Below are 55,121 nucleotides of genomic sequence, written 5' to 3'. Positions count from 1 at the left end.
AATTATTAAACTTACGGTGCTCTTCTTTAAGGAGTTAATATTAGCAAATATTCAAGTACTGAAAGTTGTGTTAAAGCCTAAGCTAGATATGCAACCTGCCTTCTTTGCTTACCCTACTGTCCTAAAAGAAGATTGGGAAATTACATTATTATCGAGTCTCATTACTTTAACACCAGGAACCGTTGTCGTTCATGTATCGGACGATGCAAAAACATTGTTTGTCCATGCTATTGATATTAGTGATGTAGACGATGCCATTGCATCCATTCGTGATTCTTTTGAAAAAGCCATTTTGGAGGTGAGTAAATCATGATGACGTTTATTATTGCAGCGATCGTAGTGATTTGCTTATCAATGATCGCCGTAATTTTCCGTATGGTGAAAGGGCCTTCCGCGTCCGATCGCGTCGTAGCACTAGATTCCTTAGGAGTGTCACTAATTTCATTAATCGCTTTATTTTCAATTTTAGTGGAAACGAGCTTCTTTTTAGAAATTGTATTATTGTTAGCGATTTTATCGTTCATCGGTACAGTTGCTTTCTCTAAATTCATAGAGAAAGGAGATATCATTAAACGTGACAATTCTCGCTAATACTATAGTTATTCTGTTCATTTCTATCGGGGTACTATTTATCGTCGTAACAGCTATTGGGCTAATTCGATTACCTGATTTGTATACACGGGCACATGCCGCTTCTAAAAGTGCAACACTCGGTGTTATGTGTGTATTGATTGGCGTATTCTTTCACTTTTGGCTTATCGAGGATCATTTTAACCCTCGTATTTTACTCGGTATATTGTTTCTCTTTATTACAGGCCCTGTCGGTGGACATATCATGACCCGTTCATCCTATATAGCAGGTGTTAAACCTTGGAAGGGAACAGTACGTGACGAGCTAGGTCCTGAAATTGATAAAATGAAAAAAGAACAAGGTATCAAATAAGAGGCTGAGACAAAAATAAAAAGTGTTAGATTGACTGCAATCAATCTAACACTTTTTTTGTTATGCCGTTGATGTTCGCTACAGGTTGCTTTCCGCAGGTTTACTGGCGATTCACTGGCTTTTACGGGCGATTTCTCTAGTTTTACTGGCGATTCAGAGGCCTTTTCGGGCGATTTCCCCTGTTTTACCGGCGATTCATGGACTTTTACTGGCGATTTCTCCTGTTCCTGTTTTAAATATAGCCTTTTTCCGTTAAAAACGTCGTTAACTGCTCGACACATTCCTCAATAGAGTAGCGCTCCGTATCCAAAATAAATTCTGGATGTTCAGGTTCTTCGTATGGCGCACTAATACCTGTAAAATTGGCAATTTCCGCATTGCGTGCTTTTTTATAAAGACCTTTTGGATCACGCTGTTCACATGTTTCTACGGAGCATCTCACATACACTTCTAAAAATTCTTCCTCTTCCACTAGCTTACGAACAACTTGGCGATCTTCTCTATAAGGTGAAATAAATGCCGTGAGCACAATTTGACCGCCTTCCACAAAAAGCTTGGAAACTTCCCCGATACGCCTTATATTTTCCTTACGGCTTACTTCGTCAAAGCCTAAATCATTATTTAACCCATGTCGTACATTATCGCCGTCCAGTACGAATGCCTGGTTCCCTCGTTCAAATAGGGCACGGGCAAGTGCATTTGCTACGGATGATTTCCCTGAAGCTGATAGCCCTGTAAACCATAAAATAAAGCTTTGATGTTTATTTTGAGTGCGACGTTCTTCTTTTGTAATGGATGACTCATGCCAAACGATATTGGAACTCATTTTAACACCTCCTCACGCATTCCTTTAATAAGTACATCGACAACCTCTTTACGACTAAATGTACTTGGAGGAACTTCCCCATTCCGAAGCATTTCCCGCACTTTCGTACCGGATAAAATAACATGTGATGCACTATCATGCGGGCATGTTTTTGTTGTAGCCATACCTTCACATTTAGTGCAATAGAAACTATGTTCAAACTTTAAAGGAACAATACCAAGTTCATCTTCTGTAAATTGTTCAAAGATTTTTTGAGCATCGTATGTTCCATAATAATCACCTACCCCTGCGTGATCACGTCCTACAATAAAATGGGTGCAGCCGTAATTTTTTCGCACAAGTGCATGGAAAATGGCTTCTTTTGGCCCTGCATAACGCATTGCTGCTGGAAAGACACCTAATTGCACACGATTTTGAGGATAGTAATTTTCTAAAAGAACCTTATAGCTCTCCATGCGTATACTTGCCGATACATCATCTGACTTCGTTTCGCCTACTAACGGATTTAAAAATAAGCCATCGATTGTTTCTAATGCCGCCTTTTGGATATATTCATGTGCACGATGAACAGGATTACGTGTTTGGAAGCCCACAATTGTTTGCCATCCCTTTTCCTTAAACAACTGACGTGTCTCCTTTGGATCAAATGAATAAGTAGGGAATTTTTGCTCAAGACGCTTTATTAATGTAATTTTACCTCCAACATATATCGCCTGCCGCTCATGGAGCTTTTTCACACCAGGATGTGCTAAATCCTGTGTACCGTAAACGAGTAGTGCCTCTTTTTGTTTATCTGGCTCATATATATCAGTGATATCGATGACACCATAAATTTCGTTGCCATATACTAATTTCGCTTCATCCCCTGGCTGTAATGTTGCTGCGACTTCGTTGTTAACAGGAAGTGTAATAGGAATACTCCATACAATTCCAGAGGCTAACCTTGTATGTTCAACGACAGATTCATAATCACTTTTAGTTAAAAAACCATCGATTGGGCTATATCCACCGATTGCAATTAACTCTAAATCACTTAACGCAATTGCATCCAATTCAATCTCCTTTTTAATATGTACTACCGATTTCTGTGGATTATAGGCTTGCACTAAAGCACCGCCATGTGGTTGTAGCGTCATTTATATTCCTCCTAAATTAATTCGAATAGTATGTTTTATCATTAAATGCCTTCACCAGCATCGTAAATTGATTGTTCCTCTTCACGCATTGTTCTCATTAAACTAATCGCACCAAGCGTTCCGATTATGACGCTTCCCATTATTACGATGGCATATAAATCTTTCTTCATAAATAACTGAATGAGACTATAAGAAATTGCTAATGAAAAAATAGGTGAAACAAGCCAAATACACATAATTTTTTTGACGATATGTTTATGAAAAATTTGTTTCCCGCTTTTCGCCATTCCTATACCAATAATAGAGGAGGACGTTACTTGCGTTAACGGTACGGGTAATCCAAACAGCGAACTGATTCCAACAAGCAATGCACCTGTACTTGAAATTAGAATGCCCTCAGCTTTCTCAAAACGTACAATTTTTTTCCCATTCGTTTCGAGTACGCGTTTTCCTAATAGCATCGCTCCTATCGCAACAAATGCACCCCCAAGCCAAATGCCATTTGAGACAGTTATCATCCCAGCACCAACAAGTGGGCCAACTGCATTAGCAACATTGTTCATACCTGCTGAGAAGGCTTCAAAAAATCCTGCAAGCACGAGTAGCACTGTTAACAACGGATGGTTTGCTAATAATCCCTTTCCTTGAAATTTATTTAGTACCTTACCAAATACGAGAGCAATGACAAATGCTATTAGCGGAACGATTACCCAAAAGGACATAATGACAAGCAATGATTTAACATATAGCACGCGATAGGCAATTCCTACACCGACTACTGCCCCTACGGTTACTTCACTTGTCGATAATGGAATGCCTAATAGATTGGCAAGAAACAATGAGCTTGTGGCAGAAATTAATATAATCATGACGATTTTCACCGTAATATACTCTTGTGGCATAATTCCTGAGCTTATTGTCTTTACAACTTCCCCACCACCTAGAATCGCGCCTGCAAAAACCCCTACTGCACAAATTAGTAGTGCATGCCAAGCTTTTTTAATTGCCCCCGCTCCGTAGGCTACACCCATTGAAGCGGCTGCTCCACTTGCACCAATATTCATTGCAAAAAATAAACTAATGGCTATTGCAATATATTCCAGCATAATTTAAACGCCCCTATTCATGTAGCCCACATTCAGTTTTAGCAGATCCTTGCCATCTGCCTGCGCGTAGGTCATCCATTGTAAAGGCTGGTTGTGTACAGTGTTCACAGCCAATGCTCGGATAGCCTTGATCGTGTAACGGATTGTAAGTTAAATCATGCTTTGAAACATAACGCCATACATCTTTCCACGACCAATGAATGAGCGGACAAATTTTAATCGACTTAAATTTATCATCACGATTGATAAAATTCGTCTGCTGTCGTGTCGGGGATTGTTCCCTACGCAAACCTGAAATCCAAGCTGTAGCTCCTAATAATGCCTCATGTAATGGCTTAATTTTTCGAATATCGCAGCACTTATTAGGGTTGGACTTCCATAATTCATCTCCATATTGAGCCTTTTGTTCATCAAGTGTAAGCTTAGGTTTCTGCAAGATTATATTGAGCTGTGGATATTTTTGCTTTACGCGTTCAATCGTTTCATATGTTTCTTTAAAATGGACATCTGTGTCTAAAAAAACGATAGTAGCGTTTGGCTTAACCTTTGAGATAAGATCGATTAATACAATTCCCTCTATACCAAAGCTACAGGCATAAACGATATCATCGCCATATTGTGCATAGCTCCATTGTAAAACCTCTAGTGCACCTTTAAAGGATTCATCCACTCCAAAATTAACCGTTGGCTCCTGCCAAGTTGCATACGTTAACATGTAATCCCCCTCGAAACATTTTCAGATATAGCAAAAGGCGTTTTAACAACAGACACAACAATTGCGTTGTGCCTTCGTTAAAACGCCTCTAGTTTGACTAGCCAGCTTTTATGGATGATTGTAAACTAGTAATCTTGTACCTCATTTAGCAATCATACTTCTTATTACCAAATATATACTAAATTACACCTAGTAGTCAACTAGGTTTTATAAAAAATCTAAACTTATTTCAGCAGTATCATTTTATCTCCCATTTGAATGTCACGCTCATCATTTACAAATAATTTTATTCAAATAATTTGTCTTTTGCTACTCACCGTCTGCACATCGGTTAATTGTCTGAAAAAAAAACAGAAATTTTTCATAATTCCTTGTTGACTAATAGGAAATATATGTTTAATGTGGTACTAAGCTAATTAAAAACAAAAAATGCTGATCAGAGGATCTGAAGGCCATCTACTCAAAATGTGTTTGTACACGTTTTTGAGAGATGGTCTTTTGTGTTCTTTTGAGAAAAAGGGGAGATTTTTGATGAAAAAAAGAAAGCATATTTTTCAATCATTTGTACTCTTATCTGGCTTAACTTTAATGTTAACAGGGTGTAATAGCACATCCACAGACAACGATACAAGTACGGAAGACACAAAAAAGTCAGTTGAGCTACTAAATGTTTCTTATGATCCAACGCGGGAGCTTTATGATGAATTTAATAAAGACTTTATCGCAAAATGGAAGGACGAAACAGGTCAAGATGTGAAGATTCATCAATCACATGGTGGCTCTGGTAAACAAGGGCGAGCGGTCATTGATGGTCAAGAAGCCGATGTTGTGACACTAGCACTTGCCTATGATATTGATGAAATCGCCCAAGCTCGCGATCTGCTAAACAAAGACTGGCAAACTGAATTTGAAAATAATTCTACACCCTACACTTCTACAATTGTCTTTTTAGTACGAAAAGGCAATCCAAAAGCAATACAAGATTGGAGTGATTTAACAAAAGACGATGTATCAGTCATCACACCAAACCCAAAAACTTCAGGTGGTGCACGTTGGAATTACTTAGCTGCATGGGGGTTTGCTGCAAAGTTGTATAACAATGACGAGAAGCAAATAAAGGATTTTATGAAGGCGTTGTATAGCAATGTAGAGGTACTTGATTCTGGGGCTCGCGGCGCTACGACGACGTTTGTTGAACGGAAAATAGGTGATGTGTTAATTGCTTGGGAAAATGAAGCTTATTTATCACTCAATGAATTAGGGGAAGATGAATTTGAAATCGTTACACCTTCATTGAGTATTTTAGCAGAGCCTCCTGTTGCAATTGTTGACAAAATTGTAGATAAAAAAGGGACGCGCGAAGTGGCAGAAGCATACTTACAACATTTATATAGCGATATTGGGCAAGAAATTGCTGCAAAAAACTACTATCGACCACGCAATGAAGAAATATTAGCAAAATACCAAGATCAATTTCCAAAGCTTGAGCTCATTTCAATTGATGACTTTGGCGGTTGGGCAGAAGCACAGTCCAAGCATTTTAAAGACGGTGGCACGTTCGATGAAATTTACGTTCCACAATAAGGAGGCATATGATGAGTAGCCTAACATTAAAAAAGAAGCCGGCACGAGTTATTCCCGGCTTCCATCTTTCTCTTGGTTATACAATGCTATACGTTAGTTTGCTTGTGCTCTTGCCTTTAGCAATGATTTTTATTCAGACGATGTCCTTGAGTTGGGCTGAATTCGTGACAATTATAACCGATCCACGTGCAGTTGCCTCCTATAAGCTCAGTTTCGGCACAGCACTAGCTGCTGGTTTACTTAATGTTGTCTTTGGCACCATTATCGCTTGGGTACTCGTGCGTTACCATTTTCCGTTTAAGCGCATCATTGACGGTCTTGTAGATTTACCATTTGCTTTACCTACAGCAGTAGCAGGAATTGCTCTAACATCTCTTTATGCCCCGAATGGTTGGATAGGTCAATTTTTCGATTTTAAAATCGCTTTTACACCACTTGGTATCATCATTGCACTAACCTTTATTGGACTTCCATTTGTAGTGCGCACCGTGCAACCTGTTTTACAAAACATTAGTACTGAAGTCGAAGAAGCCTCAGCAAGTCTTGGAGCATCAAGGCTCCAAACAGTCATAAAAATTATTTTCCCTGAACTAGCACCTGCCATTTTAACAGGCTTTTCGTTAGCCTTTGCACGTGCCCTAGGGGAATATGGATCAGTTGTCTTTATTGCTGGGAATATGCCGATGAAGACGGAAATTACACCGTTAATCATTATGACAAAGCTTGAACAATATGACTATGCAGGCGCTACTTCTATTGCTGCCGTCATGCTTATTACATCATTTGTCTTATTGTTCACCATTAATTTAATACAGTGGCTGGCAAATCGTCGCTTTGTACATTAGGAGGTATTTATGGATCAGTCTACGGTAATCGAACCAATTGCTCCTGAATCACACATTGCAACGGCAAAGCCCGCTGCCCTACAGGAGCCTCGTATTGTTCGTTATGTATTAACATTTATTGCGCTTGCTTTTTTAGCATGTTTTATCGTTCTTCCTCTCGTATCAATTTTTATAACAGCCTTTCAAAAAGGAGCAGACGTCTATTTTGACGCAATTACCCATCCAGATGCATTAGCTGCTATAAAATTAACCTTAACAGTAGTGGCAATCGCAGTTCCTTTAAATGCAATCTTCGGCATTATGGCAGCTTGGACACTAACGAAATTTAACTATAAAGGGAAAAATCTATTACTTACAGTGATTGACCTACCTTTTGCTGTGTCACCAGTTATCGCAGGTTTAGTGTTTATATTGCTATTCGGTGCACAAGGTCTGTTTGGGAACTGGCTATTTGCTAATGATATTAAAATTGTTTTTGCTTTGCCGGGCATTGTACTTGCTACTATTTTTGTCACATTGCCCTTTGTAGCAAGAGAGCTCGTGCCATTAATGCAGGCACAAGGGACATCGGAAGAAGAGGCCTCTATTTCTCTTGGGGCTAATGGCTTTAAAACCTTTTGGTATGTCACATTACCCAATATTAAATGGGGATTATTTTATGGTTTGATATTATGTAATGCTCGTGCAATTGGCGAATTCGGAGCAGTTTCTGTTGTATCGGGTCATATTCGTGGTATGACGAATACAATGCCGCTTCATATCGAAATTTTATACAATGAATATCAATTTTCAGCAGCCTTTGCTGTTGCGTCATTGATGAGTGTGCTAGCTATTATTACGCTTATTATAAAAGATATTGTTGCTTGGAAATCAAAATCAGTTTAAAGGGGGTATACTTGCTTGAGTATACAAATACAAAATGTATCAAAGAAATTCGGTTCCTTTCAAGCACTGCAAGATGTATCCATTGATATTCAATCTGGTGAATTGGTAGCACTGCTCGGTCCATCTGGCTCTGGCAAAACGTCTTTACTTCGTGTGATTGCAGGACTTGAAGCCTCCGATGTTGGCGAAATATTATTTGACGGTCAAACGATTACGAATCGTCATCCGAAAGAACGAAACGTAGGCTTTGTTTTCCAACATTATGCGCTTTTTCGCCATATGACTGTTTTTGATAATGTAGCTTATGGGCTGAAAGTACGGCCACGTAAAACAAGACCATCCAAAGCAGAAATAACCGATAAAGTAATGACATTACTACGACTTGTTAAACTAGAAAATTTCTCGGATCGTTATCCAACTCAGCTATCTGGTGGGCAACGTCAACGTGTCGCACTCGCTCGCGCTCTCGCTGTCGAACCTAAAGTACTTTTATTAGATGAACCATTCGGTGCACTTGATGCTAAAGTGCGTAAGGAATTACGGCGGTGGTTGCGAAAGCTACATGATGATTTTCAAATAACGAGTATTTTTGTGACGCATGACCAAGAGGAAGCGCTTGATGTGGCTGATCGAATTGTCGTGATGAACAACGGTAAAATCGAGCAAATTGGCAGTCCAGATGAAGTTTACACCCACCCTAAAAGTCCATTTGTCTATGATTTCTTAGGTAATGTTAACCTCTTTAAAGGGCGTTTACATAACGGAAAGCTGACACATGGAGAATTTGCCATTGATGTGCCAGACACGCATGCTCATACACAGGACGATGCTGTAGGCTACGTTCGCCCACATGATATACAAATTGAAAAAACAGCGGTGTCAGGCACTGTTCCTGCTCAAATAAGCCATATACATTTGCTAGGACCAATTGTACAAATTGAACTGCGCCGTCTTGATATTGATGAATTTTTAGAGGCAGAGCTGACAAAAGATCAGTTTACAAATCTTCAACTAAAAGTAGGCGACAATGTATTTGTACGACCAAAGCAATTAAAAGTATTTATTCCAGAAGATTTTTCTATTTAAAAAAAGAAGGCACGGTTAAAATTTGAGAATAAAAATATGTTCGCTAATTTTTGCTATTTCACTATGTTAAACTTAGCAATTCTTTCTTTTGCAAGATTAATAAATTAGCAGCGTGTACTAGTTGTTGGTAGCGAAGGCGGTGACTCCTGCGGGAACAGCACGCAACGTAAGACGCAACAAGCCGCGCGTTAGCGAGGGTTGCGGCTTACGTGTGTGCCCGCGGAAAGCACCGCCGGAGCAGACAACAACGGCATAGCTTAATAGTGGGTAGATTGTCTGGGGTCAACAATTCTTTCATTTGCAAAAATAATAAATTAGCAGCGTGTACTAGTTGTTGGTAGCGAAGGCGGTGACTCCTGCGGGAACAGCACGCAACGTAAGTCACAACAAGCCGCGCGTTAGCGAGGATTGTGGCTTACCTGTGTGCCCGCGGAAAGCACCGCCGGAGCGGACAACAACGGCATAGCTTAATAGTGGGTAGATTGTCTGGAATCAGCAATTCTTTCTTTTTGCCAAAATAATAAATTAGCAGCGTGTACTAGTTGTTGGTAGCGAAGGCGGTGACTCCTGCGGGAACACACGCAACGTAAGACACAACAAGCCGCGCTTTAGCGAGGGTTGCGGCTTACGTGTGTGCCCGCGGAAAGCACCACCATAGCGGACAACAACGGCATACATAAAAAGTGTTAGATTGATGGTAGTCAATCTAACACTTTTTCTACTTTGCATATATTTTAGTTATGAAATTCTCGTCCATCAAAGACTGCTGACACATAGCCCGCACGAATAACAAAGTCTCCGAAATGCTCACCATCTAAACGGTCCTTTGCAAAATGCAAAAGAATTGGCCGTAACTCCGCTAAAATTTCTTCTTCCCCTATATTTTCACGATAAATTTTATTCAAACGATTACCTGTAAAGCTAGCGCCAAGATACATATTGTACTTACCTGGACCTTTGCCGATAAAGCCTATTTCGCCCATTGCTGCACGTGAGCAGCCATTTGGACAACCAGACATACGAATAACAATTTCGGTGTCATGTAAACCAGCTTCATCAATAATTGTATCAATTTTCGTAATGAGTGAAGGTAAATAACGCTCTGCCTCTGCCATTGCTAAACCACAAGTAGGTAACGATACACAAGCAATTGAATTGCGGCGCAGTGCTGAGTAATGCGCACCATCTGTTAACTTATACTGTTCAATAAGTGCAGCTATTTGTTTCTTCTTCTGTTGCGATACATTGCTAATCATTAAGTTTTGATTTGGTGTTAAACGAAAATCTCCGCTATGCACTTTGGCAATTTCTCGTAAACCAGTTAACAGCTCGTAATCCTCAAAATCTTTAATTCGCCCATTTTGAATAAATAATGTGTAATGCCAGTTGCCATCAGCACCTTTGATCCATCCAAATTCATCACCAGTACGTTCAAATGTAAATGGACGTTCCTCTTGTAGTTCCCATCCTAAACGACGATGTAATTCTGCTTTAAACCAGTCGAGTCCTCGCGCATCAATTGTATATTTAAAACGTGCATTTTTACGAACTGAACGATTACCATAGTCACGCTGAATCGTAATAATTTTCTCCGACGTTTCAAGCAATTTGTCAGGTGTAATAAAGCCAATAATACGAGCAAGCTGTGGATATGTTTCATGGTCACCATGTGACATTCCCATGCCTCCTCCAACAACTACATTAAAGCCCACTAGCTGGTCTTCTTCAATGATTGCAATTAAACCGATATCTTGGGAATAAACATCGACATCATTGCTTGGTGGAATTGCCATACCGATTTTAAATTTACGCGGTAAATATTGTGCACCGTAAATAGGCTCAATTTCTTCCTCTTGGCTATCTACTACTTTTTCACCATCAAGCCATAGCTCGTGATAGGCACGAGTTCTTGGCAATAAATGCTCACTTAACTTTGCTGACCAATTGTAAATTTCCTCATGTAATGACGATTGGTTCGGATTGACATTACACATCACATTTCGATTCACATCCCCACATGCAGCGAGTGAATCTAACAGAACATCATTAATTTCTTGCATATATTTTTTGACATTCCATTTCAAAATGCCATGTACTTGGAATGCCTGACGTGTCGTTAATTTTAATGAGCCATTGCCATATTTTCTTGCCATCTCATCCATTACAAGCCACTGTGCAGGTGTTGCAGCCCCACCAGGTGTTCTTACTCGGACCATAAACTGATACGCTGGTTCTAGCTTTTGACGCTGCCGTTCATTTCGCAAATCTCTGTCATCCTGTAAGTAACTTCCGTGGAATTTCATTAATCTATTATCATCCTCAGGAATTCCTGAGCTTAACGGATCATTCATAGTCCGTTCAAGTGTCCCACGTAAGTAATTACTATCGCTTTTAATACGTTCTACATCACTAGGTGTCCCAGGTTGTGGAGGTAAAATAATTTTTCCAGTCATCTTTTTCGCTCCTTTACTAATAAACGTCACGTTGGTAGCGTTTTTGCTGTTTCAAATCATTGATATAAGCTTTCGCTTCCTCAGGCGTTTTGTTCCCTTGCTGCTCAATAATGTGACGGATTGTTTGATCAACATCAGCAGCCATCGATTTTTTATCGCCACATACGTAAATAACAGCCCCTTGCTCAAGCCATTCATAAAATGCTTGTGCCTTTTCCTCGATTTTATGTTGGACATATATTTTTTTATCTGTATCACGAGAAAAGGCTATATCCATTTGAACTAATGTTCCTGAGGCAAGCCAACGCTGCCAATCTGTTTGATAAAGGAAATCCGTCATAAAATGCTGATCGCCAAAAATTAACCAAGATTTGCCCTCTATACCTAATTCCTCTCGCTCCTCTAAAAATGCACGATATGGCGCAACTCCTGTACCAGCGCCAATCATAATAATTGGTGTGTCAGCTTGTTCTGGCAATCTAAAGTTCGGGTTCTTATGAACATAAATCGGCAATGTATCACCAATATTGACGCGCCCTGCAACACTACCGGAACACACCCCAAAACGCACTCGGCCATTCGTTTCATAGCTTACTTTTCCTATTGTTAAATGGACTTCATCACTATTTGCTAATTGGCTACTTGCAATGGAATAAAGTCTAACTGGTATTTTGCGAAGAAGGTCAACAAATTGTTGAGCATCCCAAGTAAATGGAGCAAAATCTTCAGCGATATCTACTAAATCCCGTCCTCTTGCATAGTCCTTCCAAGCTGTAGAACTTTCACATAGCTTTGCAAATTTTTTATGCACCGTAAATGCGCTAATTTTTTGTAAAAGAGGCTTTGATAAAACCGTAATTTCTAACTTTTTCTGAAGCGCATCTTTTAATTGCATTGCCTCATCAGATACAGTTACTTGTGCCTGTGGATTAAACTGTAATGCTGTTATTAATGCATGCACTAATGTTTCATCATTTTCTGGAAGAATACCAATGCTATCTCCAGGCTGAAATTGAAAATTCGCTCCTTCAATTGATAACTCGATATGACGCGTTTCTTTTTCAGAGCCACGACCATTTAAATTGATGTTTTCCAATACTTCAGCATAATACGGATTTTTACGGGAATATGTAGCATCTCCTTCTAAAATTTGCGTTTGCTCCGTTTTAATCGCTGTATCTGTATGCTCTAATAATGCCTGTTGAACATCCGTAAACCATTTGGCAGCAGGTTCATCGTAATCAACATCACAGTCTGTTCGTGGAACAATACGTGTTGCGCCTAACTTTTCAAATTGCGCGTCAAAATCCTGACCTGTTTTACAGAAAAATTCATATGAGCTATCGCCTAATGCCAATACGGAAAAGTGCAGATGCTCAAGTTTGGGTGCACGTTTACTGTGTAAAAATTCATAAAATTGAATTGCTTGATCGGGTGGTTCCCCTTCACCATGCGTACTTACTACGAGCAATAGATTCGTTATTTTCTTTAAATTATTCGGCTTAAACTTCGCTAAAGATGTGACTGTCACCTCAACATCATTGGCTTTTAACGCAGCTGCATATTTTTCAGCTAAGCCTTGGCTATTTCCTGTTTGTGAACCATATAGCAGTGTTACTGATTTCGTTGTTGGGACAACTGACAATTTTGCTTCTTCTACTACGTTTGTATCAATGGTTGCTAGTAACGCACTTAAGTAACCATTTAACCAAATTTTTTGTTCTCCTGTTAAATTAGGTAGAAGCTCATTTAAAAGTTTCACCTGTTCCTCATTAAAAGGACTGTTAATTACTTGCAGTTTCAAACTATGCCACCTCACGTATAATTTAAAATTATCTAAGTCGTATTTTTTCTTTCTTTTCAATTTGTACAACGTAAAAATTTTGTACAATTAATGTAATCGAACCATGGTTAACTGTATTTAAAATTTGTCGGACATTATCTAATGCTAGATTGATATTTTCTTCTCTCTTATCTACCATTACGAAAAACACCCTTCCTCCAAATAATTTAGTTGTACTAATTGCACGATACGTTCCACTAATACTTTCCTTACATTATCGTCATAGCCCAAGCTATTACATAAAATCATGTTGTTTTCCTCATACCCTTGCAATTGCTTGGCAATACTTTGACGTAAAATGCCCGTAAACAATAAATATGGCACGATAAATACACGATGATTGAATTGTTGCCTTTGCTTTATCCAACCTTCCAAGCTAGGACCCGCTCCGTATAAAAAGCATGTATCGACTGCTACATAACTATATTTTTCACGTAATCTTAACGCAATTTTAGCTAAATCCTCTTTAACTGCTGGATCACTACTGCCACGACCAATGAGTAATACGCTTGCATTGTTAGCATAAAGCTCTGTTTCTAAAATTCGCGTTTGTAGTGTGTCAATTAATAGCTCATGTACTCCGAGTGGCTCCCCGTATGTAAAGCGTACTGTTGGGTATCGCTTTTTTGCCTTTTCAATCTCCTGAGGGATATCGTGCTTCGCATGCTGGGCAGCTAACAAAAGAATCGGCATAATTGCAATGGCTGTAGCCCCTTGGCGTACGCAATTTTCTATACCTTGTGCAATCGTTGGCTGGGCTAGCTCTAAAAAACAAATTTCCTGAATCAGTAAATCAATGTCCTGTTGCACTCGCTGTAAAAATGCAACTGCTTGCTCTACACCAGCCTTTACCCGACTACCATGTGCCACATATAAAATAGCCTGCATCAAAACACTTCCCTATACTGAAATTTCTTTTAAAGGCATTTTAGGACAAGTTTCCTCAAACCATTGAATTTTTTCCCGTAATGTCACCACTTCACCAATTACAATCATGCTTGGATTTTGAATATTTTCTTGCTGTGCAACATCCACAATATTCGCTAATGTTCCAATGACAGTTTTTTGTTGCTGACATGTTCCCCAATGAATAAGTGCGACAGGCGTTTGCTCGTCACGTCCGTATTTTATTAACTGCTGTTGGATATAAGGTAAATTTCCAACCCCCATATAAATCGCAATCGTATCTATTCCTTTAGCAAGACTTTCCCATTGAATAGCATCATCTTTTCCCTCTCGCATATGACCTGTGACCATTGCGAAGCTTGAACTTAAATCCCGATGTGTAACAGGAATACCCGCATATGCTGGCGCGGCTATTCCAGAGGTGATCCCAGGTACGATTTCAAATGGAATATGATGTTTGGCAAGCACTTCTGCTTCCTCAGCACCTCTGCCAAAAACGAATGGGTCACCCCCTTTTAACCTTGTGACAATAAAGCCTTGCTGTGCATAGCTTACAAGGGAATGATTAATATGATCCTGAATCATGGCATGTCGATTTGGTAACTTTCCACAAAATATCAACTTGGCACTTTTTTTCGCATACGTTAATAAGTCCTTATTAATCAGTCTGTCGTATAAGATGACATCCGCCTGTTCAATGCAGCGTAATCCTCTTAGCGTAATCAAATCAATATCGCCCGGACCGGCTCCAACAATGTACACCTTCCCCATGTCATGGCACTCCTTTCTATCGATAAAAAAAGAGACTCATACTATCCATAGGCAAAGCAATGCCTGTGAATAATAAGAGCCTCTAGTTTGCTAGTCAGCTTCCATTTTTAATTCTTAGTAATATAATAAGAATAATAAATAATTTAGTATATTCTGTCAACAGTTGTTTTATTCCTTTTAAAAATGCTAGCCGTTTAAACAGAGCAATGAAAGGTAACAATGCAAAAAAAAATATGCAAGGAGCGTGTACTCCTTGCATACTTTTTATTTTTGGGTCAAGCCACAAGCTGAACTTTTGTTCGTTCATAGAAATCAAATTAGTATGGTCTATACCGTGGATATGGTCGTCTACGTGGTCCGAAATATGGACCTGGTGGATATGGACGATAGTTAGGATAATTCGGGTAGTATGGATATTGGTTAAATTGTGACCCAAGAAAACCTCCTAATAACCCTCCAAAAAATGGTGCACCTATTGGCCAAAAGAAGCCACCGCCACCAAAGCCTCCTGGATAACCTCCGAAATTTCGCATAGGCTCCCTCCCTTCTTCTCTATCGTATGAAGGGAGGTACATACCCCGCGAGTCCTTTGCCTACTCTATTTTTCTTCACCTAAACGTTGCACAAAGTTTGCTAATGTACGCACCATGACACCCGTACCACCTTTTGGTCCTAAATCATGTGCAGCTCCTGTATCCGAAGTACCTGCAATATCTAAATGAATCCAAGGTAAATCACCAACAAATTCGCCTACGAAGCCACCACCGAAAATCATATGACCATCGCGACCAGGAGAGTTGTTCAAATCTGCAACATCTGATTTACGAATTCGTTTCTTATCACTTTCTGTTAAAGGCATACGCCATACAAACTCATCTGTCTCTTGTGCTGCTTCCATGAAACTAGCATAGAATTCATCATCATTAGAAAGTGCACCCGTTTTATCTAGACCAAGTGCTGTAATAACACCGCCTGTTAAAGTAGCAACGTCAATAAGTGCAGTTGCTCCTTGTTGTTTAGCATATGTAGTAGCATCTGCCAATACTAAACGTCCTTCAGCATCAGTATTTAAAATCTCAACCGTTTTACCACTATACATTGTAATTACATCATCAGGTTTAAAGGCTGTATCAGAAACCATATTATCAGTAGAGCCAATAACTGCAACTACGTTTTTATTAGGGCGTAATTCACCGATAATTTTCATAGCACCGAGCACTGCTGCTGCACCGCCCATATCGCCCTTCATACCAACCATCGAATCTTTAGGTTTTAATGAATAACCACCCGTATCATACGTAACGCCTTTACCCACAAGACCAATTGGATCAGCGAAATCTTCTGTTGCTTTATATTTTAACGTGATTAAACGAGGTTCTTCATATGAACCTTGATTGACACTTAAAATACCGCCCATACCAAGTTCCTCTAGTTGTGCTTTATCTAAAATTTCTACTTCAAAATCATAGTCGATTGCAAGGGACTGTGCATAATTTGCTAAGTCTGTTGCAGTTAATAGATTTGGTGGTAGATTAATTAAGCTACGTGCCTCGTTAACTGCATCTGCATAAATGATACCGACTTCAAAGCTAGCCACAACTTCATCTAAATCCTCAGCAGTAGTCACTAAATTTACTGCTTCAATAAGTTTATCTACTTCATTTGAAGTTGTTTTATAATGAGGAATAGAATAATAACCTAGCGTTGTTCCTTCACCCGCTAAAAACGCAACATCATTTACAGTTATTGCTTCTGTTGTAAATGATTCAAGCCAAATTGAATAGTCTTTTACTTTTAAAGCTTTAAGCTCTTTACCGACTAATCCAAATGCAGCCCGTAAGTCACCTTCTGTTAAGTTTTTACGCTCATCTAAGCCTACAAATAAAATACGTTTTAAATTGTCATGTTCCTTCACGAATGGCAATTTCGTAATCGATTTTAGTTCAGTCGATACATCGCCTGCACTAAGCCAAGCATTTAGTGATTCTCCGTAAAATGCTGAAAAACTTGCCCAATCTTGCATTTGTTCACGATGTTTTGTAACCCCTACAACTAATACTTCTGTAGAAATCGATTCAAATGTTTTTGCTTCTTTAACAATATGCATAATTATTCCTCCATTCAATATTTCTATTATACCTAACTTTCAAAAAAGCGCGTAATATTTAGCTATTTCTTCTTTTAGAAAATAATGAATGTTATAATAAAAGCAATTATAAGTGAAGGTTGTGATGAATTTGGCGATACTTCAAAATACCCCTCTACTCGTCGCCCTCTTTTCTGTTCTCTTTGCACAGTTTGTAAAAATTCCTATACATTTTTTAATGACAAGACAAATAAAATGGGGCCTATTTACATCCACTGGAGGAATGCCTAGCTCTCACTCTGCTTCTGTTACGGGGTTAACAACATCAATAGCGTATGAAACAGGCTTGGATTCACCTGTTTTTGCTATAGCCGCAATGTTTTCGTTCATTGTTATGTATGATGCAAGTGGTGTTCGTTTCCAAGCAGGGCAACACGCAGTTGTATTAAATCAACTTCGCAAAGATTTTCAGACGTTGCTACGTGATATTAAAGATTGGCCACAGATGGATGGGCAGGAAAAAATGGAAGAGTTGAAAACTTTGCTTGGTCATAAGCGTAGTGAGGTGTTTTTCGGAGCATTAACAGGCATCTTTATCGCTATCATAACCTATCAATTCATTCAATAAAAAAAGAGTTGGTTCACATCCACGAACCAGCTCCTTTTATATATCCATTTTGTCTTTTTAACGTTAAAACATCCGATATCCACTTTTTCTTAAATAAATCATAACAATTCCTGCTACAATTGCCCCTGCAAAGCCACCGGATAAAATAGAAATATCTACTACTTGTAATGCTTGCAATTTATCTAACAGCGCTGGGAAGGCTGAACCAGGTTTAAAAATATAATCTAAAAAGCTTACATCATCAACAATAAAGACAACTACAATTGGATATACAACTGCCATTAACCAAGTCATCCGCAGTAACATATTCAATAGAAATCCGATACCAAAAAACATGACGAAAAATAACACAATTGAAATGATTAACTGCACGATTGAAACTGAACCACCCATGTATGTATAACCTCCGTTTTCCTCTCATTAGTTTACATGATTATGAGAGTGCTTTCAATGAACATATCCTTCATTTCGCATGTTCGTCATATTTTAGTAAAAAACCAACTTCTAGTAAAAGTAGCCTGCTATTATCATCATATTATTTTTTAAAAAATAATCGATAGGAGGAGTAACCGAACACGTCACCTGGATTGATGCCATCAATTGCATCTAATTGATGCTGTTCAAATTGATTAGACACCATTTCCTTTAACATAACAGATGTCATTTCATCCTGTGCCAGTTCACTAGGATACAGCCATTTGGCCTCTAATATTTCATTTTCTTGAATAAAGAGCTGTTGTTGTTCATCCTTCATCTTACAATAAAAAATAGCCATGTTATCACTAATTTCACCACGAATTACACCTGTACGAAAGCCGATTAAGCCCGAAACATAACAATCGATGCCAGTTTCTTCTTTCAATTCTCGAACAACTGCCTCATCAACTGTTTCTCCTGCATTAACAAAACCGGCTGGTAATGACCATCGTCCTTTTAAACCACTATAGGCCTTTTTTACAACGAGCCATTGCCCAATTTCATTGACAGTGCAACCTGCAACACCTAACCAAACTTTGCCACGATCTTTTTTCATAACCATTCACCTCTATGTCCATATTATAGCTTTTTCATTTCTATTCTTAGAAGCAATAATTTATAAAAAAAATATGCGTAGATGGGAAAAGTTGAATTCAAAAACTGTAGATGACTACTATTGTTGATTTCCGCTTCAGGCGGCGCATTCTTCGGACACATTGTAAATAGCAATCCTCGCTAACGCACGAGATGCTCGCGTCTTACATTTTGTGCTGTTCCCACAGGAGTCACCCCCCCATAGCTACAATCGAATGGATAGGTAATAAGATAAAAGGAATCAAGAATAAACTTCTTGATTCCTTTTATCGACAATTCGAAGAATTAAGAAATAGTCATTGTTAAAAACTACTCGTTGTTATGCCTCTAACTGCTCAATACTCCAATTAAGTTGTAATATATTTTTTAATTTCGTTACTGATTCTTCTCCAATTGTGCGAACCAATTGTTGTTCAATTTCCGCTTTGTTACGTTCGTTTTGTTCATAGCAAACTTCGCCGAAATTTGTCATTCGGATTACTTTGTGTTTTTTACTATGCTCAGCATTGCTCACCTCTACCAAGCCTTTTGCTTCTAAACTTTTTATAAATTTGTGAGTAGCCTGACGGGAAAAATCGACAACTTTCGTTACCTCTGAAATAGTAGGTTGGTTTTTATATATTTTACTTAAAATATGCCATTCTGAGTTAGATATATGGATTGTATTATATTTATTCCATTTCTCTTCAGCAAGTCGTCGAAGTATTTCATGACGTTCGCTCAACAAATCAATGACATCTCGATTTTGCAATTCGTCCTTCAACTCGTTCACCTTCATTCCATAATTTCGTAATTACTATACAAAAAAACGACCCAGTCGTCAACTAAGTTGACAAAAGTTCTTTTATTGTTTACAATTAATTTAGTCAACCAAGTTGACAATAATGTTTGATGGAGGGATTATACATGTACAATGTTGGCGATGTAGTCATTTATTCATCACATGGACTTTGTTCAGTTGAAGATATTTGTGAACAAACCTTTAGCGACATTACTAAAACTTACTACGTTTTACAACCACTCAACGATTCAAAATTAACAATTCGTACTCCTATCGATAATGCAAAAAAACAACTTAGAGATATTATTAAAAAAGATGATGCCATTAGAATTTTAAGTTCATTTACGTCTCCCGGTATTGAATGGATTGAACAAAACACACATCGGATGAGATTTCACGTAGAAATTATTAAAACAGGCGATCGACAAAAACAGGCGAACCTTTTAAATACATTGCTACGCAAAAAGTTTGAATATGAAGCAAACGAAAAAAAATTCCCAAATCAAGAAGAAAAATTATTGCACTCTTTACAAGAAATTATATTTTCCGAATTCTCCATTGCACTCGATAAACCTTCAGAAGAAATTTATGAAGATGTATTAGCTAAACTAAGTTAAACATTTCTTAAAGGTACATAAAGAAGCCCACAATTAAGAAGATAATCGAGGCTTCTTTTTTTTCGTACTAAATGTGCCTACCTTTTTATCTCAATTAAACTACTTTAACAAACCTTTTATTATTCAAAAACCCTAGAACTACCTCAATTTTAGTTGTAAATATAGCAATAATTCCCCTAATAATTTTCCATATATATACTGAATTATCATTTAAAGTGCTACAATTATATGTAGACAGAAAAATAAACATATTGAAATTAGAAAAAAGGCAGGAAAATTTATGGTTGAAGTAAGAAAAGCATTATCTAGTGAAGCTGAAAAAATAGTAAGTGTAATGACAAATGCCGAAGCATCTGGTTTTATGTTATTTTCCCCACTAGAAAGAGAAGTAAATCCTGAAAAGTTCGCTAAATTTATTGATGCAACTCATAGTAATGAGAAATCAGGGGTTTTTGTTGCATGTGTAAATGAAAGAATTGTCGGTTATTTAATCGTCCAAAATGAAAAGCCGCAACGTATAGCACATCGAGCAAATATTGTAATTGGCGTACATAGTGAAAGTCGTGGTCAAGGCGTCGGTAATGCCCTTTTTACGCATGTAATGGCATGGGCACAGCAAGTAGGATTGCACCGACTAGATTTAACGGTTATCGCTTCAAATGAAGTTGCCGTTCATTTATATAAAAAAATGGGCTTTGAAATTGAAGGTGTTAAAAGACACTCTTTATGTATTAATGGTCAATATGTAGATGAGTATTTTATGTCTCTATTATTATAAAAGGGAGCGACTTCCCATCCTTTAAAGACGAATCATTTACGCATACAACAAAAAAAGGCGGTTAATACATGGAGTATTTTAAATATCTTAGACATTATGTAGGTCACCAACCAATAATTTTGCCAGGTTCGGTTGTCATAATATTAAACGATAAAAATGAGTTATTACTCCAAAAAAGAAATGATGGTACTTGAGGATTACCAGGTGGCTTAATGGATTTAGGAGAGAGTTTTGAAGAAGTAGCCAAACGAGAAGTTTTCGAAGAAACCGGATTATTAGTCCACCACCTAAAATTACTGAATGTATTCTCAGGATCTGAATACTATTTAAAAGTATCAAATGGTGATGAATTATATTCTATAACAGCTGTTTATTACACAAAGGAATTTAGTGGCGAAATGAAAATCGACTACAATGAATCAGAAAATCTTCAATTTTTTGCTTATTCTAATTTACCTACAGACTTAACACAAATATATAGAAGTTTTATTAATCCATATATAGATACTATATTTACATAATTCGATAGTGCTTATCTGATACTCAAAATGACTGATTAACTTGCTTTCACTTGAAATCATCAAAAACCCCCTTCTATTTACTAAAGTACATAAATAAAAGAGAGCCATTTTATTTAATATTATTGTTGAAGAAACCGACCACTAAAACGGAATTTCACTTACGATAATATATTAATTTTGCTGTAGTATAAAGATTTTTATCATCCACTGCAATCAAAACTGCGTAACCACTCTTTTCCCAACCTGTATATAAAGCGCTATATTTTTCATAACTAAATTGATAATCATTACCAAATTCGGCTACTCCTTGTCTATGTAGTAGGTCATGTATCGTTGACATTTGATCCCATGTGTGAAAACTATTTTCTTCTGGAAAGAAGTTATAAGTAATATACTCTAATTGCCCACCTAAAAAAATGTAAGTCAACTCTGCATAATAGCCATATTTCATCGTTTCATAGATTAAAAAAGTCTCTCTACCGTCTTGAAGTTTTTGTATAAACTTTGATTTTTCATTTTTCTCTACATCTTTAATAGACAAGTTAAAGTTAATATTATTGAAAGGTACAACTGGTTTCTTAGTAGATAAATACGAATCTACTACGTACCCTTTGACATTATTAGCAGTCACATAAGACCAACCTACTAACGTAGCATGTACAGTTACTTGTGTACCATTACTTAATGAACCTACCGAAGCCCCAGATTGGCTGGCAATATTGCGAACAACAACCCCACTATTTGTATTAACATACTTTGTCGTTGTTTTAGTCTTACCCATAAAATCAGATTTAACATAGCCTACCACATTGCCATACTGCACAAATGACCATCCATCCCCTACTGAACCATAATCTTCAACAACCATATTATACTTCAATGTAGCTAATGTTGAGGCTGATAGAGATGGCATAGATTTTACAACGAGGCCACTTTTAGAATTTGCGATTTTAATAGTTGAAGGTGGAGTACTTAAAAAAGAGGAAGATACATACCCTTTTACTTCACCTGCTTGAATGTGAGACCAACCATTTGATGAAGAAAACTCTATTACGAATTGATCTTTATCTAAATTACCAATGGAATTGGCTGTATCATTCGGCGAATCTCTCACAATCAAGCTGGAGCCACTTACAATCTTCACAGTACGATAGTCAGCTGCTTCTGCTACTTGATGCTGAAAGCTAAATAGGATCAGAAGTACAAAAACTGCAACTAACCATTTCTTAATTATATTCAATCAAATTACCCCCTTTCACATTTTCACCATCATACCATTCAGCCTATATATTGTATATATTTCCATAATATTTATTACTACTGAATCACAAATGTATAAAGATTAATAAAACATAAAATGGTATAATACGGCCCGGTCTAATAGCCACTGACGCTTCGCTTTTGTGCATATAATCAATGTGTCCGGATTTCTTTGTACTTTTTAATAATCTCTTCTTACCTTCCTGGGCATCCTCGGGAAATACACTACAAGATTACTGCTCGTTCCGCCTTGTCCTTTTACCAATAGAAGTGCGTTACTTCTTTTCAAAAAAAATCCATACAAAAAAGCCTCCCCAATTTGTGATGTTGTTGCAACATACAAATTAAAAAGGCTTCGTATCTACATTCCTTAATACATCAATTTCTATTTTTTCTCAATCCTACTTCAACAATTGACAACTATTTATTAATCACAAACCTCAGGCGTACCTTCACGTTTTGCAGCTTTAAAGCTTGTGCCACAGCCACAAGATGCGATTGCATTTGGGTTATCGATGGTGAAGCCACCGCCCATAAGCGATTGTTTGTAGTCAATTTTTGTTCCCATTAAAATAGGCGCATCTTCGCGGGAAACAAGAATCGTTAAACCATGTTGTACATCTTCAAAATCGTCTTCTTTTTTCTCTTTATCAAAATGCATTCCATACGATAGACCACTACATCCGCCACCATTAACAGCTACGCGTAAAAAAGCACCTTGCTCCTCATTATGCTCCATCATTTCATTAATATGAAAAACTGCTGCCTCAGTCACTTCTATTACTTGTTTTAAACTTGTCATCCCAATCACCTTCCTTCTTACTTATCATATCAATTTTGACTATTGTATGACAAACATTCAGCTTCAAGTAGATTATTAGCAAAAATTCCCGATTTTTTCACTTAATTAGTATTTTTTATTCATGTACAAAACATATGAATTGGTATAATAGTTTTAATTACATCTATGAAAGAGGTATCAATTATGGAGATTTCACCATATTACGAAAAGAAAGTACAATGTCTTAATTGTAAAAAAGAATTTCCTACATTAAAAGTACGCTCTAAATTCATAAAAGTAGATCATACCGAAACTGATTTTCATCCGATTTATGCGGACGATGTTAATGCTCTTTACTACAACGTATTCGTTTGCGAGCATTGTGGCTTCTCCTTTACTGAAGACTTTTCAAAATATTTTGCGCCTGGCGTACAGGATATTATTCAGACACAAATTACAGAAAAATGGGTACATCATGATTTCAAAGGCGAACGTACTATATTCCAAGCGATTCAAGCTTATAAATTAGCCTTTTTATGCGGTACTATCAAAAAGGAAAAATTCGTTGCTACAGCTGGCCTTACTTTACGTCTTGCATGGCTATATCGTGCATTAAAAAATGAAGGACAAGAGCAACGATTTATGAAAATGTCACGTGATCTTTATATGGAATCTTATTCAAATGAAGATTATAGCTCAACTCAAATGTCAGATGTTCGCATAATGTATATGATTGCCGAATTATCTCGTCGTATCGGTGATATTGAAAATGCGACACGCTTCTTTTCTAAAGTTATTGAGAAACAAAGCAATGGTGGAGAAGCAAAAATTATCGATATGGCGAAGGAACAATGGACTCTTATTCGCGAAGAAAAAGAAAAAGCTCGACATGTGTAAATAAAAAAGTTCTAGCCTGAATTATTCAGCTAGAACTTTTTATACAAAATGATTAGAAAACTTGCTCTACTTCAATGATACCTGGTACTTCTTCTAATAAAGCACGTTCGATACCTGCTTTTAGTGTAATCGTAGAACTAGGGCAACTACCGCATGCACCTAATAAACGTAATTTTACAACACCATCTTCTACGTCTACTAATTCACAGTCTCCACCGTCACGTAGTAAGAATGGGCGTAATTTATCTAATACTTCTTGAACTTGGTCGTTAATCATTGCTTCTGCCATTTGTCTCGACTCCTTTCCTTATAATGATTATAATGTTAGCAACAGAAAAAATCCAATATAGAATCACGGAGGAGAATAAATACTATGGGTCAATCAAAACCAACTATTGAAATTTACGGAACAGCTGTGATTTGTGCTAGCTGTGTCAATGCACCTTCTTCAAAAGATACATATGAATGGCTACAAGCTGCCATTGATCGAAAATATCCAAACCAAGCCTATGATATTCGCTATGTCGATATTGAAGGTCCAATTGAGAATGATCGTGACCAAGATTATGCTACACGTATTCAAGAAGATGAATTTTTCTATCCACTTGTCCTAATCAATGATGAAGTAGTAGGAGAAGGTTATGTCCAATTAAAACCTGTCTTCACTGCACTTGAAAGCCTTGGCTTTACACCAGACGAAACCGTGTAAAGAAAATAGGAAAGGGATTGTTCAGAAGTTCTTTGAGCAATCCCTTTTTTATTATATATGAATGCTCAACGACAAAAGAGCAACTTATTAATCGTTTTGATATTTATACATCCACAGTAATCCAGATTTCATTAAACGTGCAATACGACCTGTAACAGTTGTATCAGCTAGGTATGCAAAGCCTTGTTTTTTGCCTAATGAACCCATGAAACCTTTTAATTTAATATCTGGCATTTTTTCTGGTAAATGCTCACCTTTCCAACGCATGCGCAATACTTTGACGATATGCTCTGCCTGTTCTTCCGCTAATTGTGCACTTGGAGAAAAGTCTGAAGATGCACAATCACCTACAACATATACATGCTCATCATCTAAAACATTAAAGTATTGTGTAACAATTGGACGACCTTGGCGATCCTTTTCAACATCCATATCGCGTACGATTTTAACAGGCTGTACCCCTGCAGTCCAAACTATTGCATCTAACGGAATTTCTTCTTCATGATTAAATATTTTACCAGGTTCTACTTTAGTAATATTAGAGTTTGCTATTACATCTACATTATGTTTCGTAAACCAAGCTTTTACATATTTACTAAGCTTCTCAGGGAAGTCTTTTAAAATACGTGAACCGCGGTCAAATAATTTTACTTTTAAATCAGCACGGCTTTCACGTAGTTCACTCGCTAACTCAATACCACTTAAACCAGCTCCCACAATGCCGACAGTTGAGCCTGCTGGTAAGCCACATAACGCTTGGAATGTTGCACGTGATTTTGCCATCGTCTGAATGCTGTAAGTGTACTCTTCTGCACCTGGTACACCATGATATTTATCTTCACAGCCTAGACCAATTACTAAATCATCATATTCAATACGTTGCCCATCTTCTAGAATGACTACTTTTTCTGCACGGTTAATGTCAACGGCCTCACCATATACAGCCGTTAAACGCTCGTGCTCTGGGAAGCTTACACGAATTTCTTTATCTGTCGATGTCCCTGCTGCTAATGCATAAAATTCTGTTTTTAAACTATGGAAAGGTGCTCTATCTACTAAAACGATTTCCGTGTCTAACGGTAAGTTGTTCGGTAAAAGTCGAAGCATGACACGCATATTGCCGTAGCCGCCACCTAAAAGTACTAATTTCCCCATAATAGTCTCCTTTAATGTATCTAATAATAATTGTTCACAAAGTATCCACAAATGAGTATAACCGATTGTGAGAAGTTTCACAATATCATAATGCATTTTTTGTGAAAGATTTCACAATATCGATTACTTCTTTGCGTTTTTTAACAACAATTCATACAAGAACGATTACAGCTCGAGCTTATTGTATCTAGTTTTTTAGGTAACATGCTCGAAAAGTACCGCTTTAAATTTGTGACATTCTCCGTAACTCTTAACATGCTTCATTCCAATAATGACGCCTACGGAATCAAGTGCATAGTTTAGCATTTCTCCCCACTTGAAAACGTGTTGGCTTTTGTTGAATTAAGTTAAAACATTGACGAACGTTTCAAAAGCTAGTAGCATAGCAATGGTGAGGTGAACATATGAATCCAATGGTTGAATTTTGTGTAAGTAATTTAGCAAATGGCTCACAGAAAACTTATGAAATACTCGAACGCGATCCAAATATCGACGTTTTGGAATATGGCTGCCTCAGCTACTGTACGAAGTGTTCTGAATCCTTTTATGCGATTGTAAATGGTGATTTAGTTGAAGCTGCTTCTCCTGATGAGCTCACAAAAGCTATATATCAATTTATCGAAGAAAATCCATTATGGTAATATAATTGTTTATATAACAATCATGTTGAGTCCTATAAAATAAAGTTACACATATGAAAAGGATGTTATACCATTAATCGGTATAACATCCTTTGTTTTTTCATAAAGTCCAGCACAGCTAGTATTTTTAAACGAGCGTTTCTACTAAATAAGTAGGTTGCAATTCTTTTTCAAGCACGGCACTTGTTGGTGTTACGCCTGTGTTGACGTGAATAGTATCACAGCCGAAACGAATACCACACATAATGTCTGTATCGTAGTTATCACCAATCATCACCATCTCATCTTTTGTAAAACGATGCTCTATTGCGATGATGTCGAGCATTGCGGGTGATGGCTTACCGATGTATATCGGCTCGACGCCTGCAACATCCCCTACTAAGCGCGCAAATGACCCATTCCCAGGTAAAAATCCATATTCTGTTGGAAACTTAATATCTTGATTTGTTGCGATAAATATAGCACCATTTTGCACTGCAATCGTTGCCTTTGCTAATGCCATATAATCCAAAGTCCGATCTATTCCCATAACAAATACATCTGGCTCGTTGTCTACAGGTTCAATTCCTTCATTTTTTAACGCCAATCTAATACCATCTGAGCCCATCATCGCTACTTTCTTGCCTGAATAATTCAGAGCTACATACTTTGCCGTAACTAAAGCACTTGAATAAATATGATGAAGTGGTGCTTCTACTCCAATAGCTTTTAAAGATTCTTGTAATTGCTCTCTCGTTTTAGAAGAGTTGTTTGTCACGTAAAAGGGTTCAACCCCTTGTTGCTGTAATCTCTGTATAAAAGCAACCGCAGAAGGAATACCTTCCTTACCGCGGTAGACAGTGCCATCTAAATCAAAGCAATAAGCCTTATAAGTTTTCATTGATGATCCTCAGGTAAAAATGCTGATACGGGACCTAACTCATTTGTTAAGTAGCTATTCACAGCTGGTGCAAACTGCTTTAAAGCAGGTAAGCTTGCCGTTAAAACGTTCACAACTTCAGTAATATCTACAGATGTAAATTCACGAACAAGCATTTTACGTAAGCCTACAACAGCCTTTAACGATGCTTCGATGTCAGTTGATACAACTTTTTCATCGATTAAAATATCAATTATATCCTCATAGCTACCTGGATCACGCATAATAAAGCCGTCAATCATCAAGTTACCTACATCCATCATTGATTCCATCACGTTATGACCGATACGCTCGATTGCTAATTTCGTAATATCACTTTGAAGCCAGTTATCCTCTGCCTCAAAAATAGCTAATAGTTTATCTAAGTACTGTAAGTTTGTTGTGATTTTATTTCGATCTACAAAATACACAAGGAAAGCCCCCATTCAAATCATTTAAAGTTGATACTCTTTTCTCTTCTATAGTACCATATCTATAGGACTGGAAGGAGATTAAAAGATGGAACGTTTTTTCTTATATGATGATGTAGAAGATACAAAAACACGCTTTGTAAGTTTCGCAGGGCAAAAACTTCGTTACGATTTAGCCATTTTACAATCTGGACGCTTCTTTGGAAAGGTGCTTGTAATGGATATCCAATTTGGCCGTTTCGCCATTATAGGACCAGACGATATAGAAGAACCTGGCTACCTTGAGCATGTGTACAACCGTTCTGAAGAGGACACAGTGGAATTGCGTGAATACTTACGTGAATTACTTAATTGACACCCGTTTAAAGATTTAAATACAAAAAAAATTCCGCTAATCTATTTCTTCGGGGCATTCCGTAAGTTGTACAATCTGACATTAACAGCCCCGCTGGAATAGAGCGAAATTTTTTTTGTCAAAATCTTATCGACTAACGGATTTTGCTAATTGAATTACCATCTGGGACAATCCATACAACCTTATTGATTTAAGGTTGATGGGTTGTCTTTATTATGTGGTTTGTCTTTATTTTCGTTATCATTTTGTTTTTTTGCTTGTTTGTTTTGCCCAATAACACCTAAATCATCAACACTAATATCAAATCCATATCCGTATTCTTCACGGTCTAATTGTTTTTTCTTTTGTTTATCGTTCGCCAAAATTTTCACCTCCAATTTATAAATTATCCTTTTTTATGTGATTTATACTTAATACATTATGAGCTAAAATTGTGCATCTTCTATTATCCAGTCTACTGCACTTATTAAATTAGGGAATATTGCATCAGCTAGTGGATCATGTTTACCTAAAAAAACGCCCTTTGTACCAGCTCGTTTCCCTGCTATTATGTCTGTATCTGTATCCCCCACCATATAGGACTTAGATAAATCAACATCGTATGTTTCAGCAAGATCAACAATTAACTTGCTATTCGGCTTACGACAGTCACAACCAGCTTTTGGTTTATGAGGACAATACACTACTTCATGAATAATAGCGCCTTGTTTCTTTAATTCACTCGCCATATGAACGTGTATTTTTTTAAGTTGACTTTCCTTCATAAAACCTAATCCCACACCCCCTTGATTCGTTACAACAAAAACATAATCAAAAAACTTATTCAAATTTTTTATCGCTTCCGGTACGCCGGGTAAGAAAAACAGTTGCTGCGGTTTATTTACAAATTTAACCCTTTTGGTCAACACTTCGTTAATAACGCCATCCCTGTCCAAAAATACTGCTCTTTTTATATAAATCACACCTTTATTAATAATCAATTACGCCTTCGTTAGAAGATATTGTTTCCCATTGTGAGTAAAGCTATGAACACAGACTTTGACTGAAGTTAATTTCTTCATTTTACAAATAATTAACGTAAGAACAAATAGAAAAAGTGCTAGACTGACTGCAATCGATCTAACACCTTCCTAGGGACATCATTACTAAATCTAATTGCAATAATACTAACAAATGCGAAAGAAAATAAAGCTTTCACCATCTTTTTCATGGAAAAAATCTCCCTTCGTATTTTTTTCGATTCTATATTATCACAAACTATTAATTCTGTAAATTCTGAATATTAATAGTTCTAAATTATTTAATTTATATAAAAATTAACAATCACATATATAACATAAAGACTAAGATAATAGCCAATATGATTCGGTAAATTGCAAATGGGGTTAATTTAATACGGGAAATAATTTTTAAAAAGAAGCGAATGGATATAAGAGAAAAAGCAAACGAGCTAATAAAACCCGCAGTGTAAAACCCTAAATAATCAAAGGATAAGTATTCCCAATTTTTAACGATTGATACACTACTTGCGCCTATCATAATTGGTACAGCCATGATAAAGGTAAAATCAGCTGCTACTTTATGATTGATTCCAAGTAAAACGCCACCTGAAATCGTCGCTCCTGAACGTGAAAATCCAGGCCAAAGTGATAAACATTGTATAATTCCAATCATAAATGCTTGTTTATAAGTAATTTGATCCAAAGAGACAACTTTCGATTTTTCAGGACCAAATTTATCAGCAAAAATCATAAGAACTGCACCAATAATTAGAGCCACTATGACCGTCTCTATTTTAAATAATTTGTCAATAAAATCCTTAAAAGTTAAACCCAATACAGTTGCAGGTAATAAAGCAATTACAACATGGAACAAGTTTAAATGAGACGTTATATTTTTATTAAACCCTAACAGACTTAAAATACGTTTCCAAAAAACAAGAAAAACAGCTAAAATTGAGCCTAATTGAATTACAATTTTAAATGTAATTGCAGCTTTATCTCCTAAAAGTATATTTGTTTGTAGCCACATGTCATCTACAATAATTAAGTGACCAGTTGATGAAACAGGTGCAAACTCTGTCATTCCTTCAATAAAACCTAAGATAATCGCTTTAATTAGATCAAAAAGTTCCATAGATGTTCCTCTCCTTCTTCAAAAATTATTACAATGGTAGTTATTTCATTATACATAATAATAATTGCACTCTAAATTAGATGAATGTCTTAAATATTTCATAACACCTATAAATAAAAAAACCTGATGCAAACTTCACATCAGGTCATTATAGCTATTCTGCTATTTGTTCATTGTCATTTGGTTTTGTCACTTCGGTTGCTTCATTTACTACAACGTCGGGCTGTAAAATAACTTTACCGCCTTTACGTAAAACAAAATATGCACAGCCAAAATTACAATACTCATATAAGTAATCTTGAAGCGTACTAATTTTCGTATCAAAGGTAGATTTTTGATTTTTATCATCAAAAAAACCTTTTAGACGTAGCTGATTATAGCCCCAGTCGCCTACAATATAATCATATTTGACTAAAATATCTGAGTACCGCTCTTTAAAGGCTTCTTCCTGAAAAGCTTCACGGTAATCTTCAACAATTTCATATTCATATCCTTCTATAATTATCAAAGTGACACCACCTTTCTCGTCAATCTTTTCACATTATACTTCAGCTTGTAGTTGTCGCTCCTTCGTTGCAGCATTCACTTGCTCATCGGCATGATAACTACTGCGTACGAGTGGTCCTGCTTCACAATGCTTGAAGCCTTTTTCCATTGCAATTTTGCGAAGTTTGCCAAATTCAATAGGTGAATAATATTTTTTTACAGATAAATGTTTTTTTGTTGGTTGCAAATATTGACCAATTGTCATAATATCCACGTTATTTGCACGTAAATCGTCCATTACTTCTAAAATTTCTTCATGCGTTTCTCCTAAGCCAATCATTAATGATGACTTTGTTGGAATGTCTGGTTGCATCTCTTTTGCTAAACGAAGAAAATCTAATGAACGTTCATATTTCGCACGTGCACGTACTCTTGGTGTCAAACGGCGTACTGTTTCAATATTATGATTTAAAATATCTGGTTTAGAGTCCATTAAAAGTTGAAGATTTTCCTTCAGACCACCAAGGTCAGAAGGTAATACTTCTACAGACGTGAAAGGACTTTTACGGCGAATAGCGCGCACTGTTTCAGCTAATACTTCTGCACCGCCATCCTTTAAATCATCACGTGCTACCATTGTTATAACAACGTGCTTTAAATTCATAATGGCTACTGAGTCTGCAACACGTTCTGGTTCTGCAAGATCTAACTCATTTGGTAAACCGGTTTTTACTGCGCAGAAACGACAAGCACGTGTACAAACTGATCCTAAAATCATCATTGTTGCAGTACGACGCTCACCCCAGCATTCATGAATATTTGGACAGCGAGCTTCTTCACATACTGTATGAAGATTTTTTTCACGCATAAGCTTTTTAAGACCTTTATATTCATCGTTCGTGTTTAGTTTAATTTTAAGCCAATCAGGTTTTCTTACATGTTCTTCTTTTTCATGGCTAGTAGGTTTACAGGATGTCATACAAATTCGCCCCTATCAAAGTTATCTTTTGTTGAATATTATCTACCATCACTGTTGTCAATGTATCATATTACACGAACGGCAACAACTAACATTTACTCTCAATTTAAACTTTTCTATTGGTACGGAACTGGGACTTCTATGGATGGTTGTACTGCATCTCCACCATTTGTATAAATGTTTGGTACTGGTCCTCTCGTTAATCCCATCGCTACCGGAATGTCCTGAGATACTGTCGTTGATTTACTAGCAAATGGAACTATTATTTGGACATTAACTTCTATATGAATACCTACTTCTACATAGGCACTATTAATGCCAAATTCCCTTATATCTGATGTAACATTACTATGCACATTACCAATTACATGAAAACGAATTGGTATTTTCGGCCCCAAATTACCGAGTAAAGGAAGATCAGCCGCCTGTGCAAGTGGGACGAAAAAGACAATTCCATCGCCTTCTTGAATTTTATTCATATCATATTCGACATTATCTAAATCAGGTAAATGGGCTAATTCTCCATGCTCTGCTTGCTCTAAATACATTTTTACAAGTTCAAGTGTTTCTGCACGTACTCTATTGATAATTTCAGTATTAAATTTTGTCGTTACAGAGGTGCCAGATGGTACATCTTCGATTATATCATTAACGTCTAATACGTTAGAAGTACGTGAGTTAATGGCTTTACTGACAACATACGACGCTATTTTATTCGTCTGCACTTCGGCATATTCCAAATATGTGGGTTTAAGACGTTCATTTAAAAAATACAGAAAAAATACTATACAAATGATACTCGCAACAATTAATAAGGTTAAACGATTGAGCTGCATTCCTCTTTTATGATTCGTTCGCAATTTCATCCTTTTTCGAGGGAAAAACAAAAAAATCTCCTCCTGTTCTACAACTTATGAACAGGAGGAGCAAATTATACGACTCTCGATGGTACTACATAATCGGTTTCAATACTATCAATTGTTACAGTTGGATAGTCCACTAAATTAATTTCGTATGTCGCTGTGAGTAATTCATTTTGTTCTTCAAAAATTCGAATCCACGGCAAGGAAGAATCCAAATTATTTTGTTTAGAAACAATTCCTCGACGACCGTCTGATAATTTTAAAATCAGTCCATTCGGATAATGTACAACTGATTTTTTCAATGCATTGACAATACGCGCATCATAAAGTGTACCTGAGCCAGCTTCTACAATGGCTAGCCCTTGTGAAGGAAGCATCTTTTCACGATATACCCGATTTGTAGTCACCGCATCGAATACATCAGCTACACCAATAATTTTAGCAAATGGATGGATTTCAAAATCAACTAAACCACGTGGATAGCCACTTCCATCAATGCGTTCATGATGTTGAAAAGCACAATGTGCAACCAGTAAGGAAATGGAATGTAAATTACGTAATAAATCAAAACCAAAACGCGTGTGCATTTTCATCATTTCAAATTCCTCATGCGTTAAGCGACCTGGTTTTTTGAGTATCTCTTTCGGCACCATAAGCTTTCCAACATCATGCAATAAGGCACCAATACCAATTAAACGAAGATCTTCGGCTGAATGTCCCAATTCTTTTGCAATAGCAATCGAATATAAGGTAACATGAAAAGAATGCTGATATAAGTATTCATCGAATAAATAAGCATCTGTTAAAACCGTTAAAATTTCATTATTACCTGTAACAGCTGAGAGTAGTTCATCGACAATCGTAACAATCGCTTTCGATTGCTGATCAAGTATATAAGAGGCATTAACCGTACTTAAACCATTTATTGATTGAAAAGAATCTTTTATGGTCGAAATGGTTTTGTTTCGGACATCAGTAGGAACCGTTTCCTTCACTTCAATGCCTTCAGAAAGTTTGTCGTCTATATATAAATAATGAGTATTCAACTGTTGAAGTCTTTCAATAATACGTTCATTAATGACAACGTCTTTCTTTAAAAGTGGATGACCTGCCTCATTCCAAATGGTTCTTCCTAATACCATACCTTCTTTTAATACATCGATTGAAATTAATCGCATGACTTCTTCCCCAATCCATTCTTAAAGCTTTGTTTATCTATCGCTTAAAGAAACTTTGCCCATAATCTAACATAATGTTTCGTAAAAAATCAGGTAAAATATATTTTTTCTTTGCATATTTAAAGCTTGGATAAAAATAACCGAACGTAAACAAATCAAGTGTCACTAATTTATAAGTACGATCATTATCTGCCATCTTACCATTTATGAGCAATTGACGATCCTCATTCATAGCAAAGCCATATGTCAGCATCTTACCAAAAATAACGCCCCTAAAACCTAACCCTTTAAGTTCCATATTGGGCCATTCTTCATTTTTCGATTGCTGAAAAATTTCTTTCATTTCCGAAACTGACAATTCAATTGTACATAAATTAATAGGATGTGGAAAAATTTTATGCAAATCAAGCGCTGTTACCGTTCCTTTTGGAAGGCCGTCTAAAAAAATCCCTGCATTAAATAACGCACAGTCCGCACCACTTTTTTCTAATATTGCTTGCGCAAATAGATGTGATAATTGTGAGTAGTGGAACCATTCTTTATTGTACGTCTTTTTGGTTGAAAATACAGGCTTGTCTAATAAGCTTTTACCTTCTTCTTCTAAAGATAGCAGAAACTCTTTTTCATTTTCAACAATTGGCAAGTCCTTATTATGAATTAAAGTATCCTTTTTTTCAACAATTTCCCTCGTTTTTTTATCGTATTCTAGTACGAGGTGTCCCGTATATTGACCAAATTTTCCTCCACCTGTGAGCAAGACACCGTTGATAAACTTACCATTTGGCAACGTATGATGGGTATGTGAACCAAAAATGACATCGATTCCTGGACATTCCTCCGCTAATAGCTCATCTTCAGTAATTCCTAAATGTGACAGACAAACAACAATATCAACTTCTTTCCGAAGTTGATGAGTTAAACGAATAAGTGAGCTTCGAGCATCATCTATTTGCCAGTTCAATTCCTTATAATAGATTTCGAACATTGCTGTCGCAGCAATAACTGCAATTTTTGTATCGTATTTCGTTGTTAATATAACGTAAGGCTTCAACCACGTTGGATTTACCCCATTAAATGCATTAACATTCCCCACTACGACTTCAAATAGCGCGTCATCGTATAAATGAAAGAGCTCTTCATGCGACAATGTAATGCCCTCATTATTGCCTATTGTGACAACATCATAACCGGCGTTGTTTAATAATTGGACATTGCCCTTGCCAATTGTGGCATCTGTATAAATATTCGACCTATCTAAATGATCCCCAACATCAACTAAAAAGCTCGTTTCACCTAAAGCCTCATACTGAGCACGTTGCGTAGTCACATAGTTTTGCATTCGTGGCCAATACTTAAAATGACTATGCAAATCATTTGTGTGAAAAATATGAATTTTTTCCAGCATTCAAGCCACCTCTTCTTTACAATAAGCCCTCTATAATGGAACGAATTCCTAATAATAATAAAATAATTCGTAGTGCTAGGACAAGTGTATCGGATTTAATTTTTTTATTAAGTGCTGCCCCTAATTTAGCCCCGATATAAGCTCCAGGAATAACAGGAATCGTATAAAGCCACGGTACATGTCCTAAATAAATATGACTCGCAGAGTTCACAATCGAAGTTAGGAATACCATATACATCGAAGTTGCCACTGCAACATGTGGTGGAAATAAAAACAAAATAATCATTGCAGGCACGATCATTGAGCCGCCACCAATTCCAAATAATCCTGAGGCAAAGCCAACTGCAAAGCAAAATAATAACGCAAACCAAATTGGATATCCGTAGACATACGTTTTTCCTGCTTCATCGATAAACTGATGTTGTGTACCATTTTTCACAAACCATTGTACAGGTTTCAATTTATCGCGTACAAGTAAAATTATCGATATAACAATTAATAATATCCCAAAATATAAGTTAAATGAGGGTAAATCCAAACCTTTATTTACCCATGCACCTAATATCGTCCCTGGAACACTACCTAAAAAGAATATAAACCCGCTTTTGTAATCCACTGTTTTGGATTTCATATAGCTTAAAGTGGACGCTAGCCCAGTGAAGATCATCATTACAACCGATAACCCTACCACTTTTTGCGGTGTAATATCTGGGAGCATCCCGAGGTTTAATCCTACAAATAAAGTTGCAGGTACTAAAATAATTCCTCCACCGAGCCCTACAAGCGAACCAATGAGCCCCGAGGCTAGTGCAATCACTACTAAAACAATAAACTCCATTATACTTCTCCTTCAAACATATTTAATTGTTTTGGTGCTAGGCCAACATCTCGAATAGCTAGCATCTCTTGAAGCTCCTTCGCATTTTTTGCAGCATGTTGACCAGAATTATTATTAAATAAAACAAATAACTCTTGCACATTAGGCTCTATGCTTTGGAGATGCTTTCCGAGTTGTTGTAGTTCTTCTTTATTGTAATCATATAAAAAACGAACTTTGCGCCAGTTTTCTGAATTGCCCGTATTACGCCAGCCATGAATATTGCGTCCATGAATACGGACGAGTGCTTTATTTGCCGTTACTTCAGGATAAAATGGGACAGAACCAATACCTGCTTGCGGTTCATCACAAATTGTATGAATAAATTGATGTTCCTTTAAAAAATCCATTGTTTGCTTAACAACCTTCTCTGCATACCATGTCTGATTCCGAAACTCGATTGCCACATCGAACTCTTTTAATTGTTGCCTAATATACAATAAGTATTGTACATTTTTTGACTGACAATCAAACCATGGCGGAAATTGTGCCAATATTATTGCTAACTTCCCGTGACGTTTAAATTCATTAGCACATTCGATAAAAGCATTGAACATATCGTTTTTGGATTCAAATGGAATTTCCCCTCGCAAATGTCCGGTCATTCCTTGGTAAGCCTTTATTACAAAACGAAATGAATCTGGTGTTAGCTCACACCATTTTCGAACATTATCCACTGACGGAATGGCATAAAAAGATGTATCTAATTCTACCGTTAAAAAATGACCTGCGTAATCGAATAATTTGTCCTTTGAGGCAGTCACTCCACTATATAACGAAGGATGATCGCCCCAACCTGTTAACCCAACTCGAATCAAGTGACTCCCTCCTTATGTACATAATGATAGCACACACTTTCTAAGTGCAAATACTTACAAAAATAAAAAGCGACTAAAGCTAAAATAGCTCTAGTCGCATGTACATCAACAAAAAATCAGCCGATAGAACCTTCCATCTCAAACTTGATTAATCACACTATAAATAGGAAGAAACACAAAGCAACCGTAAGCTATAGGATAGCTTTTCTTATACTTTACTATAAATATTTTTAAATAGCTCAAAATAGATTCGTGGGTATTTTGTGGGTAACCCACATATATATCACACCATACTGACAACCCCTACCATTATTGATATAATTTATTGGTACTAATATACAAAAAGGAGACTATACATAATGAAGAAACCCTTTTATAAAAAATGGTGGTTTATTTTAATTCTAGTAGTAATCGTAATTGGTGCTATTGGGAATGCAATTGATGGTGACGAAAAGGAATCTTCACAAAAAGAGGAAGCTCCAAAATCAGAAACTAAAAAAGAAACTTCTGCTGAAGCTGACAAAAAAGAAGAGAAAGTTACCGAGGTTACTATCGATATGGCGGCTGCAAATGATACAAACGTGCCACTTGAAGAACGTATTGCCAAAATAGCTACTGACTTATTTGGTACAAAGACGACTGATGGTAGTGATCGTAATATCACTGTTGAAAGTATGGGCGACATGTATTATTTAAAAATGATGATTGACGATGCAGTAACAAAGAAAAATACATTAGACTATGCACAACGTAATACAGTAAAATTACTTGAAGTTTTAAAAGATGTTGAAGATATGGGCAATATTAATATTAACTGGCAAGCAAACTTTAAAGATGCTTCAGGCAACAGCAGCATTGGTTCTGCTATGACTGCCTTATTTAAAAAGAGCGATATTGATAAGATTGATTTTGCTAATTTCAAGGCATCTAACTTAAAAGATGCTGCATCAAATTATGGTACACATAACGATTTCAAATAATAGAAGAAAGTCACTCATTATTTTTCAAATGAGTGACTTTTTAAATGTTCTATTAATAATTTTTCTACTTGTGTTTTTAGTGCTTGTTTAGCGTACCGCAATTCTACATTTTCTCCAGGAGTTTTCAAAACAATGTCACTAAAATATTCGTCTATATGAATCCACTTCACTACCTCGATTTTTTGTTTAGCAAGCATTCGTTTTTTATTGAAATAATCACTTCTTAAATCTTTCAATAGGTCATCAACTATTTTGATATATACCTCTGCCATTTTTAGATTTCCTAGTTTATCGTAATCATTCTGCAACGATTTTATGGCCATATCCATAATGATAAATTCATGTACATTTCTTCGCTCATCAGGCTTAATCATCAGTATCTACCAGTGACGCATTTTGTATCATATCAAAGGTAATATGCTTAATTGATAAATCGGTATCTAAAAGCAATTCCTTATTATAAATATTTGTCCCAGTAATCATTCCAATTTCATCATATAGTTTTTGGCTTTTCCAAAGTGTGAGCTTAATTAGCTTTTTCATTTTAAAAGCTCGCTGTATTGTTTGCTCTATCTCTTCTAGCTCCCATTCAGTCAACTCGCGCTTTTTTTCATAAAATTGCTCTTGTTTCCACTCCTTTAACCGAACTAAATGTTCAGGCAACATCAATGATGTCCATTTCATATTTCCACGATCATTAATCATCACAATCACTCTCCACTTTTATTCAACGTCAGATACTTTTAAAATGTCTAAAAAATGTATCTTATGGATGCCCATAAATCTGTCTTTAATGTGGATTAATTTAGTGTTTGCATCCATTTTTACGACTGTACCCTCTAACAGCTCATCATGTTTGTAAATTGTGTATGTATAAACTTTATTTCCTTGCATCGATTCTGTTAAGGTATACGCGATTTCTTCAAGATCGAATTCATCACGATCTAAATGTTTAGGTTCTTTCTTTTTTGCTGATGTTTTTGTTTTAGCAGCCATATTAACTCCCCTTACCAGAACGCTCGTTTGTTTCATTATAGAACATAAGTTCTCTTTTTGGCAATAAAAAAAATACCAGGCTCCCATAAAACTATGAGTACCTGGTATCGCTGTTTATAAAGTTCGTTTCACAACTGAAATTAACAATCCTAAAGCTTCACCATCAGTCATTGAACCCACTTTTTCGCTATGGTCTACCTTTAAGATTCCTTTTTGATAAGTCTGTTTTAACAATCCTTTTAAATCCTCTTTAGCTGTTGACGTTAGTGTGTTAGTCACTATTGGTTCCTCCTTTTGTTGGATAGTTGTTTTTGGTTTCATAGCCTCTTCGATTCGTTTTAAGAAGCTATTCCATCGGTTTTCGTTTAAAATTCGATGCGGACAATATTTTCCGTTCCAGTCTTGATGCTTTTTAACTCGTTCGATGCCCCATCCATATTGTTTTAGTAACGAGGCTATATACTGCACTGCATTTTCCTCAGCAGCAGCATAACGAGGTCCTCCACTTTTGCTGTAACAAATTTCAACACCAATGGATTTACGATTACCGTTACCTTGACCATCACCACAATGCCAGCCGTTGCGATTATATGGGATTGCTTGAATAACCTCTTTGTCATCAACTGCAATATGATAAGATACCTGGTTGTCGTTAGTTATCATGTACTTAACCTCATTGGCTGCCGAAGCGTCATTTGCCGTATTATGAACTGTAATATACTGAGGTGTCATTGTGTAAGGCGATTTTATTGAATACTTACTAGATGACAATAAGTTTTGTTTAAAAACGTAAGCCATTATTGCTCACCTTCTTTTTTAGCAGCCTTTAGTAAATCAAAAGTTCCCGAAGCTGTTAGACCAGCCACAAAGCCAGCCATCAACATGACGTATGCTGGATACTCTGATAACGGCCAACAAACTATGCCAATAAAAATACCAATCACAACGGATGTGATTGGCATGTATTGCGTATTAATTTTAAATGTCTTTTTCAGTACCTCCGAAACAGCTAATACGATAGCTACCATCACCATTGCAATCATAAAAATGTTTGTTAAATCCATTATTCATCATCCTTTTCAGTGTTTTTGTTTTTAAGTGAGTGTTTTTCAATACGGTCTACACGACCTTCTAATACGTTCAGCGATCGGTTCATACCTTCTAGTGCGATTGCTGTTCTTTCCTGGGATTCATTAGACCGTTCTAAGTGGTCCATTAATTTGTTTTCGCGTTCTTCTGCTCGGTTCATTAGATTATCATTTTTGCTAATTAAATAGCGAAATGCCCCAAACGCTATAATTAAACAAGCTATCGCCCATACCGCTTGGCTTGTAGCAATTTCATTTACTGCAGCTACATCCATTCCATCACCAATCCTTTGCCCTATTCAATTAAAATTAAAAAGCTATGAGAAGCATCGAGAACCAGTTACGTCACTGAATATCGATACCCTCATAGCTAAAAAACAATCTATATCCAAAAAAGTTTATTAACAATCTAAATTTTTTGTTATATAGTTTTCCACTTCATTTAACAATTTTTTAAACAATTTTTTATTAGATTTTGAACTTTTATCAAATATTAATCTCGCTTTTTTTAATGAAAAATCAACATGTACAACATGCGATCGTAAATTTGCTAACAATTGAGTGTTATTTTCAAATGTGAAATTCCCCTTAAGTTTTTCCTCTAAATCAAGAATCACATTTTTTTTAGAACTATTTTTATATTTATCCCCTGGTTTAACCACTTTATATATGTCTTTCAAGAGTTGTTCTACTAGAGCGTACAATTCGACAGTTAATGCGGCGTATTTTCTATCTTTGCGTTTTTCATACAGACTTTCTAATTCATAGTCTCCGATAAAACCCATTTCCTCAAGTTTTCTATTCTTTTTCTTATTGCCCTTTGATTTAATTTGCTCAAACTCTTCGTTTAATAGTTTTAAATCCTCTAAAGCATCTGTACTTAATTTTTTTATTAACTCTTTCTTTTTTTTATTCATTATTAAAACCGCCCTTTCCTCACCTTTAATTCGACAAAAGGAAAGGATTTCCTCTAAAATAAGACAAAAAAATAACGCTCAGCCTATACTTGCGTTTACTTTGTTACTGAACAATATGGGACAAATGTTTATCATTATAGTAAAAGCACCCTCAATAGAGAGTGCAATAAAACTAATTAATACTAAATTAACTCACCATTATAGGCCTGAAATAACCGTGACAATTGTATCTGGGTACCCTGTAGCTTTAATAGTTATTATCCAAGTTCCATCTTGAAGGAACCTACGATTTAGAAACTCAAGTTGTCCGTTGGTAAATTTTGCCTCATTTGTGTAATCAAAGACATTAGATCCATACATATTATGAGTAAACGTGAAGCTCGTAAATGCAGCTCTCCAAGCCAAATCATCATTAAAACTAAATACAAAAGGTGTAGACCTTACTACCTGGTGGATACTAGAACTAGAACCTATAGTTAATGGAACCGCGTTTACATTTACGTTGCTATTCTCGTCTTATACCTTCTCTATATATCGGTTTTATAACGAGCCTTCACCGGGCAGGCGGCTTTCACCGCACACGGCGATCCGTCAGCGATAGATTATTAAACTTATTTCCCCGCCGTTAATTATAAATCAATTTAAGTAAGTGCAATACTGACGAATGTTAATGGTCATGTTAATTATCTGGTTAAGACAATAAAAATAACGCTAAGCATCTGCTTGCGTTTTATGCTCATCCATTATAGTAATTAGTTCCACATACTGTTCTTGTGAAATTTTCTTCATCATCAAAAATAAACTTAAATCCGACTCTAACGATTCGTAAATATAGTTCCCTGAATTAATAACAATTTTGGCTGCTTTGTAAATCATGCTTATTCCTCCTATAATCCAATTTCTTTTTGTAGTAATAACATTTCAGTGTTTAATAACGTTTGTACCTGCATTTCTTCTAATGTTGGCTGAGGTTCGACAGGAATAGGCTCTGGAATGATAGGTGCCGTAAATTCGCCTGTTTCTCGATTGTACAAACTACCTAACGCAACCTCTTTATCTGCTATGAAAATCATATTATTGGCAGCTACTTCACCACTTAATTGACTTATACCAACTACAACATTTGTAGCATCTAATTGTGCGTATCTAAACATTTCCCCACCACCCTAATAAAATTCTATTACTTGCCAGTTTGCTATTACAGTAATAGTTGAGGTAGAACTCACGTTTTTTATAGTCAATGAGTTATTCGTTAAACCGATTTCAACGAAAATATTATCTGAGATGTTAATATCATACATACTTTTAGAGGCATTTATAGTACTTAACGCCACTGCATACACCTGTTGTTGACTAATTGGGGCACTATGGAACCTTCCGCGTTGAACTGATTTTACAACTCTACCATTTACTAAACTGCCAACGTTTGTATTGATATTATTTATATTTGTGTTCATTGTTGTAGTACGAGTATCTATTGTATCTACTTTCGTTTTAATAGCATCTACAACATTTTTAACTCCCTCAACCGCTGACTGAATTGCTAACTGTAATGTTTTTGTAGCTATTTTCAATACTTCCATCTACAAGACCTCCTCATAAATAAATTCCGGTTCTCCGCCCACTGTTCGGAATCCCCAACGGTATGTCTTTGGGCCGTCCATGTATTTGTGTGGCATAATATCTTCCGAATGTTCAGTAACTTTGTCGTCTACAGCAGTAATGGCTTGCGATAAAGTTGTTAAATCAATACCGCCTAAAGCATCAGAAAGAGCTTTTAATGCAGCATCGATTTTATCCATATTTGCATTCGGTACATCCACATTATAAAAATCATCTTCATGCGGTTTTTCTAAGTTGTATTTAGGTGTAAATGTTGGAGTCGTCATTACATCACGTCCTCTCTGATTTGTTTATGTGTAAATGCTTTTAGTTGAGCGTGCGTGTATTTTTTTAGTAAGGCATGTTGGTTGTATCGTAATTGGACGGTTAAAACCATGTTTTGAGGTGTAATACGTTCAAGCATGATTGCCACTGCATCAAACATACCTTTAACCGTCAACTCGATTTTCACGCTTAGTGTCTTTGCTGCCACATCACGTTGCAACTCATATTGCCCCTTGCCTAAAAGGCTATCAAGCAATTGTTTTAACACTCGATTAGTATAAGGTGCTTGCTCTTGGTAACGAGTTAAAATACGAAATCTACGTGTCTCAATGGAGTCAGATGCTGGAACACTCAATCTAAGCATTTTCTCGTATCTACTAGCACCTTTTCCATCGGCTGTTACGACAAATTGATTATTTAACGTGTTTTCTATTTCTTGCCACAATGCTTCTAATACTGGCTTTTCAACGTTTGCAATACCAACGATTTCTTTAATTTCATGCAGAACGGATGGTAAATAACTAATGATGTCTACTTCTCTAGCCATTTACAACACCTCGTTTTGGAATAGACTCAACATCTAATGCGATATTGGATTGACTGCCATTTAATTGCGTATTTGCTATATCAAGTACACCTGTTATACCTAGCAATCGGTACTCAATTTGTGATACACGCACAACCACTCCTGCATGATCTTCCTCATAACTATTAGCCATTGCCCATTCTTCTGCTAACTCTTTGAAATAATCATCGATTACCTTCTGTACTTGACTCTCAATGTCAGCCCATGCCCATCCTGCTTGATACGTGATATTCAATGTAATATTAATGACTGTTTCGCCTACACCAAACACAGTTACTATATGGTCAATCGGAGCTGTTCCTATGCCTTCTCCCTGATTCTCTAATGGATCAACAGCCTTTTGTACTTCTTCAATTAGTGTTGGTGTCGGTTTTTCGTATTGAGAGTTAATAATGACTAATTTAACCGTCCCTCCACCATTCCAAGCGCGATAAACGCGTACTCCACCGACACCTGGTAATTTCCCTATCTTTTCTTTGTAGTCGGCTCTATTGCCTCCAAATGCTGTTGATTCGAAGCTATTGAAGTAGCGTGTGCGGAATGTTTCGGTATCTTCTTCATCGTCACCTGGTATCAATACATCGGTTAACATCGCTGTCTCCAAATTGTTAATATAGTTAATCGGAATAAGTTGCCCCGAAAACAAATTACCGACGTTACCTGCTGTTTCACATCTCAATATGAATTGCCCCAGTGTAATACGTTCGATAACTTCATAATTCAAATCGTCCAAACTGAAACGACTGCCGATTGGTACATCAATATTAAATACGCCTTTTCGTTTTGCGTAAGTAGCTTCATACGGCTTTAACCCACGTTCTGCAGCACGTCGAATTAAGTAATCACGTGGTGCAGTATCAGCAAATACACTGTCGATAAAATTCTTCAATGTGAAAAGCATTTGAACTGTTTCAACACTATTTGCTGCAGTAGCGTTATACACTAATGAGGTTACTTCTCGCTTATCAAGAGAATCATCAATACCAGCCAGTTTACGAGCCATCAGTTCTTCAAATGTTGTGTCTAAATTGAATGATTCGGCCATTAGTATTCCACCTCTTTCTCAAGCGTTAACTCACCAAAAATAGTGTGCGCTGTGTAGGCTACATGTACTTTATTTTTCTTCGTTGTCACTACAAATGAATCCACCTCTTTAATGCGGTTATCTTGTAGCAAACACTCTCGTATACGTCGCGGTACTTCACTTGCTACATAAGAGGTAGGTTTGCCGAATAAATCTTTTGATTCAAACCCCGCATTCCATGTATAGATAATGTGATCGTAACGCTCAACAGAAAGCATTAAAAAAATCGCCTGTTTCATGGCTTCTAATTCATCAATAAAGCCAACACAGCGATTCTTGTCATGTATTAATTTATAGTTCTTAGATGGCTCAATGACTTCCTCAAAATCGAGTGTCAGACCATCGTTTTCAACCTGTGGAATCATTAAACCACCTCTTTATCGATAATTAAGTATTGTTGTCCACCATGTGCTCGTATCATGGTTACTTTGTCGCCATTAACTAAACCGTTATGAATTTTAAACTTTTTGCGTCCTTTGTATTCGTGTGTATGACTAGCAGGGCCATTGCCAACTTCTATTTCATGTTCAACTGTCATGTCTACCTCATAATCTATGACTGCACGAGTAAGCTTTAATTGCTCTTTTTTAAGGGTTATTTTTTGGTCAACATACACTTCTAATGGCTCTACACTAACAACAGTACCGTATACAATAGTACAAAGCTTTTGAGCGTTTAATACTCCTTTAATCATCTTTTGAATCTCAATTAAAATATCTTCCATACTACGCAACGAAATCACCGCCAATCAGTTTTAAGTCCATACGATGGTCCGATTCTTTGAAAGTGTGCTTGACCGTTTCAACCAACATAAAATTAGCAACCGTTAAATCCCCTAAATACATTTGAACACCTAATGTAGTGCCACCACGTACCGTTGGATCACCAAATACTTTATTAATGTGTAACTTTCTTGATTTACGATTATAAAGAGCAAGCATTCCATCAGCTTTCGCTTTACCGTTTTCTTTTTCATCGAGTTTATCTGTCATTTGCAATATGCCCCATTCGTTCATTTTGGAGCTATCTTGAGCGATGTATATTTCCCGTTTACCTGTTTCTTTGTTTTCTCGTACTAACTTGATTTTGTTGTACGTGTTTTCGTCAATCGAGGTTGTGTATTCAAACGATTCTCCCGATTCTTCGTCAATGAGTAAATCAGATTTAAGCATCTTAATATTACGAAGTTTTAACGCGCCGTAATCGTCATACAGTACATATAAATCACCAGTGTTAAGTGTCGTTTCAGATAGGGCATTATCCATAATAGTAAATAGCTCTTGGTTATCCTCCACCCTTGATGCAATAACGTGCTTCGTATTAGCAACGATGCCCGTTTTAAGCTTGAAATCTTCTGCAATCATTTGAAGCACTTGAGCAGCAGTTTTATTAGCGTATACGTATGTGTCCTTGTTTTTAAAATAACGCAATTGGTCATAGCAAGTAACGCTGATAAGACGGTTGTTATTTCGTTTTTTTGTGAAAACAAAGCCGAAAAATATCTTGTGGCCATCATAATCAAAACGAACCGCGTCACCTTCATGGAATCCTAGCACCTCATCTTTAATGATGTTAAATGTTAGCTTACCTGGTGAGCCCTTACGATGCGTTTCCCACTCAACACCTTCTTCTACAGCACATTCGAAAATGCGACCTTTACTCATGATATATAGCTGTGACTTAGCCAAGTTTTATCACCTGCCCAACTTTAATTTCATTTGGATTGCTAATGTTATTAAGTTTAGCAAGTTCAGTGAATTTAGATCCATCACCTAAATACTTCTTAGCGATTGCCCATAAAGTATCACCCTTCACGACAGTATGTGTTTTTGGTGTATCCTTGCCTGTTGTTGGACGTTTTTGTTCTACAACTGCCTTTTGTGTAGTCGGTGTACTTGAAGCGTTACTGGATGCAGTAGAAGGCTTTGTGACAAGTCTCTTATTCCCATATGCTCTGTATTGTTTCAAACGAATATTTACTATGATGTCAAAGCCATTTTCAGCGGATTCTTTAATTTCGTAATCCTCAATAGAAACGGTCATGTTCGTGTCAAAGAGTAGGTTTCCATTCGGCATCATACGGTTAACGATGAATTGAAAAGGTTTGTCAGATACCTTTAATTTTTCGAGTGTATCGAGATAAAATGTAGCTGGCTGAAAACCATTGGGATAAACAGAAAACGGATATTTGACGTTTGGGAGCAATACCTCAAACTCAATATCCGTTAAACCTGTTTTCTTTATGATATTTACTTCACCGTCATTCATCAGCACTATCGTTTCATTACGCCCATTAATTTTCGTGGTCAGTTCAGAAGGAGCGACAGGGAACTGTACGCCATCTACGAAAAAGTTATACATTATCTGTCGGACCTCCTTCTGCTAACATAGCAACTGTTTCTTCTACTTTTTCACCGAATTTATCAATAACACCATCAATGTCCATTTCACTATTGATGTGATTTTCATTTTTCATATCGACTGTGATTTCTGCCGTAGTATATCGGTTGATTGCCTCACGTTCAGCAATGTCACGAAGATACTTTAAATCCTCATTAAGCATCTTTATGCCATCAGCTGCTTTCTTTGTATTGTCGGCCGTTTTCTTTCCTGCATCATTGCCTTTATCGAGTTTGTCACCAATACCTAAGGCATCGTTAATCGACTTCATGAGTGCATCTGAATTGCCGACTTTACCATCATCAGTATTAAATAAATTGGCGCCCCAATTGTAACCCGTGTCCCAAGCATTACCTAAAGACTTCATTTCCATCTTAGGTGCTTCCCAATAATCGGCAGGTACTTCCCCGACCCAATCTTTTAATCCTGCTTTGATACCCTGTAAGTCACTTGTGAATGATTCTCTATGATTATAAGAACTCTTTTGTTCCCAACCAAGTTTTGTAGTGAGGCCATCTGGTAACATACTAATGAACCAATTCCAAGCTTCAATGGCACGGTTAACGCCATCGATAATAGCATTGGCAAAGCTCGTAGCAAATTTATCCCAACCACTGGTCATAGCAATAGCTTGATCTAAAACGTTACTAGCGAGATTGTAAAATAATTTTTTAATTGTATACGTCTTATCCTTAGAAATGTTTGCGAAAAATTCCCAAAACGAGGCAAAAATATTCCACCAGAAAGCAACGATGTTGTAAACATGTGTTCCTAGAACCGTAAATACACCCGCGATAATTCCTGTTGCGCTAATTGATGTACCTGCGAAATGATTAATTACAGCAACAGCAAGATAAAACAAACTAATTAAAACAACAATAGCACCAATTAACCATCCGATTGGATTTGCTGCTATTGCGAGACTCAAAGCAGCCATAGCAGCAGCGAAACCATATGTTACCCAAGTCGATAAAACAGTTGTTGCAACATACCACAAATTACGTATTCCGGCCGTTAGAGTCATCAATGCATTAATTGCTATTTCTCTATTAGTCCACGCCCATGCGGCTGCGTTGATAATAAGTGCAGCTGTCACTCCTCCAATCACTGGAGCAATAAATGACCAGTTATCGTAAACAAAACTACCTACAATTGACATAGCGGCTAAAGAAATATTTATTGCATCTGCAATCGTGTATATAGCTTGTGTTGCACTAGCAACAAACTCCTTAAATCGCTCACTATTTGCAACTTCATTTATTTTTTGTAACACTGGTCCGAATGCTCGTAAGGCTTCATTTTTGAAAAAAGTCCACATTTGAGACCATGTAACTGGCATACTATCAAACTTTTTATTTATTTCGTCCGTTGCCGCAAACATTGAGTTTTTTACAATACTCGCAGTAATCTTACCATCTGCTGCTAATTCACGAATCTTACCTAATGGCTCACCCATATAATCAGCAATTGTTGAGATAAGGTTTGGTGCTTGTTCAAAAATAGAATTAAGTTCGTCACCACGTAAGACACCTGATGCCAACGCTTGTGACAATTGAATGGTAGCATTACTTGCTTCTACAGCACTTGCTCCAGCGATACCGAATTGTTTTTGTACAAGCTCTGTAAATGCAACCACTTCACCTACATTTCCAAATGCATCACGAGCATTAGTACCAATCCTTGCAACCATATCAGCAGTATCTTTAAATGATGAATACGAACGTTGGGCAGCGTCATGTATAAGTTGTTGCGCAAGTTCTACGTCACTCATATCACCAAGTCCGAAATCAACTTTAGCCAGTTGATTCGGGATTACAGGCATATCTTCTACCAGTAGTTGTACACGAGCTTTAGTATTAGTTAATTCGTCCGAAATCTCAATTACTTTACCTAAACCTTGCAAAGTTAAATAGGCGCCAATTAAAGCACCTACTTTCTTGAGTAATCCATTCATTTTATCTGTACCATCACGTATTCGGTTGTTTAAACCCCTTTGTGCGTTATCGGCAGAACGAATTTCTTCTTGAATTTGATTCATAGAACTCGCTGCAGTAGCTAATTCTCTTCGCATTAACGCTATTGTAGAAGTATCGAACATAGTTCCAGAAGCAGTATGCATCGCCTCCATTTGATTGACCATCATTGATACTGCACTGTGCATGGTTCTCATCGGTTGACTCAAACGATCTTGGATTTGAATTGCAGTACGAATTGTAGCCATAATTTCACCTCTTTTAGACAAAATAAAGCACCCCTAAAGGGTGCTTTATTTCATATATTCTTTACCATCCATGATCAAAGAAACAACATTATCATTTTCAATAATAAACTGGAATTCAGAGCGAATCATAGCTCCAAACCCATTTTGAGAGTCAACATAACTTTGTACAACTGTTTGACCATTTTCCTTCCAAATTTTCCAATCTGAACCCCCTGCAAATTTGGCTGTTGAAGGTGCTTTTAAAATAGATTTCAAGGCTTTTTCACATCTAGTTTGTAATTGAGCCTTTTCCATTGATGTCACAATATACTCATTTAATTTTGAGATAACTTTATCTTTTGTATACAGATCATTATCACCATATCTAATATTATAGATAGATCCGTCTGTATTCATGTATAAAATAATATTTGATGCATCTCGATTAGATAGTCTATAGCCTTTTTCACCTTCAAAATGGGCGTTATCTAAAACCTCGTCATGTTTGATAGTAACATCCTCATTTATTCCAACTGACGCTAGTGTTTTGATAACGACCCCTCCCTGTTCAGACGTAATATTTAACTCTCTAGTAATCTTATCTTTAGGGGCGGTATTATATTTCTCTGGATTTTTCGCCATATTACTAACTAGTATTATTGTTCCTATGATAACAACAATTGCTGCCACTATGAAAATTAAACAACCTTTTCGACAGCCTTTATTGTTAGTTGGAACACTGCTGTTTATAGTACCTTGCCCTGGGGCAGAAGAAGTTGATGTTTTAAACATTGCCTGAAGTAATGCTTTATATACATTTCCATCTATTTCCACCAAACTTTTTTTACCATCTTTAAATTCAATAGAAACAACATGTGTACCTTTTTTATGATCTTCCGACTTATGTTCATAACTTTCTACTGTTGTTTGGTCTAAATTCACAATTTTCCCAAACCCTAAAAGGATACCAATTACTCCATTAGCTCCAATTACTCTTTTTTGCTGATAATCACCTGCTATTACTTGATTTTTAGCCATATTCGCCCTCCTTATGTATATAACCAATATACATGGATAATAGAGGGAATTCTAATGTTTTTTCATATTCTTACCTTTTTCGCTTACCTTTTCCTCCTCGTTTCGCCTCACGTTCTTGCTTTTTATCTTCTTCAATTTTGACTTGGACAGAAGCGATAATACACGCTTTATCAAAAAGAGGTAATGTCATATACTCTGACGGCAAACGACGCTGTTTTTGTATCCACCAGTGCATTATATTAGCGTCACCATCACCGTCCTCGATTAGTTTTTTACTTCTTCCACCAAGTCCTCAAGTTCTGCCTCATATCCATTGACTTCTTGTGCAGCTGCTGAGGCATCTGCCATTTCACCAATTGTTAGCATTTTTCCTAGTAAAGCATCGTCACCCTTTACTTTATATGAATCCTGTAACTCTTTATCCTTCAAATTTGGATAAACAATTGATTCCACCGTTAGCAAACGTTGATATTTAAAATGATCAAAATCAGTATTAAATTGTCCTTTACGCTTTCCTTGTGTAATCATAGAACGTTTTGTTGATTCAGATTTTAATTCTGTATCACGTTCTGGAGAGACAGGTGCAAATTCCCATTCAATAGGATTACCTTGCTCATCTAGGAATTTCTTTGAAATAGCGCGCTTAATATTTTCATTTTGTTTTTTGTTATGTGCGAAAAAAGCAGTTAAATTTGACATGTATAATCACCTTATCCTTTTTTGTTTTTTAAAATTACAAAGAGCCCACATTGTGAGCCCTATTCTTAAAGCATTTCTGGTAACATAGTAAACTCCTGTGGCATTTCGAATCGTTCGAAAGTGAAGTCAAATGAATCCTCTAAATATTCTGCATCAGCATCCAATGATGCAACAATACCACCATCTACATTACAATCAATCAAAATTGTTGTTTGTCGTCCAGCTTGAGAGGAACCATCTTCATTTGTCACTTGAATATCAAAATAAGTATCTTCTCCAGTATCTTGATAGTGTTTAAGCATTTTTCTAAAGATCGATGTGTTGAAATAAAATGTTGCACTCCCTGTATATTCAATACCAGTAGCCTTATTTCCCTTTGCCACTTGCCCCATAATGGGAATTTGAGTTTTCGTTTTGTCTGCTCTAGCCTCTATATTGATCAATTGAGCAAATTTATAACGATTCCCATCAATTGTCACCCATGCTACCCCTTGAGCACCATGAATAGCATCACGAGCATGCATGTTAGCATCAGCAAAATACTGCAAATCTAGTGGCACAATAATTTTTGGTTTCTTAGCAGTTTGCAAAAAATCTTGCAGTAAATCAGCAGCAATTGCCTGTCCTGAAGTTATAATTTCTTTCAATTGTATGCCCTCCCTTATGCTACTGTCGTTGTCACATAAAGCTGTGACATCGTTAATGTATTGATTACTTCTTCTTGTATAACTACAGCTCTTTTTGATTCGCCTTGACCTACAAATAGCTTATCTTTATCGTAGTTTTGGATAGCTCGAATACGCTGCATTTCACCACGATGTTTACCAATATCATTCCACAGAGAAATACGGCCATCATCATCGTTCGGAACTTTCCCTAAGTAACGCGTATTAAATAAATGCGCTGTATCGATTGCTAATTGATCAAGAACACGTATTGTCTGGTTGAATGAAAAATCTTCGTTTTTATCAACTCTGAACGATGTAAATGTATTAACATCTTCTAACACATTGAAATCATCACCTACACGATGGAACACGTATTTACCTGAGTTCAATAATATTGTTAATTGAGGTTGCGTTTTAGTTTCAGACATATCGAGTTTATGTTCACCATCGTAAGTACGGTTTGTATTGGATTGATTAACGGCTACACCAGCTTGTACGCCTGTAACCCAAAAAACAGCGCCGAAGACTTCCTCGTCATCTCCAATTGCATCATTTTGAACATCAATGATACCTTCATGATCAGCCTTCCCTAACTTATGACCAATTAGTTGAAATTTACCGCCTACCTCATCACGAATACGTTTTGTGTATTCCATATATAACGATTTAATAATGGGTTCCTCTGATAAACAGCCCAACGTATTAAATCCATATGCCTCTAATTCATCTAAAGCCAATTGATGAGGGGTACCTGCTGTTAATGCTGTTGCTCCATTATTACCGCCCGCTAATGGTGTACCTGCAGTTGCAGCTAATGTTGCATCTTTTTTGAAATCAACAAAATCATTTAGTTTTAAATCAGCAGCAGTTGAAATAGCATTCTGTTCATCAATTAATGTGCCTGCAATAAGTGTTTTTACGTCCCATTTTGATGGTTCATCTACATTAGATTGAATAACGATAGTAATATCATTACCTCGTATTCCTTTGTATTTAGCTGTAGCAAATTCATTTGTAGCCTTGGCTCCGCCTAGATTCAATTTGCTAAAGAATACTGTAAGAGCACCTTTAAATAAATCTCGAATACCTTTTAACTTTGGATGTGTGTATTCATAACCGAAAATTTTCAGTGAGTCTTTTTGCAAATCCTCTTTCGATACGGTCATTACTGCATCATCCACTCCCCAATCTAGAGCTATGGGCAATGCTGCATAACCACGATCAGATAAATTTAGAAACGCACGTGGTTTACTAATAAAATTGTGATACGTACCAGGTAAGACTTTATTTTGCGTTAACCAAAACCCCCCACCTAATGCCATTAAGCTTTCCCTCCTTCAAACTTTTTTAGAATCTCATCCACTTCTGTGAATGAGTATGTTTTGTTGTCCTCTAGCAACGCACTTAAAGCATCGCGACGATGGACATATTTTTTACTTTGAACTAGTTGGACCTTTGTGAATTTTGGAAGGCTGGACGTTACAACGTCACGTACAGCTTCACTTGTCACCGGCTCAACTTTATCTAAAATATCGTTAGTTTTCCCCACTAGGAATCACCCTTTGCTTGTTGATGTATTGTTCTAATGAGCCCATGAAAATCCTCTCTTCTACTTCTTGCAAGAAGAAATTGAAACGAATGAAATTATGTCCGATGCCATCTACTACCTCGCTGTTAGCGCCAGTACCTAGCATCAATGAGCCATTTAACAGATTTATTTCTTTTAATGCTTGTTGTACCTTCAATGTCATGTTTGAAGCCTCAGATATGCCGTTTTTAGGAAAATACTGTACGTTAAATAGTGTCGTTACCTTCCATCGCCCACCGATTTGTCTAACGTGCTCTAAGTTCAAAAATTGAATTAAAAAAGCAGGAGTCTTAAACCCCTGCGGTACTTCATCGATATATTTTTTGTAAGCTGCTCCAAACGCTTGATGAAGCTTAACGGATATAGCATTTTGAATATTATTAATCTCCATCGAAAGCCTCCTTTAGCATTTTCATGAGTTTCTTTTCAAGTATTGCTGGTGCTTGTTGTTCAAGTTCATCTGCTGATATAGTCATCATAAAACGGCCGTTTACCCAACCTTGGTGATTTCTCGTTCTATGACCGTATTCAACATATGAGGCATATTCAACTGGATTAATTACTTCAATTTCATAATTAGAACCAACTTTTTTCACAGTCATTGAATCTGTAAATTTCTTTGAACCATTACCTCCACCGAATGTTGCCGTCAGTTCAGCTTCACGATGACTTTTAGCAGTCCAGCCACGTCTCAATGTTCCTCCAGTGGTGCCATCTTCATAAACACCAACAGGGGTACGCTTAATGACTTTTGCAAGCAACCTTGCAGCTAATTCTTTCGCACAATCCTCACAGAATTTTTCGTAATCAGCAGTTGCTAACTTGGCCAGCTTTCTTTCAAAAGCCTTCAACTGTCTTAAATCAACACGTCCACCCCTACCCATTATGAATACCCCCTAAAGAGCTCTAAGACTATTTCTTGATGGTCCATATATACAGAAGGTTCACCACTTCTTGCATATTCAGTTGTTTTTCCATGCTGAGTCACTATGATTTTTGAACCTGCAGGTATATCCAACTCAGGAGCAATAAATAGCTTGATAGTCTGTGCAATTACGGCCGGACCGCCAGTAGGTGTTGCGGACGTTTGTTTTTCGTATGATAGCTTACATTTTGTATCAGTAAAGAGTGGCGCTTCATCATGTTTTGTTACATGAGTAATTGGATCTTCAACATCTTGCCATACCTTAACAGTGCATAATCCTCTGTACAACAACTCTATAGCCCTTCGACGTGTGCTCACCATGTTAGTACCCTGTACTTTATAAAGTCTGTATTGCCGTGTTGTAGATACGCAATAAAGGCATTAAACTGAGCTTCAGGAGTGCTATTAGCTTCAACTGCAAAAGAAACGTTTGTATCGCCATCCTGCACTTGTTTGGCAACAGTATCGAAGTTCAATGTTTCTAGATCCAATAAGCCCATAGCTTTTTTAGTAAGTAAGAACTCTCCTATAACCATATCAATAGCTATTTCTCTTAAACCTTTTGGAACTGCTGATAAATTTGTTTGGCTTTTAATGTGGCTAGTTACTTTATCA

General features: G+C 36.8%; 75 protein-coding genes (2 of these 75 only partly in view). 16 read left to right on the top strand and 59 right to left on the bottom strand.

What is annotated here, in order from left to right; genetic code table 11:
- The 3 genes in view from NSQ74_RS09050 to mnhG are tightly spaced (each overlapping or abutting the next) and all read left to right on the top strand, a layout consistent with a single transcriptional unit that may run on beyond the window.
- Positions 1–313: the 3' portion of a Na+/H+ antiporter subunit E gene (locus tag NSQ74_RS09050; RefSeq protein WP_340822852.1), read on the top strand. Its footprint begins 167 nt before the window's first position; 313 of the gene's 480 nt are visible here — the last part of the coding sequence; its start codon lies beyond the left edge, outside the window; its stop codon occupies positions 311–313.
- Complete coding sequence (locus NSQ74_RS09045; RefSeq protein ID WP_139860686.1) at positions 310–591, top strand: Na(+)/H(+) antiporter subunit F1; 282 nt, start codon at positions 310–312, stop codon at positions 589–591. The genes NSQ74_RS09050 and NSQ74_RS09045 overlap by 4 nt, the downstream gene beginning before the upstream one ends.
- A complete protein-coding gene (mnhG, locus tag NSQ74_RS09040; protein WP_340822851.1) occupies positions 575–943 on the top strand; it encodes a monovalent cation/H(+) antiporter subunit G in 369 nt (122 codons plus the stop codon). The genes NSQ74_RS09045 and mnhG overlap by 17 nt, the downstream gene beginning before the upstream one ends.
- Before the next feature lie 232 nt (positions 944–1,175).
- Here mnhG and cysC read toward each other — a convergent pair whose 3' ends face one another.
- From cysC to NSQ74_RS09020, 4 genes are read right to left on the bottom strand one after another with little or no spacing between them, the layout of a single operon-like run.
- On the bottom strand, positions 1,176–1,769 hold the full coding sequence (gene cysC / locus NSQ74_RS09035) for an adenylyl-sulfate kinase (protein WP_340822850.1): 594 nt from the start codon (positions 1,767–1,769) through the stop codon (positions 1,176–1,178).
- Positions 1,766–2,905, bottom strand: a complete 1,140-nt coding sequence (gene sat / locus NSQ74_RS09030; RefSeq protein ID WP_340822848.1) for a sulfate adenylyltransferase — start codon at positions 2,903–2,905, stop codon at positions 1,766–1,768. The genes cysC and sat overlap by 4 nt, the downstream gene beginning before the upstream one ends.
- A 41-nt stretch (positions 2,906–2,946) precedes the next feature.
- Complete coding sequence (locus NSQ74_RS09025) at positions 2,947–4,008, bottom strand: anion permease (RefSeq protein WP_445669075.1); 1,062 nt, start codon at positions 4,006–4,008, stop codon at positions 2,947–2,949.
- Between the two features lie 16 nt (positions 4,009–4,024).
- Complete coding sequence (locus tag NSQ74_RS09020; RefSeq protein ID WP_340822845.1) at positions 4,025–4,726, bottom strand: phosphoadenylyl-sulfate reductase; 702 nt, start codon at positions 4,724–4,726, stop codon at positions 4,025–4,027.
- A 531-nt stretch (positions 4,727–5,257) separates the two neighbouring features.
- Between NSQ74_RS09020 and NSQ74_RS09015 the strand changes: the two genes are divergently transcribed.
- From NSQ74_RS09015 to NSQ74_RS09000, 4 genes are read left to right on the top strand one after another with little or no spacing between them, the layout of a single operon-like run.
- Positions 5,258–6,310 (top strand): sulfate ABC transporter substrate-binding protein, encoded by a 1,053-nt coding sequence (locus NSQ74_RS09015; RefSeq protein ID WP_340822843.1) that lies wholly within the window; start codon positions 5,258–5,260, stop codon positions 6,308–6,310.
- Positions 6,311–6,321: 11 nt separating this feature from the next.
- Positions 6,322–7,155, top strand: a complete 834-nt coding sequence (gene cysT / locus NSQ74_RS09010; RefSeq protein ID WP_340822842.1) for a sulfate ABC transporter permease subunit CysT — start codon at positions 6,322–6,324, stop codon at positions 7,153–7,155.
- A 9-nt stretch (positions 7,156–7,164) separates the two neighbouring features.
- Positions 7,165–8,040 (top strand): sulfate ABC transporter permease subunit CysW, encoded by an 876-nt coding sequence (cysW, locus tag NSQ74_RS09005; protein WP_340822841.1) that lies wholly within the window; start codon positions 7,165–7,167, stop codon positions 8,038–8,040.
- A 15-nt stretch (positions 8,041–8,055) separates the two neighbouring features.
- Positions 8,056–9,126: a sulfate/molybdate ABC transporter ATP-binding protein gene (locus NSQ74_RS09000; RefSeq protein WP_340822840.1), complete on the top strand. Its 1,071-nt coding sequence runs from the start codon at positions 8,056–8,058 to the stop codon at positions 9,124–9,126.
- Between the two features lie 734 nt (positions 9,127–9,860).
- Here the strand turns inward: NSQ74_RS09000 and cysI are convergent.
- The 7 genes from cysI to NSQ74_RS08965 all read right to left on the bottom strand — a co-directional run bounded on the left by cysI (position 9,861) and on the right by NSQ74_RS08965 (position 17,206).
- The gene (cysI, locus tag NSQ74_RS08995) at positions 9,861–11,579 is read right to left on the bottom strand and encodes an assimilatory sulfite reductase (NADPH) hemoprotein subunit (protein WP_340822838.1); all 1,719 of its coding nucleotides are present in this window, start codon (positions 11,577–11,579) and stop codon (positions 9,861–9,863) included.
- Positions 11,580–11,595: 16 nt separating this feature from the next.
- Complete coding sequence (locus tag NSQ74_RS08990; protein WP_340822837.1) at positions 11,596–13,383, bottom strand: assimilatory sulfite reductase (NADPH) flavoprotein subunit; 1,788 nt, start codon at positions 13,381–13,383, stop codon at positions 11,596–11,598.
- A gap of 28 nt (positions 13,384–13,411) precedes the next feature.
- On the bottom strand, positions 13,412–13,561 hold the full coding sequence (locus tag NSQ74_RS08985; RefSeq protein WP_340822835.1) for a YezD family protein: 150 nt from the start codon (positions 13,559–13,561) through the stop codon (positions 13,412–13,414).
- Entirely contained in the window at positions 13,561–14,310 is a 750-nt protein-coding gene (locus NSQ74_RS08980; RefSeq protein WP_340822833.1) for a sirohydrochlorin chelatase, read from the bottom strand. Before NSQ74_RS08980 ends, NSQ74_RS08985 begins: the two co-directional genes overlap by 1 nt.
- A 12-nt stretch (positions 14,311–14,322) precedes the next feature.
- Positions 14,323–15,099 (bottom strand): uroporphyrinogen-III C-methyltransferase, encoded by a 777-nt coding sequence (gene cobA / locus NSQ74_RS08975; protein ID WP_340822832.1) that lies wholly within the window; start codon positions 15,097–15,099, stop codon positions 14,323–14,325.
- Between the two features lie 317 nt (positions 15,100–15,416).
- Entirely contained in the window at positions 15,417–15,632 is a 216-nt protein-coding gene (locus NSQ74_RS08970; RefSeq protein ID WP_340822831.1) for a uroporphyrin-III methyltransferase, read from the bottom strand.
- Positions 15,633–15,697: 65 nt separating this feature from the next.
- Positions 15,698–17,206, bottom strand: a complete 1,509-nt coding sequence (locus NSQ74_RS08965; protein ID WP_340822830.1) for a leucyl aminopeptidase — start codon at positions 17,204–17,206, stop codon at positions 15,698–15,700.
- Between the two features lie 124 nt (positions 17,207–17,330).
- On the opposite strand from NSQ74_RS08965, the gene NSQ74_RS08960 reads away from it, so the two are divergent.
- Positions 17,331–17,813 carry a divergent PAP2 family protein gene (locus NSQ74_RS08960; RefSeq protein ID WP_340822829.1) on the top strand — a complete coding sequence of 161 codons (483 nt, stop codon included), beginning with the start codon at positions 17,331–17,333 and terminating at the stop codon, positions 17,811–17,813.
- 63 nt (positions 17,814–17,876) lie between these two features.
- On the opposite strand, the gene NSQ74_RS08955 is transcribed toward NSQ74_RS08960, so the two are convergent.
- The 3 genes from NSQ74_RS08955 to NSQ74_RS08945 form a co-directional block, all read right to left on the bottom strand.
- Positions 17,877–18,206, bottom strand: coding sequence for a YuiB family protein (locus NSQ74_RS08955; protein ID WP_340822828.1), 330 nt, complete (start codon positions 18,204–18,206; stop codon positions 17,877–17,879).
- A gap of 142 nt (positions 18,207–18,348) precedes the next feature.
- On the bottom strand, positions 18,349–18,846 hold the full coding sequence (locus NSQ74_RS08950; RefSeq protein WP_340822827.1) for an NUDIX hydrolase: 498 nt from the start codon (positions 18,844–18,846) through the stop codon (positions 18,349–18,351).
- 357 nt (positions 18,847–19,203) lie between these two features.
- Complete coding sequence (locus tag NSQ74_RS08945; RefSeq protein WP_401012935.1) at positions 19,204–19,656, bottom strand: MarR family winged helix-turn-helix transcriptional regulator; 453 nt, start codon at positions 19,654–19,656, stop codon at positions 19,204–19,206.
- 134 nt (positions 19,657–19,790) lie between these two features.
- Here NSQ74_RS08945 and NSQ74_RS08940 point away from each other — a divergent pair, with 134 nt between their 5' ends.
- The 3 genes from NSQ74_RS08940 to NSQ74_RS08930 all read left to right on the top strand — a co-directional run bounded on the left by NSQ74_RS08940 (position 19,791) and on the right by NSQ74_RS08930 (position 21,581).
- Complete coding sequence (locus NSQ74_RS08940; protein ID WP_340822825.1) at positions 19,791–20,282, top strand: CarD family transcriptional regulator; 492 nt, start codon at positions 19,791–19,793, stop codon at positions 20,280–20,282.
- A 280-nt stretch (positions 20,283–20,562) separates the two neighbouring features.
- Entirely contained in the window at positions 20,563–21,060 is a 498-nt protein-coding gene (locus NSQ74_RS08935) for a GNAT family N-acetyltransferase (RefSeq protein ID WP_340822824.1), read from the top strand.
- 212 nt (positions 21,061–21,272) lie between these two features.
- Positions 21,273–21,581: an NUDIX domain-containing protein gene (locus NSQ74_RS08930; RefSeq protein WP_445669057.1), complete on the top strand. Its 309-nt coding sequence runs from the start codon at positions 21,273–21,275 to the stop codon at positions 21,579–21,581.
- A gap of 154 nt (positions 21,582–21,735) precedes the next feature.
- On the opposite strand, the gene NSQ74_RS08925 is transcribed toward NSQ74_RS08930, so the two are convergent.
- Positions 21,736–22,821 carry an SH3 domain-containing protein gene (locus NSQ74_RS08925; protein WP_340822823.1) on the bottom strand — a complete coding sequence of 362 codons (1,086 nt, stop codon included), beginning with the start codon at positions 22,819–22,821 and terminating at the stop codon, positions 21,736–21,738.
- Between the two features lie 447 nt (positions 22,822–23,268).
- Positions 23,269–23,643, bottom strand: a complete 375-nt coding sequence (locus NSQ74_RS08920; RefSeq protein WP_340822822.1) for a HesB/IscA family protein — start codon at positions 23,641–23,643, stop codon at positions 23,269–23,271.
- Between the two features lie 183 nt (positions 23,644–23,826).
- On the opposite strand from NSQ74_RS08920, the gene NSQ74_RS08915 reads away from it, so the two are divergent.
- Positions 23,827–24,519, top strand: coding sequence for a DUF2225 domain-containing protein (locus NSQ74_RS08915; protein ID WP_340822821.1), 693 nt, complete (start codon positions 23,827–23,829; stop codon positions 24,517–24,519).
- Between the two features lie 52 nt (positions 24,520–24,571).
- On the opposite strand, the gene NSQ74_RS08910 is transcribed toward NSQ74_RS08915, so the two are convergent.
- On the bottom strand, positions 24,572–24,808 hold the full coding sequence (locus NSQ74_RS08910) for a NifU family protein (RefSeq protein ID WP_340822819.1): 237 nt from the start codon (positions 24,806–24,808) through the stop codon (positions 24,572–24,574).
- 84 nt (positions 24,809–24,892) lie between these two features.
- On the opposite strand from NSQ74_RS08910, the gene NSQ74_RS08905 reads away from it, so the two are divergent.
- Positions 24,893–25,228 carry a YuzD family protein gene (locus tag NSQ74_RS08905; RefSeq protein ID WP_340822818.1) on the top strand — a complete coding sequence of 112 codons (336 nt, stop codon included), beginning with the start codon at positions 24,893–24,895 and terminating at the stop codon, positions 25,226–25,228.
- An 87-nt stretch (positions 25,229–25,315) separates the two neighbouring features.
- Here the strand turns inward: NSQ74_RS08905 and NSQ74_RS08900 are convergent, their stop codons facing one another.
- A complete protein-coding gene (locus tag NSQ74_RS08900; RefSeq protein WP_340822817.1) occupies positions 25,316–26,383 on the bottom strand; it encodes an NAD(P)/FAD-dependent oxidoreductase in 1,068 nt (355 codons plus the stop codon).
- A 404-nt stretch (positions 26,384–26,787) separates the two neighbouring features.
- Between NSQ74_RS08900 and NSQ74_RS08895 the strand changes: the two genes are divergently transcribed.
- Complete coding sequence (locus tag NSQ74_RS08895; RefSeq protein WP_337980526.1) at positions 26,788–27,024, top strand: YuzB family protein; 237 nt, start codon at positions 26,788–26,790, stop codon at positions 27,022–27,024.
- Positions 27,025–27,151: 127 nt separating this feature from the next.
- On the opposite strand, the gene NSQ74_RS08890 is transcribed toward NSQ74_RS08895, so the two are convergent.
- Both NSQ74_RS08890 and NSQ74_RS08885 read right to left on the bottom strand, forming a co-directional pair.
- Positions 27,152–27,904, bottom strand: coding sequence for a TIGR01457 family HAD-type hydrolase (locus tag NSQ74_RS08890; protein ID WP_340822815.1), 753 nt, complete (start codon positions 27,902–27,904; stop codon positions 27,152–27,154).
- Positions 27,901–28,353 carry a DUF86 domain-containing protein gene (locus NSQ74_RS08885; RefSeq protein ID WP_340822813.1) on the bottom strand — a complete coding sequence of 151 codons (453 nt, stop codon included), beginning with the start codon at positions 28,351–28,353 and terminating at the stop codon, positions 27,901–27,903. The genes NSQ74_RS08890 and NSQ74_RS08885 overlap by 4 nt, the downstream gene beginning before the upstream one ends.
- An 88-nt stretch (positions 28,354–28,441) precedes the next feature.
- On the opposite strand from NSQ74_RS08885, the gene NSQ74_RS08880 reads away from it, so the two are divergent.
- Positions 28,442–28,708, top strand: coding sequence for a DUF3055 domain-containing protein (locus NSQ74_RS08880; RefSeq protein ID WP_340822812.1), 267 nt, complete (start codon positions 28,442–28,444; stop codon positions 28,706–28,708).
- 182 nt (positions 28,709–28,890) lie between these two features.
- On the opposite strand, the gene NSQ74_RS08875 is transcribed toward NSQ74_RS08880, so the two are convergent.
- The 10 genes from NSQ74_RS08875 to NSQ74_RS08830 form a co-directional block, all read right to left on the bottom strand.
- Complete coding sequence (locus NSQ74_RS08875; protein ID WP_445669056.1) at positions 28,891–29,085, bottom strand: hypothetical protein; 195 nt, start codon at positions 29,083–29,085, stop codon at positions 28,891–28,893.
- 48 nt (positions 29,086–29,133) lie between these two features.
- Positions 29,134–29,661: a D-glycero-alpha-D-manno-heptose-1,7-bisphosphate 7-phosphatase gene (locus tag NSQ74_RS08870; RefSeq protein ID WP_340826436.1), complete on the bottom strand. Its 528-nt coding sequence runs from the start codon at positions 29,659–29,661 to the stop codon at positions 29,134–29,136.
- Between the two features lie 370 nt (positions 29,662–30,031).
- On the bottom strand, positions 30,032–30,844 hold the full coding sequence (locus NSQ74_RS08865; protein ID WP_340822809.1) for an undecaprenyl-diphosphate phosphatase: 813 nt from the start codon (positions 30,842–30,844) through the stop codon (positions 30,032–30,034).
- 154 nt (positions 30,845–30,998) lie between these two features.
- Positions 30,999–31,352: a YutD family protein gene (locus NSQ74_RS08860; RefSeq protein ID WP_340822808.1), complete on the bottom strand. Its 354-nt coding sequence runs from the start codon at positions 31,350–31,352 to the stop codon at positions 30,999–31,001.
- Positions 31,353–31,385: 33 nt separating this feature from the next.
- Positions 31,386–32,309, bottom strand: a complete 924-nt coding sequence (gene lipA, locus NSQ74_RS08855; RefSeq protein WP_340822807.1) for a lipoyl synthase — start codon at positions 32,307–32,309, stop codon at positions 31,386–31,388.
- 116 nt (positions 32,310–32,425) lie between these two features.
- A complete protein-coding gene (gene yunB / locus NSQ74_RS08850; RefSeq protein WP_340822805.1) occupies positions 32,426–33,196 on the bottom strand; it encodes a sporulation protein YunB in 771 nt (256 codons plus the stop codon).
- 44 nt (positions 33,197–33,240) lie between these two features.
- Positions 33,241–34,350 carry an HD-GYP domain-containing protein gene (locus NSQ74_RS08845; protein ID WP_340822803.1) on the bottom strand — a complete coding sequence of 370 codons (1,110 nt, stop codon included), beginning with the start codon at positions 34,348–34,350 and terminating at the stop codon, positions 33,241–33,243.
- 37 nt (positions 34,351–34,387) lie between these two features.
- Positions 34,388–35,755 carry a bifunctional metallophosphatase/5'-nucleotidase gene (locus NSQ74_RS08840; RefSeq protein ID WP_340822802.1) on the bottom strand — a complete coding sequence of 456 codons (1,368 nt, stop codon included), beginning with the start codon at positions 35,753–35,755 and terminating at the stop codon, positions 34,388–34,390.
- A gap of 16 nt (positions 35,756–35,771) precedes the next feature.
- Positions 35,772–36,593, bottom strand: a complete 822-nt coding sequence (locus tag NSQ74_RS08835; RefSeq protein WP_340822801.1) for a sulfite exporter TauE/SafE family protein — start codon at positions 36,591–36,593, stop codon at positions 35,772–35,774.
- Positions 36,593–37,450 (bottom strand): DUF72 domain-containing protein, encoded by an 858-nt coding sequence (locus tag NSQ74_RS08830; RefSeq protein ID WP_340822798.1) that lies wholly within the window; start codon positions 37,448–37,450, stop codon positions 36,593–36,595. Before NSQ74_RS08830 ends, NSQ74_RS08835 begins: the two co-directional genes overlap by 1 nt.
- 359 nt (positions 37,451–37,809) lie before the next feature.
- Between NSQ74_RS08830 and NSQ74_RS08825 the strand changes: the two genes are divergently transcribed.
- The gene (locus NSQ74_RS08825) at positions 37,810–38,430 is read left to right on the top strand and encodes a hypothetical protein (protein WP_340822797.1); all 621 of its coding nucleotides are present in this window, start codon (positions 37,810–37,812) and stop codon (positions 38,428–38,430) included.
- A gap of 17 nt (positions 38,431–38,447) precedes the next feature.
- Here the strand turns inward: NSQ74_RS08825 and NSQ74_RS08820 are convergent, their stop codons facing one another.
- From NSQ74_RS08820 to NSQ74_RS08685, 29 genes are all read right to left on the bottom strand, one after another.
- Complete coding sequence (locus tag NSQ74_RS08820) at positions 38,448–38,804, bottom strand: aconitate hydratase (RefSeq protein ID WP_340822796.1); 357 nt, start codon at positions 38,802–38,804, stop codon at positions 38,448–38,450.
- Entirely contained in the window at positions 38,797–39,135 is a 339-nt protein-coding gene (locus tag NSQ74_RS08815; protein WP_340822795.1) for a YolD-like family protein, read from the bottom strand. Before NSQ74_RS08815 ends, NSQ74_RS08820 begins: the two co-directional genes overlap by 8 nt.
- 18 nt (positions 39,136–39,153) lie before the next feature.
- Entirely contained in the window at positions 39,154–39,426 is a 273-nt protein-coding gene (locus tag NSQ74_RS08810; protein ID WP_340822793.1) for a YolD-like family protein, read from the bottom strand.
- A 114-nt stretch (positions 39,427–39,540) separates the two neighbouring features.
- Complete coding sequence (locus tag NSQ74_RS08805; RefSeq protein ID WP_340822792.1) at positions 39,541–40,224, bottom strand: peptidoglycan recognition protein family protein; 684 nt, start codon at positions 40,222–40,224, stop codon at positions 39,541–39,543.
- Positions 40,224–40,490 (bottom strand): holin, encoded by a 267-nt coding sequence (locus NSQ74_RS08800; RefSeq protein ID WP_205444757.1) that lies wholly within the window; start codon positions 40,488–40,490, stop codon positions 40,224–40,226. Before NSQ74_RS08800 ends, NSQ74_RS08805 begins: the two co-directional genes overlap by 1 nt.
- Positions 40,490–40,789 carry a hypothetical protein gene (locus NSQ74_RS08795; protein ID WP_340822789.1) on the bottom strand — a complete coding sequence of 100 codons (300 nt, stop codon included), beginning with the start codon at positions 40,787–40,789 and terminating at the stop codon, positions 40,490–40,492. Before NSQ74_RS08795 ends, NSQ74_RS08800 begins: the two co-directional genes overlap by 1 nt.
- 126 nt (positions 40,790–40,915) lie before the next feature.
- The gene (locus NSQ74_RS08790) at positions 40,916–41,431 is read right to left on the bottom strand and encodes a nucleoside-diphosphate sugar epimerase (protein ID WP_340822788.1); all 516 of its coding nucleotides are present in this window, start codon (positions 41,429–41,431) and stop codon (positions 40,916–40,918) included.
- Positions 41,432–41,629: 198 nt separating this feature from the next.
- Positions 41,630–41,887: a hemoblobin-interacting domain-containing protein gene (locus NSQ74_RS23415; RefSeq protein ID WP_445669074.1), complete on the bottom strand. Its 258-nt coding sequence runs from the start codon at positions 41,885–41,887 to the stop codon at positions 41,630–41,632.
- A gap of 255 nt (positions 41,888–42,142) precedes the next feature.
- A complete protein-coding gene (locus NSQ74_RS08785; protein ID WP_173477985.1) occupies positions 42,143–42,307 on the bottom strand; it encodes a hypothetical protein in 165 nt (54 codons plus the stop codon).
- Positions 42,308–42,318: 11 nt separating this feature from the next.
- Positions 42,319–42,585, bottom strand: coding sequence for a hypothetical protein (locus tag NSQ74_RS08780; RefSeq protein WP_340822786.1), 267 nt, complete (start codon positions 42,583–42,585; stop codon positions 42,319–42,321).
- A gap of 12 nt (positions 42,586–42,597) precedes the next feature.
- Positions 42,598–43,014, bottom strand: a complete 417-nt coding sequence (locus tag NSQ74_RS08775; protein WP_340822785.1) for a hypothetical protein — start codon at positions 43,012–43,014, stop codon at positions 42,598–42,600.
- Positions 43,015–43,320 carry a hypothetical protein gene (locus tag NSQ74_RS08770; RefSeq protein WP_340822784.1) on the bottom strand — a complete coding sequence of 102 codons (306 nt, stop codon included), beginning with the start codon at positions 43,318–43,320 and terminating at the stop codon, positions 43,015–43,017.
- A complete protein-coding gene (locus tag NSQ74_RS08765; RefSeq protein ID WP_340822782.1) occupies positions 43,320–43,865 on the bottom strand; it encodes a putative phage tail protein in 546 nt (181 codons plus the stop codon). Before NSQ74_RS08765 ends, NSQ74_RS08770 begins: the two co-directional genes overlap by 1 nt.
- Positions 43,858–44,949, bottom strand: coding sequence for a baseplate J/gp47 family protein (locus tag NSQ74_RS08760; protein ID WP_340822780.1), 1,092 nt, complete (start codon positions 44,947–44,949; stop codon positions 43,858–43,860). The genes NSQ74_RS08765 and NSQ74_RS08760 overlap by 8 nt, the downstream gene beginning before the upstream one ends.
- Positions 44,949–45,353, bottom strand: a complete 405-nt coding sequence (locus NSQ74_RS08755; protein WP_340822779.1) for a DUF2634 domain-containing protein — start codon at positions 45,351–45,353, stop codon at positions 44,949–44,951. The genes NSQ74_RS08760 and NSQ74_RS08755 overlap by 1 nt, the downstream gene beginning before the upstream one ends.
- Entirely contained in the window at positions 45,353–45,712 is a 360-nt protein-coding gene (locus NSQ74_RS08750) for a DUF2577 domain-containing protein (RefSeq protein WP_340826434.1), read from the bottom strand. Before NSQ74_RS08750 ends, NSQ74_RS08755 begins: the two co-directional genes overlap by 1 nt.
- A gap of 1 nt (position 45,713) precedes the next feature.
- Positions 45,714–46,676 (bottom strand): XkdQ/YqbQ family protein, encoded by a 963-nt coding sequence (locus tag NSQ74_RS08745; RefSeq protein ID WP_340822778.1) that lies wholly within the window; start codon positions 46,674–46,676, stop codon positions 45,714–45,716.
- Positions 46,669–47,349 (bottom strand): LysM peptidoglycan-binding domain-containing protein, encoded by a 681-nt coding sequence (locus tag NSQ74_RS08740; RefSeq protein ID WP_340822777.1) that lies wholly within the window; start codon positions 47,347–47,349, stop codon positions 46,669–46,671. The genes NSQ74_RS08745 and NSQ74_RS08740 overlap by 8 nt, the downstream gene beginning before the upstream one ends.
- Positions 47,342–49,609, bottom strand: coding sequence for a tape measure protein (locus tag NSQ74_RS08735; RefSeq protein ID WP_340822776.1), 2,268 nt, complete (start codon positions 49,607–49,609; stop codon positions 47,342–47,344). Before NSQ74_RS08735 ends, NSQ74_RS08740 begins: the two co-directional genes overlap by 8 nt.
- A 45-nt stretch (positions 49,610–49,654) precedes the next feature.
- Complete coding sequence (locus tag NSQ74_RS08730) at positions 49,655–50,626, bottom strand: hypothetical protein (RefSeq protein WP_340822775.1); 972 nt, start codon at positions 50,624–50,626, stop codon at positions 49,655–49,657.
- 70 nt (positions 50,627–50,696) lie between these two features.
- Positions 50,697–50,861 carry a hypothetical protein gene (locus tag NSQ74_RS08725; protein ID WP_340822774.1) on the bottom strand — a complete coding sequence of 55 codons (165 nt, stop codon included), beginning with the start codon at positions 50,859–50,861 and terminating at the stop codon, positions 50,697–50,699.
- 29 nt (positions 50,862–50,890) lie between these two features.
- A complete protein-coding gene (locus NSQ74_RS08720) occupies positions 50,891–51,325 on the bottom strand; it encodes a phage tail assembly chaperone (RefSeq protein WP_340822772.1) in 435 nt (144 codons plus the stop codon).
- A 65-nt stretch (positions 51,326–51,390) separates the two neighbouring features.
- Entirely contained in the window at positions 51,391–51,972 is a 582-nt protein-coding gene (locus NSQ74_RS08715; protein ID WP_340822771.1) for a phage tail tube protein, read from the bottom strand.
- A 14-nt stretch (positions 51,973–51,986) separates the two neighbouring features.
- Positions 51,987–53,315 (bottom strand): phage tail sheath subtilisin-like domain-containing protein, encoded by a 1,329-nt coding sequence (locus NSQ74_RS08710; protein WP_340822770.1) that lies wholly within the window; start codon positions 53,313–53,315, stop codon positions 51,987–51,989.
- The gene (locus tag NSQ74_RS08705) at positions 53,315–53,542 is read right to left on the bottom strand and encodes a hypothetical protein (protein ID WP_340822768.1); all 228 of its coding nucleotides are present in this window, start codon (positions 53,540–53,542) and stop codon (positions 53,315–53,317) included. The genes NSQ74_RS08710 and NSQ74_RS08705 overlap by 1 nt, the downstream gene beginning before the upstream one ends.
- Positions 53,529–53,972: a phage tail terminator family protein gene (locus NSQ74_RS08700; protein ID WP_340822767.1), complete on the bottom strand. Its 444-nt coding sequence runs from the start codon at positions 53,970–53,972 to the stop codon at positions 53,529–53,531. Before NSQ74_RS08700 ends, NSQ74_RS08705 begins: the two co-directional genes overlap by 14 nt.
- Complete coding sequence (locus NSQ74_RS08695; protein ID WP_340822766.1) at positions 53,962–54,465, bottom strand: HK97 gp10 family phage protein; 504 nt, start codon at positions 54,463–54,465, stop codon at positions 53,962–53,964. Before NSQ74_RS08695 ends, NSQ74_RS08700 begins: the two co-directional genes overlap by 11 nt.
- The gene (locus NSQ74_RS08690) at positions 54,465–54,797 is read right to left on the bottom strand and encodes a hypothetical protein (RefSeq protein ID WP_340822765.1); all 333 of its coding nucleotides are present in this window, start codon (positions 54,795–54,797) and stop codon (positions 54,465–54,467) included. Before NSQ74_RS08690 ends, NSQ74_RS08695 begins: the two co-directional genes overlap by 1 nt.
- Positions 54,798–54,820: 23 nt before the next feature.
- Positions 54,821–55,121, bottom strand: partial view of a hypothetical protein gene (locus NSQ74_RS08685; protein ID WP_340822764.1) — the 3' portion only. 95 nt of this gene lie beyond the right edge of the window; 301 of the gene's 396 nt are visible here — the last part of the coding sequence; the start codon falls outside the window, past its right edge; its stop codon occupies positions 54,821–54,823.

This window comes from Lysinibacillus sp. FSL W8-0992, assembly GCF_038008685.1.
Classification (GTDB): domain Bacteria; phylum Bacillota; class Bacilli; order Bacillales_A; family Planococcaceae; genus Lysinibacillus.
This window is presented reverse-complemented; position numbering and strand designations above follow the sequence as displayed.

Excerpts from the sequence above, each read along its gene's own strand:
- NSQ74_RS09045 (WP_139860686.1), top strand. The coding sequence starts at position 310 with ATGATGACGTTTATTATTGCAGCGATCGTAGTGATTTGCTTATCAATG.
- cysC (WP_340822850.1), bottom strand. The coding sequence starts at position 1,769 with ATGAGTTCCAATATCGTTTGGCATGAGTCATCCATTACAAAAGAAGAA.
- sat (WP_340822848.1), bottom strand. The coding sequence starts at position 2,905 with ATGACGCTACAACCACATGGCGGTGCTTTAGTGCAAGCCTATAATCCA.
- NSQ74_RS09020 (WP_340822845.1), bottom strand. The coding sequence starts at position 4,726 with ATGTTAACGTATGCAACTTGGCAGGAGCCAACGGTTAATTTTGGAGTG.
- NSQ74_RS09015 (WP_340822843.1), top strand. The coding sequence starts at position 5,258 with ATGAAAAAAAGAAAGCATATTTTTCAATCATTTGTACTCTTATCTGGC.
- cysT (WP_340822842.1), top strand. The coding sequence starts at position 6,322 with ATGAGTAGCCTAACATTAAAAAAGAAGCCGGCACGAGTTATTCCCGGC.
- cysW (WP_340822841.1), top strand. The coding sequence starts at position 7,165 with ATGGATCAGTCTACGGTAATCGAACCAATTGCTCCTGAATCACACATT.
- cysI (WP_340822838.1), bottom strand. The coding sequence starts at position 11,579 with ATGACTGGAAAAATTATTTTACCTCCACAACCTGGGACACCTAGTGAT.
- NSQ74_RS08985 (WP_340822835.1), bottom strand. The coding sequence starts at position 13,561 with ATGGTAGATAAGAGAGAAGAAAATATCAATCTAGCATTAGATAATGTC.
- NSQ74_RS08980 (WP_340822833.1), bottom strand. The coding sequence starts at position 14,310 with ATGCAGGCTATTTTATATGTGGCACATGGTAGTCGGGTAAAGGCTGGT.
- cobA (WP_340822832.1), bottom strand. The coding sequence starts at position 15,099 with ATGGGGAAGGTGTACATTGTTGGAGCCGGTCCGGGCGATATTGATTTG.
- NSQ74_RS08970 (WP_340822831.1), bottom strand. The coding sequence starts at position 15,632 with ATGCGAAATTTCGGAGGTTATCCAGGAGGCTTTGGTGGCGGTGGCTTC.
- NSQ74_RS08965 (WP_340822830.1), bottom strand. The coding sequence starts at position 17,206 with ATGCATATTGTTAAAGAAGCAAAAACATTTGAATCGATTTCTACAGAA.
- NSQ74_RS08960 (WP_340822829.1), top strand. The coding sequence starts at position 17,331 with ATGAATTTGGCGATACTTCAAAATACCCCTCTACTCGTCGCCCTCTTT.
- NSQ74_RS08955 (WP_340822828.1), bottom strand. The coding sequence starts at position 18,206 with ATGGGTGGTTCAGTTTCAATCGTGCAGTTAATCATTTCAATTGTGTTA.
- NSQ74_RS08950 (WP_340822827.1), bottom strand. The coding sequence starts at position 18,846 with ATGAAAAAAGATCGTGGCAAAGTTTGGTTAGGTGTTGCAGGTTGCACT.
- NSQ74_RS08940 (WP_340822825.1), top strand. The coding sequence starts at position 19,791 with ATGTACAATGTTGGCGATGTAGTCATTTATTCATCACATGGACTTTGT.
- NSQ74_RS08935 (WP_340822824.1), top strand. The coding sequence starts at position 20,563 with ATGGTTGAAGTAAGAAAAGCATTATCTAGTGAAGCTGAAAAAATAGTA.
- NSQ74_RS08930 (WP_445669057.1), top strand. The coding sequence starts at position 21,273 with ATGGATTTAGGAGAGAGTTTTGAAGAAGTAGCCAAACGAGAAGTTTTC.
- NSQ74_RS08920 (WP_340822822.1), bottom strand. The coding sequence starts at position 23,643 with ATGACAAGTTTAAAACAAGTAATAGAAGTGACTGAGGCAGCAGTTTTT.
- NSQ74_RS08915 (WP_340822821.1), top strand. The coding sequence starts at position 23,827 with ATGGAGATTTCACCATATTACGAAAAGAAAGTACAATGTCTTAATTGT.
- NSQ74_RS08910 (WP_340822819.1), bottom strand. The coding sequence starts at position 24,808 with ATGGCAGAAGCAATGATTAACGACCAAGTTCAAGAAGTATTAGATAAA.
- NSQ74_RS08905 (WP_340822818.1), top strand. The coding sequence starts at position 24,893 with ATGGGTCAATCAAAACCAACTATTGAAATTTACGGAACAGCTGTGATT.
- NSQ74_RS08900 (WP_340822817.1), bottom strand. The coding sequence starts at position 26,383 with ATGGGGAAATTAGTACTTTTAGGTGGCGGCTACGGCAATATGCGTGTC.
- NSQ74_RS08895 (WP_337980526.1), top strand. The coding sequence starts at position 26,788 with ATGAATCCAATGGTTGAATTTTGTGTAAGTAATTTAGCAAATGGCTCA.
- NSQ74_RS08890 (WP_340822815.1), bottom strand. The coding sequence starts at position 27,904 with ATGAAAACTTATAAGGCTTATTGCTTTGATTTAGATGGCACTGTCTAC.
- NSQ74_RS08880 (WP_340822812.1), top strand. The coding sequence starts at position 28,442 with ATGGAACGTTTTTTCTTATATGATGATGTAGAAGATACAAAAACACGC.
- NSQ74_RS08865 (WP_340822809.1), bottom strand. The coding sequence starts at position 30,844 with ATGGAACTTTTTGATCTAATTAAAGCGATTATCTTAGGTTTTATTGAA.
- lipA (WP_340822807.1), bottom strand. The coding sequence starts at position 32,309 with ATGACATCCTGTAAACCTACTAGCCATGAAAAAGAAGAACATGTAAGA.
- NSQ74_RS08845 (WP_340822803.1), bottom strand. The coding sequence starts at position 34,350 with ATGCGATTAATTTCAATCGATGTATTAAAAGAAGGTATGGTATTAGGA.
- NSQ74_RS08840 (WP_340822802.1), bottom strand. The coding sequence starts at position 35,755 with ATGCTGGAAAAAATTCATATTTTTCACACAAATGATTTGCATAGTCAT.
- NSQ74_RS08835 (WP_340822801.1), bottom strand. The coding sequence starts at position 36,593 with ATGGAGTTTATTGTTTTAGTAGTGATTGCACTAGCCTCGGGGCTCATT.
- NSQ74_RS08825 (WP_340822797.1), top strand. The coding sequence starts at position 37,810 with ATGAAGAAACCCTTTTATAAAAAATGGTGGTTTATTTTAATTCTAGTA.
- NSQ74_RS08820 (WP_340822796.1), bottom strand. The coding sequence starts at position 38,804 with ATGATTAAGCCTGATGAGCGAAGAAATGTACATGAATTTATCATTATG.
- NSQ74_RS08815 (WP_340822795.1), bottom strand. The coding sequence starts at position 39,135 with ATGATTAATGATCGTGGAAATATGAAATGGACATCATTGATGTTGCCT.
- NSQ74_RS08810 (WP_340822793.1), bottom strand. The coding sequence starts at position 39,426 with ATGGCTGCTAAAACAAAAACATCAGCAAAAAAGAAAGAACCTAAACAT.
- NSQ74_RS08805 (WP_340822792.1), bottom strand. The coding sequence starts at position 40,224 with ATGGCTTACGTTTTTAAACAAAACTTATTGTCATCTAGTAAGTATTCA.
- NSQ74_RS08800 (WP_205444757.1), bottom strand. The coding sequence starts at position 40,490 with ATGGATTTAACAAACATTTTTATGATTGCAATGGTGATGGTAGCTATC.
- NSQ74_RS08795 (WP_340822789.1), bottom strand. The coding sequence starts at position 40,789 with ATGGATGTAGCTGCAGTAAATGAAATTGCTACAAGCCAAGCGGTATGG.
- NSQ74_RS08790 (WP_340822788.1), bottom strand. The coding sequence starts at position 41,431 with ATGAATAAAAAAAAGAAAGAGTTAATAAAAAAATTAAGTACAGATGCT.
- NSQ74_RS08785 (WP_173477985.1), bottom strand. The coding sequence starts at position 42,307 with ATGATTTACAAAGCAGCCAAAATTGTTATTAATTCAGGGAACTATATT.
- NSQ74_RS08780 (WP_340822786.1), bottom strand. The coding sequence starts at position 42,585 with ATGTTTAGATACGCACAATTAGATGCTACAAATGTTGTAGTTGGTATA.
- NSQ74_RS08775 (WP_340822785.1), bottom strand. The coding sequence starts at position 43,014 with ATGGAAGTATTGAAAATAGCTACAAAAACATTACAGTTAGCAATTCAG.
- NSQ74_RS08770 (WP_340822784.1), bottom strand. The coding sequence starts at position 43,320 with ATGACGACTCCAACATTTACACCTAAATACAACTTAGAAAAACCGCAT.
- NSQ74_RS08765 (WP_340822782.1), bottom strand. The coding sequence starts at position 43,865 with ATGGCTAGAGAAGTAGACATCATTAGTTATTTACCATCCGTTCTGCAT.
- NSQ74_RS08760 (WP_340822780.1), bottom strand. The coding sequence starts at position 44,949 with ATGGCCGAATCATTCAATTTAGACACAACATTTGAAGAACTGATGGCT.
- NSQ74_RS08755 (WP_340822779.1), bottom strand. The coding sequence starts at position 45,353 with ATGATTCCACAGGTTGAAAACGATGGTCTGACACTCGATTTTGAGGAA.
- NSQ74_RS08750 (WP_340826434.1), bottom strand. The coding sequence starts at position 45,712 with ATGGAAGATATTTTAATTGAGATTCAAAAGATGATTAAAGGAGTATTA.
- NSQ74_RS08740 (WP_340822777.1), bottom strand. The coding sequence starts at position 47,349 with ATGTATAACTTTTTCGTAGATGGCGTACAGTTCCCTGTCGCTCCTTCT.
- NSQ74_RS08735 (WP_340822776.1), bottom strand. The coding sequence starts at position 49,609 with ATGGCTACAATTCGTACTGCAATTCAAATCCAAGATCGTTTGAGTCAA.
- NSQ74_RS08730 (WP_340822775.1), bottom strand. The coding sequence starts at position 50,626 with ATGGCTAAAAATCAAGTAATAGCAGGTGATTATCAGCAAAAAAGAGTA.
- NSQ74_RS08725 (WP_340822774.1), bottom strand. The coding sequence starts at position 50,861 with ATGCACTGGTGGATACAAAAACAGCGTCGTTTGCCGTCAGAGTATATG.
- NSQ74_RS08720 (WP_340822772.1), bottom strand. The coding sequence starts at position 51,325 with ATGTCAAATTTAACTGCTTTTTTCGCACATAACAAAAAACAAAATGAA.
- NSQ74_RS08710 (WP_340822770.1), bottom strand. The coding sequence starts at position 53,315 with ATGGCATTAGGTGGGGGGTTTTGGTTAACGCAAAATAAAGTCTTACCT.
- NSQ74_RS08700 (WP_340822767.1), bottom strand. The coding sequence starts at position 53,972 with ATGGAGATTAATAATATTCAAAATGCTATATCCGTTAAGCTTCATCAA.
- NSQ74_RS08695 (WP_340822766.1), bottom strand. The coding sequence starts at position 54,465 with ATGGGTAGGGGTGGACGTGTTGATTTAAGACAGTTGAAGGCTTTTGAA.